Below are 50569 nucleotides of genomic sequence, written 5' to 3' on the forward strand. Positions count from 1 at the left end.
ATGCTGACAAGACTAAGACTTGTGCTCTACGGCCTGCTGGTCGCGCTGACGCTCATTCCGGCAGCGGCGCAGGCCAAGACGTTCTACTGGATTTCACATGGCGGCCCGGCCGATCCGGTCTGGACCTACTTCCTCGCCGGCGCCAAGCAATGGGCGAAGGACACCGGCAACACCGTCAACACCTCGTTCCACAATGGCGATGTCGCCTCCCAGCAAGAAGCGGTCCGCGCCGCGCTCTCGGCGAAGGCCGACGGCATCGTCACCACCAGCCCAGATCCGGGCAGCCTCGTCGAGATCGTCAAGGAAGCCCGCGCGGCCAACATCCCGATCATCAACTTCAACACGCCCGATCCAAAAGCCAATTTCAATGCCTATGTCGGCGGCGACAACGTCACCTTCGGCAAGCATTGGGCGCAATATCTTGTCGACAAGGGCCTGGTGAAGAAGGGAGACTTCGTCTGGATGCCGGTCGAGATCCCCGGCGCCACCTATGGCGTCCAGGAAGAGGAAGGCATCAAGAGCGTCTTCGGACCGCTCGGCATCACCTATGAAGTGACCGAAGCGACGCTCGACCAGGCCGAGGTCATCAACCGCATGGTCGACTACCTCACCGCCCACAAAGGCAAGATCAACGCCATCATCGGCCTTGGCGACCTCGTCACCGGCTCGATCAAGCGGGTCTTCGACCAGGTCGGCGTCAAGCCTGGCGAAATCCCTGTCGTCGGCTGGGGCAATTCGCTCGACACCACCCAGGAAGTGCTGAACGGCTACGTCAATGCCGGCCAGTGGCAGGATCCGCAGGCGACCAGCTATGTCGCGCTGTCGCTCGCCAACATGGCCGCGTCAGGCATTCCTCCGGGCTTCAACGTCATCACCGGCGCGCTCTACGAAAAGGACACCGCGCAGGTCTACGACAAGATCCTGTCCGGCAAATAACATCCCAGACCCAGGCAGTCGCGACCCTATCCACGGTCGCGACTGTCTTGTCCATTCGCCGAGCCTCGCCGGAACTGGCGCAGGTGTCAGCCATTCCCATCATGTCGCGGGTTATCAGTGGAAAATCATTCGCTTGTCCAACGCCTGATTGCGCGGCCTGAATTCGGCCCCTTCGTGCTGCTCGTCATCGAGATCGGCGTTTTCTGGGGCTTCAACCACGATTTCCTGTCACCGCAGAACATCTCCAACACGCTGGCCTTCACCGTCGAGCTCGGCTTGATTGCGCTGGCGATGACATTGCTGATGACATCAGGCGAATTCGACCTTTCCGTCGGGTCCCTGTTCGGCTTCTCGCCGGTGCTGATGTGGACGCTGTTCAACAGCGGCCTCACCTCGCTGGAAATGGGCTTCGTCGTCGCGCTGGTGGTCGCCGCCTTGATCGGCTTGGTCAATGGCTGGTTCGTCACGCAGCTCAAGATACCGTCCTTCCTGGTGACGCTCGGCATGCTTCTGGTGGTGCGCGGCAGCGCGCTTTTCATCACCGACGGTTTTCCGCAGCGCACGTGGAGCGCCGAGGGCAGCTGGCTGGCGGAAGCGCTGGTCGGCGACTTCTTCATCGGGCCGTTCCGCATCTACATGTCGCTGTTCTGGTTCATCGCGGCGGCGATCGCGCTCGGCTATGTGCTGACGCAGAGCCGGACCGGCAACTGGATCCAGGCGGCCGGCGGCAATCCCAACGCGGCGCGCGCCCGCGGCGTCAATGTCAACCGCGTCAAGATCGGCCTGTTTGTGCTGTCGTCGCTCATGGCGTCGCTCGCCGGCGTCATCTCCTCGCTACGCACCTCCGCCGCCAACCCCAACAGCGGCACCGGTTACGAGCTCGAAGTCATCGCCATGGTGGTGATCGGCGGCACGGCGCTGACCGGCGGGCGCGGTACCATCATCGGCACCGTGCTCGGCATCCTGATCCTGCGCGTGATGCGCAACGGCATCGTGCTGATCGGCGTGCCCGGACTTGCCTACAACATCTTCATCGGCGCGATCATCCTTGGCATGATGGCGCTCCATTCATGGCTGGAACGCCGGCATCAGGCAGGGACTTGAACCATGGCCGAGCCATTGATCCGCATGCAGAACATCCGCAAGTCCTATGGCCGCGTGCAGGCGCTGGAGGATGCTAATTTCCATGTCAACGAGCGCGAGATCGTCGGCCTGCTCGGCGACAATGGCGCCGGCAAGTCGACACTGATCAAGGTTTTGTCGGGCGCCGTGCCGCTGACCAGCGGCGACATCTTCATCCGTGGCAAGAAGGTCAGCCTGCGCAGCACCAGCGACGCCATCGCCCATGGCATCGAGACGATCTATCAGGACTCGGCACTGGTCACGCAGCTGTCGATCGCCCGCAATCTTTTCCTCGGGCGCGAGCCGATCAAACCGCCGCGTTTCCTCAACCGCATGGACCAGGAGGCGATGAACACTGTCGCCCGCGACCTGCTCAAACAGGTCGGCATTTCGAAGAACATTCCGCCGACGACGCCGATCGGTTCGCTCTCCGGCGGCGAGCGACAGGCGGTGGCGATCGCGCGCGCCATGCATTTCGACAGCGACCTCATCATCCTCGACGAACCGACCAACAATCTCGGTGTCGCCGAAACGCAAGGCGTGCTGAGCTTCGTGCGCAGCGCCCGCGATTCCGGCCATTCCTGCATCTTCATCGCGCACAACATCCACCATGTCTTCCAGGTGGTCGACCGCATCGTCGTCATGCGCCGGGGCAAGGTGGTCGCCGACGACATCGACCCGAAGAAGACAAATGTGACGGAAGTCGAACGGATCATCACCGGCATGTCGGACAAGGAAATCCGCGACGCCGTCGCCGACGGCAAGCCGTCGCACTGAGGACGGAGCGGAACCGTCTTGTCGAAGCAGCCGAATGCGTATTGTGGTGATGGGTGTCGATCACCGGTCCCTCAGATTACATCGCCTGCCACATCGGCTTATCTGGCGCGCCATCGTATCGGCGCATAGGGTTGCGTCATGAAGGCCACCGTCACTGACATCGCCAGGAATTGCGGACTCTCGACCGCGACGGTCGACAGGGTGCTCAATAACAGGGCCGGTGCCAGTGCAGCCAACCGGCAGCGCGTCATGGAGGCCGCCAAGCAGCTTGGCTATTTGCCGGTCGCTGATCAGGTGACGCTTCCTTCGAAGCCCGCCAACCTCGAATTCTTCTTGCCGATCGGCAGCAACGCCTTCATGCAGGATTTGGCAAGGCACATCGAGGACTATGCATCGCGCCTGCCGCTGGTCGCGTCCTGCCGGATCCACAACCTCGCCGGCATCTCGCCGAACGCGCTGCAGAGCGCCGTCGAAAACCTGTCGCTGAAGGCCAATGGCGTCGGTGTCATCGCCGTCGACCACCCCCGAACCCGCAACATCCTGCGCGACATCGTCGAGGCCGGCATTCGCCTGGTGACGCTGGTGTCCGATATTCCGACCGCTCCCCGCTCGGCCTATGTCGGCATCGACAACCGGGTGGCTGGACGAACGGCGGCACTTCTTATGGGTCGCTTCCTCGGTGGTCGCGAGGGCCATCTGGCGATGGTCGTCGGCTCGCGCTCCTATCGCGGCCATGAAGAGCGTGAAATGGGCTTTCGCTCGGTGCTTGGCGAGGAATTTCCCAACCTGACCGTCAGCAGCGCCGTCGAGATCAATGACGAACCGGACGCCAGCTATGCCGAGACCATGAAGGCGCTGCACAACGAACCGGAACTGCTTGGCATCTATTGCGTCGGGGCCGGACGCTCCGGCGTGGCGAAGGCCATCCGCGAATCCAGGCCCAACCGCAAGCCGGTGTTCATCTGCCACGACCTGACCAAGCAAACGCGTGGCTATCTTGTCGACGATCTCGCCGACGTCGTCATCGACCAGAACGCCAGGCTGATCGCCGAACAGTCGGTCATCCGTCTGCTCGGTTCCATTGCCTCATCGGCGCCCTATCTCACCCGTAAATTCATCGAGCCGCGCCTGATTTTCAGGGAAAACGTGCCGGTGCAGTGAGGCGGAGGAGCCCGCGCCAGCCGGCTCCCCGTATTTGTAGGATAATTGGTACGGCAAATCTGCACAGCTGCTATGCACAATTCATTGTTGCCGAATCATTGGGCAACTCGTAGGTTCTGGTTGTCGGCCATCTACTCCTCCCAGATGCGATGCCGACGCTGAATGGGGTGCACCTCCTCCCGCGCCACATTCGAAATCGAGCCCGCTGCCACCTCCTCCCGGCAGCGGGCTTTTTTCGTTCAAACGGGAGAAATAGCCGTTATCACCGACGCCAAAGCGCGCCACGCATCGCGCTCGACCGCACGATGGAATGGCGCGTCAGCGGCGGTTCAATTCAACCGGCGGCGGTGCCCCGGAAGGAAACGATCAGCCCCTCGGCCATGCGCACGAACTGCGTGCTCGGCCCTTCGGTGCCCACCGTCTGCACGCTGACGCGCGCGCCTTCAAGCAGCAACGACAACGTATCGGCGAGCAGCTCAGCCTGACCGATGCCGGCATCGCGACACATCGTTACAAGGCGGTCGCGCTGGGCTTCCTTGATTTCCTTGATGACACGCCTGGCCGGATGGTCCGGCTCGGTCAGCTCAGCGGCGGCATTGGCCATGTCGCAGCCGCGGCCGTCAGCCGTCAGGCAGTCAGCGGCCATGCGGATCCAGGCATGCAATTGTGCGAGCTTGTCACCGGGAAACTCGGCTTCGAACCCTTCCCACATCGCGCCGGCCTTGGACGCGGTGGCGCGCAGGCACTCGACGATCAGTTCGTCCTTGGATTCGAAGTGACGATAGAGCGTCATCTTGTTCGTGCCGGCAGCTTCGGTGATGGCGTCGACGCCGACGCCCTTGATGCCATGCTTGTGGAACATGTCACGCGCCGTCTCCAGGATTCGATCCCGGGGACGTGAGCGCTCCACGACGCCGTCTGTCATCATGATCTCCTTTCGTTTCCTAAAAACCACGGCCACCTCTTGACTAGGGTGTTACCGGTCTGTAACTATGCAAATGTTACTTACTGGTAACACCTATGTCGCCTTCCGTCAATAACAAGGCCGTGACTGGTCCTGCCAGATCGGAATGAGCGAAAAACTGCGGTTCATGCGGCTCCGGCCGGTGAAGAGATGAAAAACGGTTCGCGAGCATGGGCTGCGAATCGACAGACAAGGAGCCGGCCAATGCCACAGCGCCGCGATCTTACCATAGATGAGGCCGTCCGGGATCCGATGATCCGGCTGGTCATGAAGGCAGATGGGGTCGACCCCCGCGCCTTCGAGACAATGCTTCGCTCGCTTGCCGATGGGCAGCGTCGCGAGGTGCCGTTGCTGCGGTCACGGGAAGCCTCCCGTGACGGGCACGGCCAGTTGTCCAGGGTTGCCAGCGCCTTCGGGCGGGCAAGAGCAGCCGGCGAGGCATGTGTGTCGTGGTAAACTTCTTCATCCACCGTCCGATCTTCGCCTCGGCGATCGCCATCATCATGGTGCTCGCCGGGACGATTTGTTATTTCCTGCTGCCGGTCTCGCAGTTTCCCGACATCACGCCGCCCCAGGTCGTGGTCAGCGCCCACTATCCGGGCGCCAGCGCGCAGGTCGTGGCCGATACGGTGACGACGCCGCTTGAGCAGCAGATCAACGGCGTGCAAGGCATGACCTACATGTCGTCGACGAGCTCCAATGACGGCTCCTCGACCATCACCATCACCTTCGATGTCGGCTATTCCCTGAGCACCGCCGCCGTCGACGTCCAGAACCGCGTCTCGCAAGCGGCCTCGTCGCTGCCGGCGATCGTCAACCAGGGCGGCGTGACGATCAAGAAGCAGAACCCGAACTTCGTCCTGATCGTCAACCTCACCTCGCCCGACAAGTCCATCGATCCGGTGGCGCTCTCGAACCTTGCCTATCTGCAGGTCGTCGATCCGCTGAAGCGCCTGCAAGGCGTCGGCGACGTGCAGATCTTCGGCGAACGGCGCTATTCGATGCGCGTCTGGCTCGACCCGGACAAGCTCGCCAATCTCGGCATCACCGCCGTCGACGTGCAGAATGCCATCGCCGAACAGAACGTCCAGGTGGCGGCCGGCAAGATCGGCCAGTCGCCGGCGCCCGCCGGCACCGCCTTCGAAATGCAGGTCAACGCCGTCGGCCGCCTGAGCGACCCGAAGGAATTCGGCGACATCGTGGTGCGCGCCAACACCGACACCGGCTCGCTGGTGCGGCTGCGCGACGTCGCCCGCATCGAACTCGGCGCGCTGCAATATTCGTCCTCGGCCTTCTTCGGCAAGGACCCCACCGTCGTGCTCGCTGTCTATCAGATGCCCGGTTCCAACGCGCTCGACCTTCAGCAGCGCGTCAAGGACAAGATGCAGGAGCTGTCCGGCCGTTTCCCGAAGGGCGTCGCGTACGCGATGCACTACGACACGACGCGCTTCGTCTCGGCCTCGATGCATGACGTGCTGATCACGCTCGGCGAAGCCCTGGTGCTTGTCGTCGCCGTGGTGTTCATCTTCCTCCAGAGCTGGCGCACGACGATCATCCCGACCATCGCCATTCCGGTGTCCTTGGTCGCGACGCTTGTCGTCATGGAGATGATGGGCTTCTCGCTCAACATGCTCTCCCTGCTCGGCATGGTGCTGGCGATCGGCCTTGTCGTCGACGATGCCATCGTGGTGGTCGAGAATGTCGAACGACAGCTCGAGGCCGGACTGAAGCCACTGGCGGCGACCAAGGCCGCCATGGCCGAAGTCACCGGCCCGATCATTGCCACCACCGCCGTGCTGATGGCGGTGTTCGTGCCGGTCGCCTTCATTCCCGGCGTTTCCGGAAAGCTCTACAACCAGTTCGCCCTGACGGTAGCGATTTCGGTCGGTATTTCCGCCTTCAATTCGCTGACACTCAGCCCCGCGCTCAGCGCCGCCTTCCTGCGCCATCGCGGCGCGACGCAATTCGTGCTGTTCCGCTGGTTCAATACGGGCTTCGACAAGCTGTCGCATGCCTACGCCCATGGCGTGCGCATTCTCATCCGCTTGCGCTGGATCATGCTCGGCCTGTTCGCGGCCGGGCTGGTTGCCACCTATTTCGTCTGGCAGAAGCTGCCCTCGACCTTCCTTCCGGTCGAGGACCAGGGCTATTTCTTCGTCGTCATCCAGTTGCCCGACGGTGCCTCGCTGGAGCGCACCGACGCGGTGGCGCAGAAGGCGCGCGACATCCTGCAGGCAACGCCCGGCGTCGACATTGTCGGCTCGATCAGCGGCCTGAACTTCCTGACCAGTGCCGCGCAGTCGAACTCGGCGGTCGAGTTCGCCATTTTGAAGCCCTGGGAGGAGCGTACTCCCGACCAGAGCGCATCGAAGCTGGTTGCCGACGTGCGCGGCAAGCTGTTGCAGATACCGGAAGCCTTTGCGTTGAGTTTCGATCCGCCTTCGATACCGGGTATCGGCACCACGGGCGGCTTCGAATTCGTCGTCGAGGATCTCACCGGCCGCGGTAGCGCGGCTCTCAACGACGCGACGCAAGCCGTGATCGCCGAGGCGCGCAAGCAGCCGGAAATCAATCCGCAGCAGTTGTTCTCGCCGTTCTCGACCTCGACGCCGCAGTTCAACTACGACCTCGACCGCAGCAAGGCCAAACTGCTTGGCCTCAATCTGCCCGATGTCTTCAACACGCTGCAGATCTATCTCGGCTCGCTCTACGTGAACGACTTCAACCTGTTCGGCCGCACCTTCCGGGTGACCATCCAGGCCGACAAGGATGCACGTGCGGGTGCTGCCGACATTTCGCGGCTCTATGTGCGCAATGCTTCGGGCGGCATGGTGCCGCTCAGCACACTGGGCAAGCTGGTGCCGTTCGTTGGGCCGGAAACCGTGCCGCATTACAACAACAATGCTTCGGCCTCGATCAATGGCGGTGCCGCACCGGGATTCTCTTCCGGCCAGGCCGTCGCTGCCATGGAACGGGCCGCGGCCACTGCACTGCCCAGGGATTTCGGTTTCGAATGGACCGGCATCACCTTCCAGGAGCTCAAGGCAGGATCGATCGCGTCCGTCGTCTTCGGCCTCGCCATCGTCTTCGTCTTCCTGATCCTGGCGGCGCAGTATGAGAGCTGGGCGATGCCGTTCATGGTGCTGCTGGCGGTGCCATTGGCGTTGTTCGGCGCCTTCGCAGCCCTCTGGGTGCGCGGCATGCAGATCGACGTCTATTCGCAGATCGGCTTCGTCATGTTGATCGGCCTGGCGGCCAAGAACGCCATCCTGATCGTCGAGTTCGCCAGACGGCGGCGCGAGGAAGGCCTCAGCATCGTCGAGGCGGCGATGGAAGCCGCGCGGCTGAGACTCCGGCCGATCCTGATGACCGCCTTCGCCTTCATCCTCGGCGTGCTGCCGCTGATGTTCGCGACAGGCGCCGGTGCTGCAAGCCGCCAGTCGATCGGCACCACCGTGTTTGGCGGCATGGTCGCCGCGACCATCCTGTCGCTGGTGTTCGTGCCGGTCTTCTACGCGGTCATCGAACAATTGCGGGAGCGCCGCGAAAGCGGCGAACCCGCCTCCTCCCAGCATACTGAACCAGCTGCCGAAACCGCCTTCCCTCCCCTGGCGGAAGCGGCCGAATAAGATTGGAGACTAATTATGCGTAAATGGAAAATCGCGTTGGGAACGGCTGTCGCACTGGGTGCGATCTCGGTGGCCAGCGTCCACCTGCTTGACATGGGCAACCTCAGGCTCAGCGCCAGTACGGCTGGGGCTGCGCCCGCTCCAGCGGCATTCGTCATGCCGGTGCCGGTGGCGAGCGTGATCAAGAAGACGATCCCGATCTATCTCGACTATGCCGCCCGCATCGAGCCTATCCGCAGCATCACGCTGCAGGCACGCGTGCCTGGCTATCTGCAGGAACAGACAGCGCAAGACGGCGCCGACGTCCGCCAGGGCGACCTTCTCTACAAGATCTCGCCTGACGACTTCCAGGCCGCGCTCGACCAGGCGAAAGCCCAAGTCCAGCGCGATACGGCGACGCTCGACTATGCGCGGTCCAATCTCGGCCGCGGCACCGAGCTGGCCAAGAGCGGTTACCTGGACAAGGACAGCTTCGATCAGCGCACCAGCACCTTGCGCGAGGCGCAGGCATCGCTGGCGCTCAACCAGGCGGCCGTGCGCACGGCGGAGCTCAATCTGAGCTATGCCGAGATCCATGCGCCGTTCACCGGGCGCCTGGGCCGCAACCAGGCCTCGGTCGGAACGCTGGTCAGCGTCGCCGGCACGGTGCTCAACACGCTGGTGCAGCTCGACCCGATCTATGTCACCTTCAATCCGAGCGAGACGGATCTGACCGAGATCGAGCAGGCCCGCGCAGATGGCCCGATCGAGGTCGAGGTTCTGCTTCCCGGTGAAACCGAGACCAGCCAGAAGGGCGAACTCACCTTCATCGACAACACGGTCGACCATTCGACCGGCACGATCACCGCCCGCGCCACCATCGGCAATGCGAAGTTCACGCTCATGGCCGGTCAATATGTCCGCGTGCGACTGCATATCAGGCAGCAGCCGGACGCACTGATGGTGCCGCAGACGGCGCTGGGTTCGAGCCAGCTCGGCAAGTATCTCTACGTCGTCGGCAAGGGCAACACGGTCGACCAGCGGCTGGTCTCGCTCGGCCCGACCAGCGGCGATCTGGTGGCTATCCTGAGCGGCGTCGCTGAAGGCGACCAGGTGATCACAGGCAATCTGCAGAAGATCGGACCTGGAATGCCGATCTCGCCACTGCCACAGAAACCGGCTACCTGAACCCCCCGCAGGCCCGGTTTCCGCGCGGCGCCCCCGACCTTTTCTCAGGTCGCGGGCGCCGTTTTCACGAGCAGGCCGACGAGAGCGGCGACATCGGCGCGGTCGGCCTTGGCCGGCGGCATGAACGCGCAATAGGGATGACCGAGGCGCACCGAGACTGACGAGAGCGCGATCAGGCGGCCGGCCTCCAGATCGGCCTGCGCCATCACACGCTGGCCAAGCGCAATGCCCAGACCTAGCCTTGCTGAAGCGATCGCCAGGCTGGACAGGCCGACACGGCGCCCATGCGACGGGTCGGGTGAGCGGCTGCCGCCACATGCCGCGAACCAATCGGCCCAGCTCGGGTGCGAGGCATAGTTCGGGCCCCAGTTGGTGTGGATGAACAGACTCTCATGCAGGCCCGTGAGACCCGGATCGCCATTGCCGTGCCGATGCCAGAATTCCGGCGCGCAGACCGGCAGCACATCGTCATGGACGAGACGAACCATGCGCAGGCCGGGATAGTGATAGTCGCCATAGGAGATGCGCAGGTCGACATTTTGGCGCATCAGGTCGATCGGATCGTCTTCCGCCCGCACGTCGATCGCCATATGCGGGAAGGCATCGAGAAGGGCCGCCAGCCTCGGCGCAAGCCACAGTTCGGCCAGCGAGAACGGCACGCTGACGACAAGCCGTGTCCTCAAGCCGCCTTCCAGCATGCGCTGGCCCATAGCGGCTATGTCGCCCAAAGCGCGCGCCGTCTGCGGGTAGATGGCGTGGCCGGCGTCGGTCAGCGTGATGCGGTTGCCTGTGCGCACGAACAATTGCTTGCCGAACCAGGTTTCGAGATTGCGGATCTGCTGGCTGACCGCCGCCGAGGACACGCCAAGCTCGCTCGCGGCCAAGGTGAAGCTGCCGGCGCGGGCCGCGACTTCGAAGGTCTTGATCGCGTTCAGCGGTGGCAGCCGTTCCATGACAGAGTTCCATAAGTTTTTCTTGGTCAGTCGTAATAATTTTCCGCGTTGAGGGAAAGAAATTTTTGCCGTCTTCTGTGTCCAACCCTTGGAGCACCCGACATGAAAGACATTCTCGATCTCGACCGTTATCCGCTCGACCGCGAAGGTAGCGCCGAATGGAACCATCTCGTCGAACAGTCGATCGAAGCCCTCAGGGCCGACGGCATGTTCAATCTCGAAGGTTTTTTGCGGCCCGGCGTCGCCGAACAGGCGGTGCGGGAAATCAAGCCGGTGATGGACACGCAGTCCCATGTCCACAAGCGCATGCACAACATCTACTTCAAGCCCGATATCCCCGAACTCGCACCCGAACATCCTGCGCTGCGCAAGGTCGAAACCATCAGCCACACAGTCTGCGCCGACCAGATTCCCGGCAGCACCGTGCTTGCGATCTACGAATATGAACCGCTGGTGCGGTTCTTGGCGGCGACCATGGGCAAGGAAAAACTGCACGTCATGCAGGATCCGCTGGCCCGCACCAATGTCATGGCCTATCGCGCCGGCGAGGCGTTGAACTGGCATTTCGATCGCTCGGAATTCACCACGACGCTGCTGCTGCAGCAGGCGGAGCGCGGCGGCGACCTCGAATACCGCACCGATCTCCGGTCGGATAACAACCCGAATTATGAGGGCGTCGCCAAGCTGCTCGAAGGGCGTGATCCCGACGCCAAAATCCTGCGCATGAAGCCGGGTACGCTCAATGTCTTTCGCGGCAAGAACACCGCGCACCGTGTCACCACGGTCGAAGGCGAGCGCGAACGCATGATTGCGGTGTTTTCCTATTATGAGAAGCCGGGCGTGATGTTCAGCACCGAGGAACGGGTGGGCTTCTACGGCCGCGCGGCTTGAGCCGTCCAACCCGCATCTGGATCGCTTGCCGGGCGACGATAAAAAATCCGAAAACGCCATCTTGTTAGATTGTCGACAATCTGATTGTCTTGCTTTCTGTGCTCGCTGGAGTGGCCCGGATGGTGAAGACGGATTTCAGCCCGATTGCCGACACGACGCGCCGCGCCGAAATCGTGGCGCTGCTCAGACGCGCGATTCTGACCGGCCAACTGCAACCGGGCCAGAAGCTCAACGAGCTCAGGATTTCCGAACAGATGCGGGTCAGCCGCGCGCCCCTGCGCGAGGCGATGCGCGAGTTGGTGCAAGAAGGCATCCTGACCAGTATTCCCTATGCCGGCACCTTCGTCATCGACGTCACGGCCAAGGACATCGACGATGCCTATTCGCTCAACCAGGTGCTGGACGAATTCGCCATCGAGTGCACCTGGCCGCTGCGCGACCAGCGCTTCATCGATGAGCTCGACCGGCGCCATGAAGCGGTGAAGCAGGCGACCCGCAACCTCGACACCACAAGGCAGATCGAAACGGCGCTGCAACTGCACGGCCTGATTTACGAATGGGCCGATAACTCGGTGCTGCTGGAAACCTGGCAGCGGCTGACCAGCCGGCTCCAGATGTATTTCGCGCTGCACCAGCATGCGCGCAACGAGCCGGTGCCGGCCGAAGACGTCCATGAGACTTACGTCCAGCTGATGAAGGGCACCGACATGCGCGCTGCCCAGCGCCATGCCCGCGAGCATATCCACCTCGATTTCGAACAACTGCTTTCCTACGCACGCGGCCTCGAACTACGCCCATCAAGGGGCGCCTGATCAATTCCCCAGACATTGCAGCCAACGGACAGACACGTGCGGATCGAAACCATCAAAGCCTACCATGTCGTGCAGCCCTTCGTGGACGGGCCCTACCGCATGTCCAAGGGACGCGAAGCCGACGCCTTCGATGCGGTGATCGTCGCCATCACCGCCGACGGCGGCCTCACCGGCTGGGGCGAAATGGCGCCGCTCGGCAATTTCTACTCGCCCGCCTTCCCGGCCGGCACCCGCGCCGGCGTGCCGGAAATCGCGCCGCACCTGATCGGCCAAGATCCGCGTGGCCTGGCCAGCATCGGCCGGCTGATGGACACGGTGTTCAAGGGCCACCCCTACATCAAGTCGGCGCTCGACATGGCCTGCTGGGATCTCGCCGCGCGCGCAGCCGACGTGCCGCTGGTGACGCTGCTAGGCGGCAAGGAGAGCGACACGGCCGAGCTCTACAAGGTCGTCACCCATGGCAGCGTCGATGCCATGGCCGCGCTGGCCAAGCGCATCGTCAAGGACGGCTTCCACCGGCTGCAGGTCAAGGTCGGCGGCAATGTCCATGACGACATCGAGCGCGTCACCGCGGTCGCCGCTTCAGTGCCGAAAGGCACCGTGATATTCTGCGACGCCAATGCCGGCTGGACGCCCTATCAGGCGCGCCAGTTTGCCGACGCCACGCGCGCCATCGACTACACGTTCGAGCAGCCCTGCACGACGATCGACGAAAACATGTCGGTGCGCCGGATGCTCGACAAGCCGATGGTGCTCGACGAATCCGTTACCTCGCTCGAGGCAATGCTGGAAATCCATCGCCTGGGTGCGGCCGACGGGTTGACGCTGAAGATTTCGCGGCTGGGCGGGATCACCAAGACCCGTCTGATCCGCGACGTCGCCGTCGATCTCGGGTTCATGATCACGGTCGAGGACACTGGCGGCGCCGAGATCGACACGGCAGCGATGGCGCATCTGTCGCTGTCGACGCCGGAGGAGCGCCGGCTGCATGCGATTGCCTTCCATGAATGGGTGACGGTGCGCACTGCCTCGAACAAGCCGCCGGTCACCGGCAGCCGCATGGGCATTCCGGACGGGCCGGGCCTCGGCATCGACGTCGTTCCCGACCTGCTCGGCACACCGTTCTTCGAGATTGGCGGCTGACATGAAAATCCGAAGCATCAAGGCCACGCCGATCAATCTTCGCCTCGAAGCGCCCTATGGCTGGGTCTTCGGCGAGCTCGACGGATTTTCGCAGACCATTGTCGAGGTCGAGACCGAGGATGGGCTGATCGGCCTCGGCGAGGCGCCGACGCCGGCGGCGGCCGCGATCATCAATGATGTTCTGGCTGAGCGCCTGGTCGGCCGCGACGCCTTCGACATCGCCGGCGCCGAACATGTCTGCCTGCCCTACTGGACCGGTGTGCAATCGATCAACGACCGCACTCGCATCATGGCCTTCGGCGCCGTCGAGATGGCGCTGTGGGACCTGCGCGGCAAGGCGTGGAACCAGCCGCTCTACCAGCTGCTTGGCGGCGCCGTGCGCAAGGACATCCCGTTCACCGACTATTTCTCGCTGCGCGGCGACGGACCCAAGGTGAAGGGCGAGACGACGCCGGAAGAAGTCGCCGACTATTGCGTCGAACTGCACGAGACGCATGGCACGACCTTCTTCGAAGGCAAATTCTCGACCGAAGATCCGAAAATCTCGCTGAGAATGGTCGAGCTGATCCGCGAAAAGCTCGGCGACGAGGCGATGATCCGTATCGATTCCAACCAGGCCTATTCGCTCAGCACCGCGCGGCGGCTGGCGCGGCCGCTTGAAGAGCTCGGCGTGCGCAACTGGGAGGATCCGGTGGCGACCATCGAGGAGATGCGCCAGTTGCGGCAGCATTGCTCGATCCCGTTCTCGACCCACAATATCGACATTGCGCGCGCGATGGACCTTAAGGTTCCGGACGCCTTCGTCGGCAATCCGACGGCGCATGGCGGCATCGGCCGCATGCTGCGCTTCGTTGGCGCCTGCGAGCACGCCGGCGTCGATTTCTGGTGCTATAGCGGCGACAGCGGCATCGGCAGCGCGGCCTATCTGCATCTGTGCGCCGCGCTCGGCTGGATCCGGGAGCCGAACCAGTCGCTGTTTCGCATGCAGCCTATGGACATCACCGAGGAAGGGCCGTTTTCGCCTACGAACAATGTCGTGCGTGTCCCGGAAGGCCCCGGTCTCGGCATCACCCTGTCGCGGAAAAACCTCGCGGCCTGCCATCGCGATTTCGTCGAGAACGGCCCGTGCAACAAATATCACGACCCGGCGAAGCCCGGGACCTATCGCCGTTTGCCGCTGAATTAGGAGACAGAGAAGGGAAAGGAGACTTATTCAACAACAAGAAGTCCGCGCCGCGATCGGATCGTGACGACAGGACCTGACGGGTGGAAGCATTGCCTCAAGAAAATCTGACCCCTGCGCCGCAAGGATCGGATGGACCAGACAAAACCGCATGCTACAGTCCCGGTCGAACTCACGTCGTTGATGGCCGGGGACAAGGAGAACTCCACGGAATTTCGTCAACCGGAAGTGCATCTTCAACCATAAGAAATAGGGGAAAGGGTTAAACCCATGAGCAAGAACTATCGCATTCTCGACCTGATCCGGCGCAGCCGCTCGCCACTCGAAAATCACCTGATCGACGGTCTCGTCGACGGCCGCGTCAGCCGCCGCGACTTCATTCGCCACGGCAGCATGCTTGGCCTGTCGCTGCCGCTTCTGGGCGGCATCACCACGGCTGCCGGCTTCGGTGGCATGCCGTCGCTCGCCCGCGCCGCGGGCGCCGCCGGCGCCACCATCCGCGTCGCCAGCAGCGTGCCGGCAGCGGCGATCGACCCGGTCACCATTGCGGACGCCGGCGGCCTCGTCGTGCTGCAGCAGGTTGCCGAATTCCTCTGCGTCGACGGCCCAGATCTCGTGCTGAAGCCGGCTCTGGCCGAAAGCTGGAAGCCGAACGATAAAGGCACGGTGTGGACCTTCAAGCTGCGCAAGGGCGTGAAATTCCACTCGGGCGGCGAAATGAAGGCCGACGATGTCGTGGCCAGCATCGACCGCCTTGCCGACCCGGCAAACTCGTCCAACGCGCTGTCGGTGTTCACCGGCATCCTGCAGAAGGGCGCCACCAAGAAGGTCGACGACTATACGGTGGAATTCCATCTCGACGCGCCGAACGGCAACTTCCCCTACATGGTGTCGTCGGACAACTACAACGCCGTCATCATCCCGTCGAGCTACAAGGGCGACTACGAGAACAGCTTCGACGGCACCGGCCCGTTCAAGATCGAAAAATACACGGCCAAGGTCGGCGCCTCCTTCGTGCGCAACGACAACTATTGGGGCGAGAAGGCGCTGCCGGATCGCACCGAGTTCACCTTCTTCGCCGACATGCAGCCGATGATCCTGGCGCTGCAGGGCGGACAGGTCGACATCATCAACCAGATGCCGGTGCTCGCGGGCGTCGCCCTGCTCAGTGATCCGGGCGTCGACATCATCAGCCTGAAGTCGGTCGCGCACCAGCAACTGCATCTGCGCTGCGATTCCGATCCGTTCAAGGACCCGCGCGTGCGCCGCGCCATCGCCCTCAGCCTCGATCGCGACAAGCTGGTCGCCGGCCTGATGAAGGGCCGCGCTTCGCCTGGCAACGACAGCCCGTTCGCGCCTGCCTATCCGTCGACCGATACGAGCGTGCCGCAGCGCAAGCAGGATATCGCGCAGGCCAAGCAGTTGATGGAAGCGGCCGGCGCCGGCAAGGGTTTCAAGGTGACGCTGACCACCGAGCGCTATCTGGAAATTCCCGAATACGCCCAGCTTATCCAGAACTGGGTCAAGGAAATCGGCATCGAGCTCGAGCTCAACATCCTCGACCAGGGCGCCTATTACGGAGACGCGGTGTTCGGCAAATCGAACTGGCTGGATTCGGTGATGGGCATCACCGACTATGGTCACCGCGGCGTGCCGAACGTGTTCCTTGCAGCACCCCTGAAGAGCGACGGCACCTGGAACGCCGCGCACTTCAAGAACAAGGACTACGACACGCTGGCAAACAGCTATATCGGCGCGCTCGATCTCGAGGCGCAGAAGGCTGACGCCGGCAAGATCCAGAAGCTGCTGCTCGAGGAAACGCCGGTTATCTTCGGCTATTTCTACGACTACCTGACGGCGACGGCGAAGGGCGTGGCCGGTGTGCAGCCGACCGCCATGTCGCAGCTGTTCCTCGAAAAGGCATCGAAGGCCTAGAGCGAAAAGGGAAAGCCAATCCTGTAACGGCCAGCTCCCGCATGGGGGCTGGCTCCACAAGGAGTCTTAGCCATTCTCTCCTTCTTTGCACGGCGTATTTCGCTGTCGCTCGTGACGCTGTTCCTGCTCAGCATCATGGTGTTTCTGGGCGGCCAGGTGCTGCCCGGCAATGTCGGGCGTGCGATCCTGGGGCCGTTCGCCGACCAGCGCGCGGTCGACGCGCTCAATCATACGCTCGGCGTCGATCGCCCGCTGCTGACCCAATATGCGACTTGGATCTGGAATTTTGTCCGCGGCGACATGGGCACGTCCTATATCTTCCGCTCGCCGGTGGCGCCGTTTGTCATCGACGCCTTGGGCAATTCGATGAAGCTGGCTGCCGTCGCCTTCGTGCTGGTGGTGCCGATCGGCATCCTCGGCGGCGTCATTGCCGCGCTGAACCTCAACCGCCCGCTCGACCGCATCATCAGCCTTGGCGGCCTGTCGGTGACGGTGCTGCCGGAGTTCGTCACCGGCATCATCCTGATCCTGATCTTCGGCGTGTGGCTGCGCTGGCTGCCGATCTCGGCGGCATGGCCCAGGGACGCCGGCTTCTTCACCCAGCTCTACTATCTGATCCTGCCGTCGCTGCCGCTGTTCCTGGTGCTGTTCGGCTATATCGCGCGCATGGCGCGCTCCGGCATGATCGAAGCGCTCGATTCCGACTATACGCGAACCGCCGTGCTCAAGGGCCTGCCCTGGCGCACCGTGATCTGGCGCCATGTGCTGCGCAATGCGCTGCTGCCGACCATCACCGTCATTGCCACCCAAACCGGCTATCTCATCGGCGGCCTGGTGGTGATCGAGACGCTGTTTCGCTACCAGGGCATCGGCTCGCTGATCTTCACCGCCGCACGCGGCAAGGACTTTCCGATGCTGGAATCGGGCATTCTCACCATCGGCATCGTCTATGCGGTGGCGACACTGATCGCCGATTTCCTCTATTCCGTGCTCAATCCACGCATCAGGCTGGGGTCAGACCAATGAGCGCCGTCCAGACCACCTCTCCGCCACAAGACGACACGCGCCGGCGCAGTCCCATGGCGGAAGTCTTTTTCTCGCTGCTGCGCTCGCGAACCTTCCTCGTCGGCCTCTTCATCGTGCTGTTCTGGGTCGCCTGCGCGCTGTTCGGCGAACATTTTGCGCCTTACGACCCGCTCGCCGACGACATCATCAACGCGCTGGCACCACCCTCGCGCGAACACTGGTTCGGCACCGACCAGATCGGCCGCGACGTCTTCTCGCGTGTCATCGTCGGCTCGCGCGATATCCTGACCGTCGCCCCGCTGGCAACGCTGCTGGCGACGGTGGCCGGCACGGCGCTTGGCCTGCTCACCGGCTATTTCCGCGGCATCGTCGACGATGTCGTCAGCCGCATCCTTGAAGCCTTCATGGCCATTCCCGTGGTCATCGTCGCGTTGCTCGCCATCGTCGCGCTCGGCACCTCCAAGACCACCGTCATCGTCGTCATTGGGCTGAGCTTTGCGCCGATCATTGCCCGCACCGTGCGCTCGGCGGTGCTGGCCGAGCGCGAACTCGACTATGTCGCGGCAGCCCAGTTGCGGCACGAGAGTGCGCTGCATACGATGTTCGTCGAGATCCTGCCCAACGTCATTCCGCCGATCCTGGTCGAGACCACCGTGCGGCTGGGCTACGCCATCTTCGCGGTCGCCACGCTGTCCTTCATGGGTTTTGGCATCCAGCCGCCGTCACCCGACTGGGGGCTGTCGATCTCCAGCAATTACGGCATGATCGGCGGCGGCTTCTGGTGGACGGTGCTGTTCGACGCACTCGCCATCGCCTCGCTGGTGATCGGCGTCAACCTGGCGGCCGATGGCGTCCATGGAGCGCTCAATGACTAACTCCGCCCCGACTAAGCCGGCAAAGGCCGAGAACGCCCTCGAACTGCACGATTTGTCGGTTGCCTATCGCGTCGCCGGCCGCAACCGCGCCGTGCTGCGCAATCTCAGCCTCAACATCCGGCAAGGCGAGGCCTACGGGCTGGTCGGCGAATCCGGTTGCGGCAAATCCACCGTAGCGCTCACCGTCGTGCGCTATCTGCCGAGGAACGGCTCGATATCCGGGGGCGCCATCTCGCTTGACGGCCAGGATGTGATGAAGCTCGATGCCGAGGCCTTGCGGCGCGCCCGCGCCGAAAGCGTCTCGATGGTCTATCAGGATCCCGGCAAGGCGCTGAACCCGTCGATCCGCATCGGCCGCCAGCTGACCGAGATCTTCGAGCTTGCCGGCGTCACGGGCAAGGCGGCTGAGGATCGCGCCATCGCCATGCTCAACCGCGTGCGCATCTCCGACCCGCCAAGCGTCATGCAGCGCTACCCGCACCAGCTCTCGGGCGGCATGCAGCAGCGCGTGGCGATCGCCATGGCGCTGGCCAATGACCCGTCGATGCTGATCCTCGATGAGCCGACCACCGGGCTCGATGCAACGGTCGAAGCCGAGGTGCTCGACCTCATCGCGCAGCTGCGGCAAGAACTCTCGGCCTCGATCCTGTTCATCAGCCACAACCTCGCCGTCGTCTCCAACATGTGCGACCGGGTCGGCGTGCTCTATGCCGGCATGCTGGTGGAGGAAGGACCGACCGACGTCGTCTTCAACGATCCGCGCCATCCCTACACCGTTGCCTTGCTGCGCTGCCTGCCACGCGGCGGCCAGCGCAAGGACCAGGGCCGGCTCGACACCATTCCGGGCTTCCTGCCGGGCATCGGCGCTGACATCAAGGGCTGCGCCTTCGCCGACCGCTGTGCCTTGGCAGACGATCGCTGCCGCACCGAATTGCCGCCGCTCTATGATCTGAGCGACGAGCGCGGAAAACGCCTGTCGCGCTGCTTCCATCACGACAAGGCGCAGGCCCTGCCGCGCGCCACACCCAGCGATGTGGCGCCGGCACCAAAGCCGGAAGCGGCACCGGTGCTGCGTGTCGCCGGGTTGAACAAGACCTATGCCAGCCATGGCCAGCCCTTGCGCGCCGTCAAGGATGTCTCGCTTGATCTCAGGCCCGGCGAGACTCTGGGACTGGTCGGCGAATCCGGCAGCGGCAAGACCACCTTCGCCCGGCTGCTGCTCGGCCTTGTGCCGCCCGATGACGGCGGCACCATCGAGCTCGAGGGCAAGGCCCTGGCGCCGAGGCTGGAGAACCGTGGCGACGATCAGGTCAAGGCGCTGCAGATCGTCTTCCAGAACCCGGACTCCGCGCTCAACCGCTCGCATTCGATCCGCCACATCCTCGGCCGCGCCTTGAAGCGGCTGGCCGGCCTCTCCGGCAAGGCGCAGGAGGCGCGCCTCGACGACCTCGTCCGCTCGGTGCGCCTCACCGACCGGCATCTGGCCGTCAAGCCGCGCCAGTTGTCAGGCGGGCTGAAGCAGCGCGTCGCCATTGCGCGTGCCTTCGCCGGCGATCCGCGCATCGTCGTCTGCGACGAGCCGACCTCGGCGCTCGACGTCTCAGTGCAGGCGGCGATCCTCAACCTGCTCGCCGACCTGCAGTCCAAGGAGGACGTCAGCTACATCTTCATCTCGCACGACCTTGGCGTGGTGCGTTACCTCTCCGACAAGATCGCCGTGCTCTATCTCGGCCGCATCATGGAGATCGGGCCATCGGAGGAAGTCTTCTCCGGGCCGCATCATCCCTATACCGAAGCGCTGCTGTCGGCCGTGCCAAAGCTCGACCAGACCGAGACGGCGCGCATTCGCCTCGACGGCGAGATCCCCAGCGCCACCAACCCGCCATCAGGCTGCGTCTTCCACACACGCTGCCCGCGCAAGATCGGCCCGATCTGCGAACAGCAGGAGCCGCCGCTGGCCGAGGCGCAGCCCGGACATTCCATCCGATGCCATATTCCCTATGCTGAGTTGGCGAGGCTGCAGAAACCGGTCGTGATCGAGGCGGCATAGCAAGGCATCGCTGGCCGGTTCACTTCAGGCCGGCCATCCCCAGGGAACGGTCGCCTTCCGAAAAACCCTGATCGCTTGTCCAGCCCTTGGCCAGCGAGCGCAAGCCGGTCAGCGCGACGTCGAGCACATCCGATGAGACGGGGTTGGAGGGATAGGCGAGATAGATCGGCCGCTGGAACATTGGCGCATTGTCGATGCGCCGCATCTCACCTCGCTCGATATGGCCGCTGACGGCGCTGAGCGGCAGATAGGCCGCCGCCTGCTGCGACAGCACATGTTGCAGGCCGATGAAGACCAGCCCTGCGGAAATCGCCGGCTTGACCATGCCGGCAAAGGCGCGGTCATGCTCGATGCGGAATTCGAGCCCCCAGTCCATCAGAATGTAGTTTTCAGTCCACGGCTTCGTCTGCGCCGCATGCTGGACCAGCACGACCTGATCGACGGCCAGCGTCTCATAGACGATGCCGGGATGCGGGCGTGGCAGATAGAGAATGCAGATATCGAGCAGGCCTTCGGCGAGCTGGTCGATCGCCAGATCCGGGAAACTGCCTTCGAGCCTTAGCGCCACATTTGGCCGTTTTGCGCGCATCCACTCGACCCATGGCGAGGTGATCAGGTCCCAGAGATAGGCTGGAGCGGTCAGCCGCAGCAGTGTTTCATAGCCATCGGGAACGGCAATATCCTGCCGCGATTGCTCCCAGGTGCGGGTGATGGAAGAGGCGTGCGGCAGGAACTGCCGGCCAGCTGGCGTCAGCGTGACACCGTCGCGGTCGCGTACGAAAAGCCGGCGCCCCAATTGCTCCTCCAGCCCCCTGATCCGCGCACTGACGGTGGATTGGGCGAGATTGAGCCGGCTGGCCGCGACGGTGAAGCTGCCATGTTCGGCAACCTCCAGGAAACTGCGCAGGTTTTCGGTATCCATGCTCACACCTTGCATCGAAAATTTCGATGACCCCTATCAAAAAATATCGCTTTCCGGTCGCGGTCAACAATGACCTAAATGGCCGATCCCCCAGGGGCAAGCGAGGAATGCAGCCAATGCCAAAGCATTTCATGACGATCGATGCCGCTCGCAAAAAACTGACGGCAATCGAAAATTCCGCTGTCGACGACTTGCTGGCCGGCCGGCTCCACCGCCGCGATTTCCTGCGCCATGGCAGCGTTCTCGGCCTTTCCCTGGCGTTCCTGGGCAGCCTTGTAACGGCTGCCGGCCTCGGCACGCAGAAGGCCCGCGCCGAAGGCAAGCCGGGTGGCACGGTGCGCGCCGGCGTCGCCACGCCCGGCGGCGCCATCGATCCCGTCACCTACTACGACAGCGGCAGCTACCAGCTGGTTTTCCAGACCGCCGAATTTCTCTGCATCACCCAGCCGGACCTCACTCTGAAGCCGGTACTGGCGGAAAGCTGGGCGCCGAACGCGGATGGCAGCGTGTGGACCTTCAAGCTGCGCAAGGGCGTGAAATTCCACAATGGCGAGGACTTCAAGGCTGACGACGTCGTCGCGACCTTCGATCGCCTCGCCGACCCGAACGGCGCCTCGAACGCGCTTTCGGTGTTCAAGGGCCTGCTGTCGAAGGGCGGCACGCAGAAGGTCGACGACCACACCGTCGCCTTCCATCTCGATGCGCCGAACGGCAGCTTTCCCTATTCGGTGTCGATCGACAATTACAACGCCGTCATCCTGCCAGCGACCTACAAGGGCGACTACGAAAAGACCTTTGAAGGCACCGGCCCGTTCCGGCTGGAGAGCTACACGCCGAAGGTCGGCGCGACCTTCGTACGCAACCCCGATTATTGGGGCGAGAAGGCGCTGCCCGACCGGCTCGAATTCAAATTCTACGGCGACGTGCAGCCACGCATCCTGGCGCTGCAGGCGGGTGAGGTCGACATCCTCGACGCCGTGCCGCTCGATGTCAGCCAGGTGGTGCTCAACAGCCCCGACATCACAGTGCTGCGTGTCGCCTCGACCGCGCACCGCCAGCTCCACATGCGTTGCGACACCGGCCCGTTCACCGACAAGCGCGTGCGCCAGGCACTGGCGCTCAGCATCGACCGTTCCAAGCTGGTCGACGGCCTGTGCCGCGGCATGGCGGCGACCGGCAATGACAGCCCGTTCGCGCCGGCCTTCCCCGCCACCGACACGTCGGTGCCGCAGCGTGTCCAGGATATCGCCAAGGCCAAGCAGCTTCTCGAGGCGGCCGGCCTCGCCAACGGCTTCGACATCACGCTGACGACGCTGCGCTATTCCGACATTCCGGGTTACGCGCAGCTGTTCCAGAATTTCGCCAAGGAGATCGGTGCCCGCATCTCGCTCAACATCGAGGACCAGGACAAATATTACGGCAAGGCGGTGTTCGGCCAGTCGGACTGGCTGGACAGCCCGCTGGGGATCACCGACTACGCGCATCGCAGCGTGCCCAATGTCTTCCTGAAAAGCCCGCTGGTCAGCGATGGCCCGTGGAACGCGGCGCATTTCAAAAGCCCTGCCTATGACGGCATGGTCACCTCCTACCTCAAGGCACTCGACATCGGTGCGCAGCGCGCGGCCGCTTCCGACATCCAGAAGCTGCTGCTCGACGAGACGCCTGTCATTTTCAGCTATTTCCCGGACCTGCTGGTGCCGGTGCGCAAGAATGTCAGCGGCCTGCCGCCGATCGCCGCCGGTCTGCTGCTCGATCGTGTGTCGCTGGGATAGAGGCTGGATTGGACAATTCCGCTTTTCGGGCGGTGAGGCTATTCGCTAGCAGGGCTGTGAAGAGCGATGGGGGGCCATCACTCGAGCTGCTCGACGCAAGGGAAACCCGCCGCCCGGAAACCCTCTCCGGCACCACAATTCAATCCAGGTTCATCTCGCTGTGCGCCAACGCTCGATGACAAAAGACAGGAAACGGGAGACTACCATTCGCAAGCCTCATTTGCGCGGCCGCGGGCCGCATTTCCCCTTGCTCGACAATATCGTGCAGTACGAGTTCGAGCCCGGCTATGTCGCCTTCACCATGCCAATGCAGAAGCGGCTGCGCGTGCAGGTGGGATCGATGATCGTCGCCGACACGACAAAGGCGCTGGTGCTCTACGAGAGCGACCATCTGCCGGTCTACTACTTCCCGATCAGCGACGTGCGCGAGGAATTCCTGCTGCCCTCTACGACGACGACCGAGAGCCCGTTCAAGGGCGTCGCCACCCATTATTCGCTGAACACAGGCATCACGCTGGTCGAGGACGCGGCCTGGCGCTATGTCGATCCGGTCAAGGGATCGCCTGACCTGTCGGACTACATGTCCTTCTATTGGCCCAAGATGACGCACTGGTATGAGGAAGACGAAGAGATCTTCGTCCACGCCCGCGATCCGTTCCGCCGGGTCGACTGCCTGCCGTCGTTGCGGCGCGTCCAGGTCATCCTCGACGGCGAGCAGGTCGCCGATTCACGCCGTGGCGTGTTCCTGTTCGAGACCGGCCACCCGGTGCGCCACTACCTGCCGATCGCCGACACGCGGCTCGATATGTTCGCGCCCAGCCGCTACATCTCGCGCTGCCCCTACAAGGGCATCTCCAGCTACTATCACGTGACGACGGCCAAGAAGCGGCACGAGAACCTCGTCTGGTACTATCCCGAACCGGTGCACGAGGCCGAACGCATCAAGGGCATGGTCTGCTTCCATCACGAACTGGTCGACAAGATCATGGTCGACGGCGTCGAGATTCCGAAGGAATTCACGGCCGCGTCCAGCGGCTATTTCTAGGCATCGCCGCTCCCTTGTCGGCTTGCGCGCTGAGCGCTTGATCGAAACATGGCTCTGCGCATACCCTCCCCTGAATTCGGGAGGGCTATCGATGGATCTTTTCAAGCTGGACGGCGATGTCGCGCTGGTCACCGGCGCCGGCAGCGGCATCGGCCAGGCAATCGCGATCGGACTGGCGGAGGCAGGGGCCGACGTCGCCTGTTTCGGTCATGCGTCGAAAGGTGGGCTGGACGAGACCGCGCACCGGATCACGGCGCTTGGCCGCAAGGCACTGGTCCTTAACGGCACGGTGACATCCGAGAGCGATCTCGCGGCGGCGATCGATCGCGTCGAGGCCGAGCTCGGTGCGCTGACCGTTGCGGTCAACAATGCCGGTATCGCCGGCTCAGTGCCGGCCGAGACGATGTCGCTTGAGACATGGCAGAAGGTGCACGAGGTCAACGTTGCCGGCGTGTTCCTGTCCTGCCAGGCTGAAGCCCGCAAGATGCTGGCGCGTCGCAAGGGCTCGATCATCAACATCGCCTCGATGTCGGGCACCATCGTCAATCGCGGGCTGACGCAGGCGCATTACAATTCCTCGAAAGCCGCCGTTATCCACATGTCGAAGAGCCTCGCCATGGAATGGGCCGATCGCGGCTTGCGCGTCAATGTCGTCAGCCCGGGCTATACGCTGACGCCGATGAACAAGCGGCCCGAGGTGGCTGAAGAGATCAAGATCTTCAAGCGCGACACGCCGATGGGACGCATGGCGGCGCCGGAGGAAATGGTCGGGCCGACAGTGTTCCTCGCCAGCCGCGCGTCGAGCTTCGTCACCGGCCTCGACCTGATCGTCGATGGCGGCTACGTCTGCTGGTAGGATCGCATCTCTCAGACTTCGCCTGCAGTCTGAATTTGTGCATCCGCGAAGCGTTAGTCGTTGCGCGAGATGAACGTTGGTATATATAATTTCATCCTATGAAACGGCTTGGCGAGATGGGGCTTGCCAGGCCAACAGCCGAGATCATGGGACCTTGATGGCTCGCACCTTGCAGGGCGCCGCAAGACTGGCAATTGATCCGCGGATGATCGCTCCCGCAGCGATGCATCGGCAGTCATGACGCTGACCCTCCCGGCATACTCCATCATCGCCGAAATTCAGCATCATTTCGCCTGCGCCGGCTTTAGCCGCGACGTGGCGGCAACGGCCTTGCGCAACGACCAGCCTTTCCAACACAATGAGAAAAAGACGCAAGAAGGGAACGAGCAATAACCGCCACAGCTTGAAGGAGAACAAGCATGTCATTTCGCAGCTATATCTCGAAGTTATCGATCAGTGCCGTCGCGCTCGCGACACTAAGTCTGCTGACGCCTTCCGCCCAAGCCGCCGCACCGGAATCCAACGACCCGATTAAGATCGCGCTGTTCGACTGGACCAGCGTCAACCTCAACGCCAAGATCCTCGGCGGCATCCTGGAAAAGCTCGGCTATACCGTCGAATATCCGACCGCCGACTACCTCTCCAGCCTGACCACCGGCCTGACCAATGGCGACCTCGATGTCGGCCTGGAATTCTGGGACACCACCGCCGGCGAAGCCATGAAGGCGTCCGATGCGACCGGCCAGACCGAACGGCTCGGCAAGCTCGGCCCGAAGGCCAAGGAAGAATGGTGGTTTCCTGAATACATGAAGGAAAAATGCCCGACCTTGCCCGACTGGCATGCGCTGCTCGATCCGACATGCGCCGCATCGTTCTCGACGGCGGAGACGGCGCCGAAAGGGCGCTATCTCGGCGGACCGGTGACCTGGGAAGGTTTTGACGACGAGCGCGTCGCGGCGCTGAAGCTGCCCTTCACCGTGATCCATGCCGGCACCGATGCGGCGATGTTCGCCGAACTCGACTCAGCCTATCAGCGCAAGGCGCCGATCATGCTGTGGATCTATTCGCCGCATTGGGCGCCGGCCAAGTACAAGGGCGAATGGGTGCAATTCCCCGAATACACGCCGGAGTGCTACAACGACCCAAAATGGGGCGTGAATCCCGACGCCAAATACGACTGCGGCAAGCCACATGGCGAGATCTGGAAATACTCCTGGAGCGGCATGAAGGACAAATGGCCGGTTGCCTACAAGGTGGCGAAGGCCTTCACGATCGATACCGACGAGCTCAACAAGATGAGCGGCGAGATCGACCTTGACGGCAAGAAGCCGGAAGATGTCGCCGCCGCCTGGATCGCCGCCCACGAAGCCGACTGGAAAGCCTGGGCGCAGTGATCGTTCCGACTGGAAACGCGAGACCCGGCCGTTGATCGGCCGGGCCTCAAATCTTGATATTCCAGAAGGACGATTGGATGGCGGACGGGACTGAACAAGGGGCGATGCAACCGGGCACGGACGACCGCCCGGTAAAGCTTGCCTGCCGCAATGTCTGGAAGCTGTTCGGGGCGAACGCGGCCAACTTCATCCGCGAGCGCGACGGCAAAGCCAGCATGGCCGATGTCACTGCCGCCGGGCTGGTCGGCGCGGTGCGCGCCGTCGACCTCGAAATCCGCCAGGGCGAGATTTTCATCATCATGGGCCTGTCCGGCTCCGGCAAGTCGACGCTGGTGCGCTGCATGTCGCGGCTGGTCGAGCCGAGCCACGGCAAGGTCGAGTTCGAAGGCAAGGACCTGTTGAAGATTTCCGATGCGGCACTGATCGAACTCAGGCGCCATCGCATGGGCATGGTGTTCCAGAATTTCGCACTCTTGCCGCATCTCAATGTGCTGGACAACATCGCCTTTCCGCTGAGCATCCAGGGGCAGGACCGGGCAACGCGCGAGGCGCGGGCGCGCGAAGTCATCGAACTTGTCGGCCTGCGCGGCCGCGAGCATTTCTATCCACGCGAATTGTCCGGCGGCCAGCAGCAGCGCGTCGGCATCGCCCGCAGTCTCGCGACAAAACCGGAAATCTGGTTCCTCGACGAGCCGTTCTCCGCACTCGATCCGCTGATCCGCCGCGAGATGCAGGACGAATTGATGCGGCTGCAGACCATGCTGCACAAGACCATCGTCTTCATCACCCATGATTTCGACGAGGCGATACGGCTGGCAGACCGCATCGCCATCATGAAGGACGGCGAGGTCATCCAGATCGGCACCCCGGAGGAACTGGTGGTCAATCCGGCGACCGACTATGTCGCCGAATTCACCCGCGACGTCGACCGCGCCAAGGTGATCTCGGCGCGCAGCCTGATGCGCGCCTGCGACGGCGCCGAGCATGGCGGCACGGTTTCGCCCGATGCCAAGATCGCCAGTTTCTCGGCCAGCATCGTCTCCGCAGGCAAGCCGTTCGCGGTGGTCAACGGGACCGGCAAGCCGATCGGCGAAGTCACGCCGCAAGCGGTCATCGACCTGCTGGCCGGCATCGAGAGAGCTGGCGCATGACGGTAACCGCAAGCGCCAGCGAGGCGAGGCCGCCGCTTCAGCGCTGGCTTGTTGTCTGGGTGCTCGCCCTTGCCGCCGTGCTTGTGGTGTTCCTACTACAGGAAAGTGTGCCCTGGGCAGTCAACTATCCAGCGGAAGCGGTCGTGCCGGTCGCCGACTGGGTCAGCGCGCTGATGCGTTGGATCAAGTCGAACCTGTCATGGCTGACGCGCTCGATCACCGCGGTGCTCGGCGTGCCGCTCGACTTCGCGCTCAACCTGCTCGCCAAGAATTTCAAGATCGGCCACGGCGCGGACGCCTATGTCCTGCCCCGCCTGTCCTGGGTCGGCGTCTGCGCTGTCGCCTTCCTCGCCGGCCATGCCGTGGGTGGTCGTAAACTCAGCCTGCTGGTCGGCGGCTGCTTCCTCTACATCGCGCTGTTCGGCCAATGGACCAGCGCCATGCTGACGCTGGCGCTGATCTCCATCGCCGTGCCGTTCTGCATCGTCACCGGCCTGTTCGCCGGCATCTGGGCGTGGCGCAAGCCGTGGGCGGAAAGACTGATTGTCTCCCCTGCCCTTGACCTGATGCAGACGATCCCGACCTTCGCCTATCTCATCCCGATGCTGCTGCTGTTCGGCAACAGCCCGGTCTCGGCGATGATCGCCACCGCCATCTTCGCCACGCCGCCGATGGTACGGGCGACGATGCTCGGCCTGTCGCGCGTGCCGCTGGAGATCGGCGAATTCAGCGACATGGCCGGCTGCACGGCGCGACAGAAACTGTGGCGGGTGCTGTTGCCCTCGGCGCGGCCGACGCTGATGGTCGGCGTCAACCAGGTCATCATGCTGGCGCTCAACATGGTGATCATCGCCTCGATGATCGGCGCCGGCGGCCTCGGCTACGACGTGCTTCTGGCGCTGCGCGCGCTGAAGGTTGGCGAGGCGATGGAAGCCGGTCTCGCCATCGTGGCGCTGGCGATCGCGCTCGACCGGCTGAGCCAGGCCATCGCGCACAAGCAGGCGAAGGGCCACGTCCATCAGGCCATGAGCTCGAACCTGTGGCGGCGCTACCCCAATCTAACGCTGGCCATCGCTATCCTTGCCGTCACAACGCTGCTTGGTCTGTTCGTGCCGGCTTTCGCGGCGGTGCCGAAGGCGATCACCTTCACCACCGCGCCGCTGTGGAAGGCTGCGGTGAACTGGGTGACGATCAACTTCTTCGATGTGATCGAAGCGTTCCGCGTGGCGCTGATCCTCAACGTGCTCAACCCGGTGCGTGCCTTCTGTGAGGGCTTTCCGTGGCTGGGCGCAGTGTTCCTGCTCGGCCTTGCCGGCTATCAGCTCTCGGGCCTGCGCCTCGCTGTCCTGGTCGCCGCGCTCACCGCCTTCTGCGCTGTCACCGGCCTGTGGGAAAAGACCATGGCGACTGTCTATCTCTGCGGTATCTCGGCCTTCATCGCCTGCCTGATCGGCATTCCGATCGGGCTGATGGCGGCGCGCAGCGACCGCTTCGAGAAGATCGTCACGCCCATCATCGACACGCTGCAGGTGCTGCCGTCCTTCTGCTTCATCATCCCGGTGGTGATGCTGTTCAGGGTCGGCGACGTCACCGCGATGATCGCCACTGTCGCCTTCGCCGTGGTGCCGGCGATCCGCTATACCAATCACGGCATCCGCCAGGTGCCGCCGGCGCTGATCGAAGCGGCCAAGGTGTCGGGCTGCACGCCGCGCCAGACTTTCTTCCGCGTGCAATTGCCGCTGGCGCTTCCCGAAATCATGCTCGGCGTCAACCAGACGATCCTGATGGCGCTGGCGATGATCATCATCTGCGCCATGGTCGGCACGCGCGATCTCGGCCAGGAGGTGTTCATCGCATTGTCCAAAGCCGATTCCGGCCGCGGCATCGTCGCCGGCCTGGCCATCGCCTTCATCGGCATCGTCGCCGACCGGCTGTTCAACGCCTGGACGGCGAAGGCCAGGGCAAGACTGGGATAGAAGCCGAATGGCAGAGCCGGGTGAGCCGCCCTTTACCGTTCTCGTCTTCGACATGGCCAAAACCGGCGAACCGGATGGCGAGCGTATGGTTCGCGGATTCGAGACGCTGGATGCGGCAACATCCTATGCCATCGCGCGGGTTCGCGCCTCAGTGGAGGAATTGCGCAAGCCCGGCATCGCGGCAGCGGAACTTCGGCAACTCTGGCACATCTACGGCGAAGACTGCTCGGTGCTGAACGCCAATGTGCGCGGCAGCGATCTTCTCGACGATTTCATCGCGACGCCGGCGACCCCTGTCGAGTGCAACTGGCAGGTTTTGGCGCCAAGGCTACGCCGATTCCGCGCCTCGCTGCTGATCTCCAACGACAAGGACGAGTCGGTCTGGGCCGGCGGCTTCTTTCGATCGACCTACAAATTGGCGCGCGACGGCCTGCTCGAGCGTTTTCGCGACGACGCCATTGCCGCCCTTAAAGCCAAGAGCATCGAGCCGGCGGAGCCGACGAAGCTCGTGGTCGCCAATTACTTCGAGCTTCCGGATCCACCCTATCCACCGCCAGGCGTGGCGCTGCGATCCTGGAAGGTCGAGGTCGGTTTCGTCTGCCACGATGTGAAGTTCGGCGGCGACGCCGCCGGCGTCTTCTCCTGGCCGCAAGAGCCGACCGACTGGGCGCTCAGAACCATGCAGTTCCTGCTGATGGCCGACATGATGGCGATGCGCGGCGATGGCCCGGACTGGGCCAACGATTGCGACGTCCTCTCCGTTAAGGTGACCGAGACGGATGCGCCTGCCGACTATCCCTTGGATTGAAGCGGCCTACTCCGCCGCGACGCCCTTCACTTCGAGATAGCTCTCCATGGAATCGTCCAGCGCCTGCAGCCACGGCGTATGGTGCAGCGGCGCCATAGTGCCGGTCATCAGCGAGCGGTAGGCGTGATCGCGAAAACTCATAATGTCTTCGCCCTTGTGGTGCTCCCACTCCATGAAGGTCTGGTTGACCGCCTCGACATCGAAGCCGGGATAGTCGGTCTGGTCCATCAATTCCTTGGTGTAATCGCCCTGGAACCAGATCATCTGCTCGGCGTCTTCCAGCGTTTCCTCACGCGCCCGCCATTTGGCGCCATGCTCGGTCATCGCCTCGGCCGAGGGCAGCTTGATGCGGCCCATAATGACGTCGCGGGCGAACCAGGCCTGCGCGTCGAACATGTTGAAGGTGTAGAACTGGTCCTGCATGCCGATATAGGACAGTTTTGGATTCTTCTCCCAGACGACGCCCTCATAGAGGCTGTCTGGCCACATGCGGTTGGCGGTCTTGAGCTTGAGGTCGTCGGTCAGGAACGGGAAGGAATGCAGGTAGCCGGTGCACAGGATGATGGCGTCGACATCCTTTGATGTGCCGTCCTTGAAATGGGCCGTCTTGCCGACAACCTTCTGCAGCAGCGGCACCTCTTTCCAATTCTCCGGCCATTTGAAGCCCATCGGCTTCGAGCGGTAGCTGGAGGTGATCGATTTAGCCCCGTATTTGTAGCATTGCGAGCCAATGTCCTCGGCCGAATAGGAACGGCCGATGATCAATATATCCTTGCCCTTGAACTCCATCGCGTCGCGGAAATCATGGCTGTGCAGGATGCGGCCGTTGAAGGTCGAGAAGCCTTCGAAATAGGGCACGTTGGGCACCGAAAAATGCCCGGACGCGACGACGACATTGTCGAACTCTTCGGAATAGGTGACGTCATTGCTGCGGTCATGCGCGGTGACGGTGAATTTCTTCGTCTCGTCCGAAAAGGTCACCATGCGCACCGGGCTGTTGAAGCGCACCCATTTGCGCAGGCCCGACTTCTCGACGCGGCCCTTGATGTAATCCCACAGCACGGCGCGCGGCGGATAGGAGCCGATCGGGCGGCCGAAATGCTCCTCGAAAGTGTAGTCGGCGAATTCCAGGCATTCCTTCGGTCCGTTCGACCAGAGGTAGCGATACATCGAGCCGTGCACGGGATCGCCATGCTCGTCGAGGCCGGTGCGCCAGGTGTAGTTCCACAGGCCGCCCCAGTCGGATTGCTTTTCGAAGCAGACGATTTCAGGGATGTCGGCGCCCTTGTCGGCAGCCGACTTGAAGGCCCTGAGCTGGGCCAGGCCGGACGGTCCGGCGCCGATGACGGCAACACGAGTTTTCATTTCCAGGGCCTCCTCTTTTTGATTTCCCCAGCGAAACAAATTTCACTGACAGTGACACTAATTGGCGCTTCGGTGCTGTCAACAGACATCTGAGGGAACGGCGTTTGCGCAGACAGGATTCCTGGCGAAAAACCTTCGCGGGCAGAAATCATGGGATCGGCCCGTGCGACACAAGACGGCTTGCCGACACCGCCGCGCTGCTGTATCGCCACCTCTAATGTTCACCTAGAGTGAAATAAATCCGCGACGTCCGGGGGGCGACATGGCGAAAGACAGTTCCAAGGCCGAGCTTGCCGGCGCCAAGCCAAAGCCGTTGCCAAAGGTCCCGGCGGACGGCAAGACCATCCGCGCGCCGCTGATGCAGAACCCGCATGCCATCCGCGACACCCGCGAGAAAGTGCTGGAGGTGGCGATCGGCCGCGAGGTGCGGGCGTTTCGCAAGAAGCTCGGCATCACCGTCGCGGATCTCGCTGTCGCCACCGACATTTCGCTCGGCATGCTGTCGAAAATCGAGAACGGCATCACCTCGCCGTCGCTGACCACCTTGCAGGCGCTGTCGCGGGCGCTCGGCGTTCCGGTGACAGCCTTCTTCCGCCGCTTCGAGGAGGAACGCAGCGCTGTCTTCGTCAAGGCCGGCGAAGGGCTGGATGTCGAGCGCCGCGGCACGCGCGCCGGCCATCAGTACAATCTGCTGGGACATATCGGCTCCAACACCAGCGGTGTCGTCGTCGAACCCTATCTGATCACGTTGACCGAGGATTCGGACGTCTTCCCGACCTTCCAGCACGAAGGCATGGAGTTCCTCTACATGCTGGAAGGCGAAGTTGTTTACCGGCACGGCAGCAACCTCTATCCGATGAAGCCCGGCGACAGCCTCTTCTTCGACGCCGACGCGCCGCACGGACCCGAGCAGCTGACGAAACTGCCGATGCGATATTTGTCGATTATTTGCTATCCGCAGAACAGCGCGGGTTAGTCGGACCGCCGCAGCCCCCTCACCCGGATTGCCGAGACCGAATTGCGAAAAGCAATTCGGGGCAATCCGACCTCTCCCCGAGGGGAGAGGAGGTTGTCAGCGCTGGCGCGCGAAGTCTCTTCTCCCCTCTCGGGGAGAAGGTGGCCCGAAGGGCCGATGACGGGGCCTTTCAATCCGGCCCAAACCCCGGCGATGTAGCGCTCCCGTCATCCAACTTCGACAGCCACTCGACCAGCGTCGCCCGGTAGCGGGTCAGGCCCTTGTAGTTGGCCAACTCGTCGGGCAGGTCGCGGATGACGCGGTGCAAGCGGCGTGCCCATTTCGGCTGCGTCACCAGTTCGTCCATTTTGATCAAGTAGCAGCGGATCGGGAAGACGATGCCGTTGGAGCGCGGCAGCCGCCAGAAGCTCTGCAACTCGACACGCAGATGCACCTTGTCGCCGACATTCTCCGGCGTCACCGTCGCCCGATCCGGTCCCCATTTGTGGTAATTTTCGGGGCTGGTATCGAGGCGCGGATTGATGGTCATCGTCCAATTCAGGCGCCGTGCCGGCTTGCCTTGCTGGATGTTGGTGAGGAACTTTAGCGCCCTGACGAAAATGCCCTTCTCATGCGCCAGCGGCACCGGCGCGTGCCATTCGAAAAAATTCATGCCGATGTCGAAATCGAGCGACCAGTCGGCTTGGGTGGTGACCATGCCGGCATCCATCCACAGATTGCCGTCGCGCTGGTCGAGGATGCAGAAATCGCCCTGGCTCTGGCGGGTGATGTATTCCATCGGCCCGAAAGGCAAAGTCGAGGTGTCGCCGAAGGTGAAAGTGTCGTCGATGCCGAGCGGCCGGTTGATCCAGCGCCAGCGATCGCCGTCGCGGGTCAAAGTGAAATGTTCGGGATAACCCAGCGCCTGCTGCTCCATCAGCAGTTCCAGCAAATCCCAGCCGGCCAGCGTCATATGCGGCAGCGACTGGCAGCGCAGCGGATCCTCAGCCAGCACCAAAGCGCGGTCCTGCATCTCGGCGACATAGTGCTCGTCGACGTCGATCAGGTTCTCCAGGACGGAACCTTTGGGGCCGACGACATGCGGCTCGATGTTGACCGCGTACATGTAGGCGTCTTCGTGGAACGGGAACGGAAACCGCCTGATGTGCTCCGGGCTGTTCTTGAAGGTGAAATCGTCGCGGAACGTTTCCTTGCGAAAGGTGATGCCCATGATTTCCTCCTACCGTTCCAAGACCAACGACCTGCCCTCGAAGCGCGAGACGCACGGCATGATCTTGCAGCCGGAGCGATGATCTTCCTCGCTCAGCCAGTGGTCGTTGTGGATGAACTTGCCATCGTAAGAGATGACATTGGTTTCGCATTGGCCGCAGACGCCGCCACGGCAGAGATAGGGCGGGTCGACGCCGGCCGCCTCGATGGCTTCCAGCAGGCTCTGCTGCTCGTCGACCCTGATCGTTTTGCCGGTGACGGCAAGCGTCACGTCGAAAGGCAGCCCAGGCTGTGGTGCCGCGAAATGCTCGAAATGCACGGCTTCCGACGGCCAACCCAGGCTTGCCGCGCGGTCGCGTACCCAGTTGATCATGCCGGCCGGGCCGCAGACATAGAGATGCGTGCCGAGTGGCTGTGTCGACAGCAAACGGTCGAGATCGATGCGCTCGTCGCGGTCGTCATGATAGAGCCTGATGCGCCTGTCGTAACGCTCCCGCAGCACGTCGGCATAGGTGCCGAGCGAAGCGGTGCGGCAGGTGTAGTGCAGTTCGAAATTGCCGCCCTCCCCGGCCAGTTGCGCGGTCTGCGCCATGAAAGGCGTGATGCCGATGCCGCCGGCCAGCATCAGATGCTTTTTCGCCCTGAGGTCGAGCGAGAACAGGTTGACGGGATAGCTGATCACCATCTCCAGGCCGGGCTTGACCGACCTGTGCATGAACAGCGAGCCACCGCGGCCGACATCGTCGCGCCGCACCGAGATCGTGTATTCGCGGGTGTCGAGCGGCGAGCCCATCAGCGAATAGGGATTGAGCCTTGTGCGGTCGCCATCGCGCATCTCGACCACGACATGGGCGCCGCCGGAGAAAGTCGGCAACAGCTCCCCGTCGCGCCGGCGGAAATGGAAGCGGGTGACCAGCTCGTTGATCGGAACGACATCGCTGACCACGACATCGAGTTTGGTGGTGCCGGTGCTCATGGGAATGCCTCCTCCATTGGAGGAATCTCCGAGCGATCCTCGGCATTGATGCAGACGCCCTGGAAGGCGGCCAGGCGCCGGGAATAGTGATCGCGCACCAGAAGCAGCAGACCGCAATGCGCACAGGTGGCCGGTTGGGTCGTGACGTTTTCGGTGATGCCCTTGCAATGCACGCACTGCATGCGCCGCGCCAGCGAGCCGCGATGCTCTGTCTGCATCGAGGTGTGATCGATGCCGGCTTCGAGCGCGACCTGCATCGCCTGACCGATCAGACCTTCGGTGCCGGCGAGGTAGAGGCGCAGGCCCATATGGGCGTTGCTCAGCGTCTGTTTCAGTCGCGGCAGCAGGCTGGCGAAGGACGGCGCCTGATGAAACTGCCCCGGCTTCAGCGCTTCGAGAGCGGCGACATGGTTGCCGTCCGGATCCGGGATGAAGACGATTTCGGCGCCGTCGAAAAACCCGGCCGGCGCTATTGCGGCCATGTCTGAGATAGCGAGCGCACCTTCGGCATCGGCGATGAAAAGATGATGTTTGCCGGGCTGCGGAGAGAGCGTTCCGTAGACCGGCCGGCTGATGATTCTTTTGGCTGCCATTTAAGTCTTCGTGCCTCGAACCCCTCGCTGTTGACTATGCCTCAGCCCTTGGCCGTGCGCTTGGTCTTTTTGGGATCGTCGAACGGCAAGGGCTGCGCCGTCGCCTTGATCGATCCGCTCTTGTTGCGGATTTCGAGCTTGGTGTCCTTGACCGCGCAGTCGACGTCGAGGCGGGCAATGCCCATCGATTTCTTGACCAGCGGCGAATACATGGCGCAGGTCACCACGCCGACCTTCTTGCCATCGCGATAGACCGGCGCGCCTTCGTCGGCCGGCTCCTTGCCGTCGAGCAGGACGCCATAGATCTTGAAGCGCTCCTTGCCCTTGAGGCGATAGTGCTCCTCGGCGCCACGAAAGCCGGTCTTGCCGAGGCTCACGGTGAAGTCGAGGCCGAGCTCCCACAGCGTATCGCCGGGGCCTTCATTCTCGAACGGGTATTTTTGCGAATTGTCATATGGGTAGAACAGCAGATAACTTTCGACACGCAGCATATCGAGCGAGGTGAAGCGGCACGGGATGATGCCGGCGCTCTTGCCCTCGTCCAGAATCCTGTCCCAGATCGTGCCGGCATCCTGGCCGCGGCAGAAGATCTCGTAGCCGCGCTCGCCAGTGTAGCCGGTGCGCGAGATCATCACCGGGAAACCAAACAGCTGCGTCTGCATGTGATGGAAATAGTTGAGGTCGCGGATGCCCGGCACGTGCTTGGCGAGATAGTCGACCGCGGTAGGCCCCTGCAGCGACAGATCGTGCAGATTGTCGTCGAAGCGCAGCGACACATCGCGGCCGACGGAAGCGCGCTGCAACTCCTCATGGCCAGTGCCTGAGCCATGCACCACCATCCAGGCGTTCGGGCCGGTGCGGTAGAGAATGCAGTCGTCGGTGAATTTTCCCGCCTCGTTCAGCATGCAGGCATAGGCCGACTTGCCGGGGTAGATCTTTTCCACGTCGCGGGTGGTGGCGAGATCGATGAGATGCGAGGCGTGCGGGCCGGTGATGTGGACCTTCTTCAGGCCCGACACATCCATCAGCCCGGCCTTGGTGCGGATGGCGGTGTACTCTTCGTCGGCGTCCTTGTCGTAGGTCCAGGCGGTCCCCATACCGCTCCAGTCTTCGAGCTTCGAACCCAGCGCGCGATGGCGATCCGCCAGGGTCGAGAATCTCCAGGATGCCGTCATCCGATCGTCCTCCGTTCAAAAATCCATTGTTCCCTGCTCCTTGGCTCGAAGGCCGGAGCTTTGGCTTGAATATTGATCGCAAACGGAAGAGGGCCGCAATCCCCTGAAAGCAAATAATTTCATTGTCAGGCAAAATCGGCTACCCCGAGCAAACGGTTAACTCAATGTAAATTCGCCTTGACAATTGCCGGAAACGGTCTGAATTTATGAAAAAAATTTCACTCTCTTGAAAGAGGGCGGCGCGCGGCGGATTCGGAACCGGGCGTCGGAAAAAAGGGGAAAACCGATGTCAGACATGCAGCAGCGCATCGAAGCGCTGTACCGTTCCGACTTGCGCGGATCCGCGCTGCTGATCATCTGCCTGTGGGCGACGATCCTCTTCGTCCTCTTCATGACATGGCCGTACATTCCCGACAGCGGCATCAAGGCCGTCGTCGCGATTGCCGCCGCCGCCGTGCTGATCTTCAACACGGCCGCGATCCTGGCGATGGTCAAGCACTACAAGGAAGACAAGGACTTCATCTACGGCCTCGATATCAAGAACGCCGACGCATCCCGCAACCGCAAGTCCTGAAGGGTACAAGAGATGTCGCGCTATACGCCACCGGAGCAGAGCAAGGCCGGGCAAGTCTTCGATATCGCCGTGGTTGTCGTCGCCATTTTCGTGGCGCTGTGGTTGCCGCTGAAGCTCGGCTTTGCGGGTGCTGCCAAATCCATCGACGCGCTCGACGCCAAGACCTGGGAAGCGCTTGGCCAGAACCCGACCATGGCCGCGATCTGGGAAAAGCTCGGCTACACGCCCGAGACCGCGCATGACGTCATCCAGAACCGCTTCCACTATGTCATCGACTGGCCGACGCTGATCATCATGGCGGCGGTGCTGATCGGTTATTTCGTCTTCCTGTTCCGCGCTTCCGACCGCGAATATCGCGAAGTCATCAGCGAAAAATTCGACGACAAGTAAGAGTTTCGAAGACAAGCAATCGGGGACGCACCATGTGGATTTCACTCTCTTACGCATGCTGGGGCATCTCGGTCGTGCTGGCTTTGTGGATGCTCTACGACTGGTTCAAGGTCGATACGACCTATTCCGAGGACGTTCTGACCTCGTCGCGCGAAGGCGAGCTTGAAGCTACGGCCGAAAAACACCGGATTTGAGTGGGGATTGAACAATGACGACCGCACTTGAACCGGCAATTCACGGCGACAGGGTTTCGCTTCTTCGGGTGCTCGGCCCCGCCCATGTCTGGGCGCTGGGTGTCGGCATCGTTCTGGTCGGTGAGTTCACCGGCTGGAATTTTTCGGCCGACAAGGGCGGCGCGCTGGCAGCCCTGATCGTCTGCTGGGTGGTCGGGCTGCTCTACACCTCTGTCGCCATGATCGATTCCGAGGTCACCTCGACGGTCGCCGCCGCCGGTGGCCAATACGCGCAGGCCAAGCACATTGTCGGGCCGCTGATGGCCTTCAATGTCGCGCTGTTCCTGGTGTTTGCCTACACGATGCTGGAAGTGTCCGACGCCATCCTACTTGGCGACACCATCGTCGCCAAGGCCGGCGTCGAAGGGCTCACCCACAATTCCTTCATCGCCGCCACCATCGTGGTGCTGGCATGGCTCAACTATCGCGGCGTGCTGATGACGCTCAACGTCAATTTCGTCATCACGGCAATCGCCTATATCTCGATCGTCATCCTGTTCTTCTCGGTCAGCCCGTGGACGCAGGGTGCTGTGCTGAAGCTCAATGAGCTGGTGACGCCGGGCAACGCACTCCCCTATGGCTGGATCGGCGTCATCGCCGCCTTCCAGTTCGGCATCTGGTATTATCTCGGCATCGAAGGCACCACGCAGGCGGCCGAGGAAGTGCGCTCGCCGGCCCGCTCGCTGCCCTATGGCACCATGGCAGGCATGATCACGCTTCTGATCGCCGCCGCCATGACCTGGTATGTCTGCGCCTCGCTGATGCCTTGGGAATATCTCGGCATCACCTATTATCCGCTGTGGGACGCCGGCAAGCTGACGGGCAGCCCACTGCTGGAAAACCTGCTGTTCATCGCCACGCTGCTGGCGGCGCTGGCCTCGGCCAATGGCTGCATCAACGATGCGGCGCGCGCCTGGTTCTCGCTCGGACGCGACCGCTATCTGCCGAGCTGGTTCTCGGCGGTGCATCCGAAATACCGCACGCCTTACCGCTCGATCCTGTTCCTACTGCCGATCGCGCTGGCCTTCGCCTTCATCGCCGACCTCAACCAGGCGATCACCTTCTCGATCCTGTCGGGCGTGCTGCAATACACGTTCATGAGCATCAACATCATGATGTTCCGCAAGAAGTGGCCGCTCGGCACGATCCGCCGCGGCTACACGCATCCCTTCCATCCGCTGCCGGCGATCGTGCTGTTCTGCCTGTGCGTGGTGACCTTCTTCGCCATCTTCCTCGGCTTCGGTTCGCAGCTGATCGCGATGACCATCTTCTATTTCCTGATCTCGCTGTGGTTCCATTTCTACCGCTACAAATTCGTGCGGCGCGGCGACCAGTTCACCATGCCGTGGCCGAAACCGCAGGGCTATTGATGGGAGACGGCCCGTCCAGATCCTGGGCGGGCCAGACATGATAAAATGTCCGAAGTGACATCAGCACTGCTTGCCGGGGCCATTGTCCTGGCTGTCGCTCTCCATATTGCGTGGCTGGCGCGGCGTAGCCGCAACAGGGCCTCAGCCGCGCTCGCCGTCGACGCGGCCGGCATCCGCACCGTCATTGCGGACGCCGCTGATGTTTCGGGCGGCACCGCCGGTGTCATCACCTGGGAAGGCTCGTGGAACGGCCAACGCGTTCAGCTGCGCACCATCGTCGATACGCTGGCGACGCGAAAACTCCCGGCCCGCTGGCTCAGCGTTTCGATCACCGAAAAGGTCGCGGTGCCGGCGACGTTCGATATGATGATGCGACCGGGCTCGCCAACGACCTTCTCCAATTTTGACCATCTCCAGCATACGCTGCCCAAGGCTCCGGGATTTCCCCTCGAGGCGGTGCTGCGGACCGACCGCCGGGGCACGCGTTTCCCGCAAGGCATCATCGCCGATCATCTGGAACCGTTTGCGGAAGGCCGCGCCAAGGAATTGCTGATCACCCCAAACGGGGTGCGCATCGTCTGGCTGCTGGCCGAGGCCGAGCGGGCGCGTTATGGCGTTTTCCGGCAGGCCGCGTTCGGTGATGCGCAGATCGATCCCGAGCTGGTCCAACGGTTGCTCCTATCCCTGTCGGCGCTGCGCGACGCCATCAATGAAAGCGAACGGCAAGCCGCATGAACAGTTCAGACACCTTGCCGGCGCCGACAAACCCGTATCTCGTCCTGGGCGCCGCAACCGTGCTGCCGGCAAGCGGCCATGTCATTATGGGCGTGCCGGTGCGCGGGCTGCAGTTTCTGTTCTTCATGGTGATCCTGGCGTGGGTGACCGCCAAGATCGCGCCGCCCGACGCCAGCTTTATCGGCCGTCATGCCGGTGGCTTCCTGATCTACGCACTGTCGGTCCTCGACGCCTACAAGCTCGCCCGTATCCGCTACACCCTGTGGGTTCACAATGCCGCGCAGGGCAGCGATAATTCGCAGGGCGGCATTGCGCCGCATACGTAACTAGAGGAAAATTTTTTTCATGTGATTGAATTCGTGCAACGCATTCGGTACATCATCTCTTAGCTACAAACGATCTCTTAGCTAGAAACGCCGGGAGGCTGACATGTGTGGAATTGTCGGACTGTTTTTGAAGGACAAGTCGCTGGAGCCGAAGCTCGGCGCGATGCTGTCGGAAATGCTGGTCTCGCTCAGCGATCGCGGTCCAGACAGTGCCGGCATCGCCATCTATGGCGCCCCCTCCAAGAATGAAGCCAAGATCACCATCCAGTCGGCCAAGCCGGAGCGCGATTTCCGCGGTCTCGAAGCAGAGCTGGCCAAGGCCATCGGCGCGCCGGTGACGATCGCGGTGAAATCGACCCATGCCGTCGTCAGAACCCATCCCGACAAGATCGATGAGGCCCGCGAGACGATCCAGACCTTGCGCCCCGACATCCGCATCATGGGTGCAGGCGACGTCGTCGAAATCTACAAGGAAGTCGGCCTGCCCGAGGCGGTCGTCGATCGCTTCGACGTTCGCAAGATGACCGGCACGCATGGCATCGGCCACACCCGCATGGCGACGGAATCGGCGGTGACGACGATGGGCGCGCATCCCTTCTCCACCGGCGCCGACCAGTGCCTGGTGCACAATGGCTCGCTCTCCAACCACAACAATGTCCGCCGCGAGCTGATCCGTGAAGGCATGAAATTCGAAACCGAGAACGACACCGAAGTGGCGGCCGCCTATCTCTCCTCGCAGATGGCGCATGGCAAGAACCTCGGCGAGGCGCTGGAAGGCACGCTTTCCGACCTCGATGGCTTCTTCACCTTCGTCGTCGGCACCAAGAATGGTTTTGGCGTCGTGCGCGATCCGATCGCCTGCAAGCCCGCCGTCATGGCCGAGACCGACCAGTATGTCGCCTTCGGCTCGGAATATCGCGCGCTGACCAAACTGCCCGGCATAGACAATGCGAGGGTCTGGGAACCGGAACCCGCAACCGTCTATTTCTGGGAGCATTGAGTTCATGCCGGCAACCAAACTTTCAAAGGCGGCGGCGAGCGACCACGCCTCCCGGGTGTTCGACCTCGATGTGTCGTCGCTGCGCGAGCTCAACCAGGCGCTGCATAATCTGACGCCTGGTTCGAATGAAACGGCGTGGGAGGTGCTGCACCCGAAGGGCAGCCATTCGGTCGCCGTCGGCGTCGACCAGCCTGTTTCCATCGATGTGCGCGGCAGCGTCGGCTACTACTGCGGCGGCATGAATTCCGGCAGCGCCATCACCGTGCACGGTTCGGCCGGACCGGGCGTCGGCGAAAACATGATGTCGGGCTCGATCACGATCAAAGGCGATGCCAGCCAGTATGCCGGCGCCACCGGCAAGGGCGGACTGCTGGTCATCGAGGGCAATGCCTCGTCGCGCTGCGGCATTTCGATGAAGGGCATCGACATCGTCGTGCACGGCAATATCGGCCACATGTCGGCCTTCATGGCGCAATCCGGAAATCTGGTGGTGCTGGGCGATGCCGGCGATGCGCTGGGCGATTCCATCTACGAGGCACGGCTGTTCGTACGCGGCAAGGTCGACAGCCTGGGTGCCGACTGCATCGCCAAGGAGATGCGGCCCGAGCATCTGGAATTGCTGCAGGGCCTGCTCGACCGTGCCGGCGTCACCGGCGTCAAGCCGTCGGAATTCAAACGCTACGGCTCGGCGCGCACGCTCTACAATTTCAATATCGACAACGCCGACGCGTATTGAGGCAGCATGACCTATCGCAACCCGCCGACGACGCCGCGCAAATCCGCGACCTTCGACGACTACACGCTTTCCGAAATCCGCCGTGCCGCGGCGACCGGTATCTATGACATCAGAGGCGCCGGCGCCAAGCGCAAGCTGCCGCATTTCGACGACCTTTTGTTCCTCGGCGCCTCGATCTCGCGCTATCCGCTCGAAGGCTATCGCGAACGCTGCGACACATCAGTGGTGCTGGGCTCGCGCCATGCCAAGAAGCCGATCGAGCTGAAGATCCCGATCACCATCGCCGGCATGAGCTTTGGCTCGCTGTCCGGTCCCGCCAAGGAAGCGCTCGGGCGCGGCGCGACACTGTCCGGCACCTCGACCACGACGGGCGATGGCGGCATGACCGAGGAAGAGCGCGGCCATTCCAAGCAACTGGTTTATCAGTATCTGCCCTCGCGCTACGGCATGAATTTGCGCGACCTGCGCCGCGCCGATGCGATCGAAGTTGTCGTCGGCCAAGGCGCCAAGCCCGGCGGCGGCGGCATGCTGCTTGGCCAGAAGATCTCCGACCGTGTCGCCGAAATGCGCACGCTGCCGAAGGGCATCGACCAGCGCTCGGCCTCGCGCCATCCCGACTGGACCGGCCCGGACGATCTCGAGATCAAGATCCTCGAACTGCGCGAGATCACCGACTGGGAAAAGCCGATCTACGTCAAGGTCGGCGGCGCCCGCCCCTATTACGATACGGCCCTTGCGGTGAAGGCCGGCGCAGATGTCGTCGTCGTCGACGGCATGCAGGGCGGCACTGCGGCGACGCAGGAAGTGTTCATCGAGAATGTCGGCCAGCCGACGCTTGCCTGCATCAGGCCGGCGGTGCAGGCGCTGCAGGATCTCGGCATGCACCGCAAGGTGCAGCTGATCATCTCGGGCGGCATCCGCAACGGCGCCGATGTCGCCAAGGCGCTGGCGCTCGGCGTCGACGCGGTGTCGATCGGCACCGCCGCACTGGTCGCGCTCGGCGACAACGACCCCCGCTGGGAGGCGGAGTACAACGAGCTCGGCACCACGGCCGGCGCCTATGACGACTGGCACGAGGGCCGCGACCCCGCCGGCATCACCACGCAGGACCCCAAACTGATGAAGCGGGTCGACCCGGTGGCTGCCGGACGCCGTCTGGCCAACTACCTCAAGGTGATGACGCTGGAGGCTCAAACCATTGCCCGCGCCTGCGGCAAGAACAGCCTGCACAATCTCGAGCCCGAGGATCTCGTCGCGCTCACCATCGAAGCCGCCGCCATGGCCGGCGTGCCGCTGGCCGGCACCAACTGGATACCGGGGAAAAACGGCTTCTAAAACAGCATCCAAAATACCAAGCGAGGAACTATAATGGGGAACGATCTCGCCGCATTCGCCAAAGAGAACGGCGTCAAATATTTCATGATTTCCTACACCGACCTGTTCGGTGGCCAGCGTGCCAAGCTGGTGCCGGCGCAGGCCATCGCCGATATGCAGAAAGACGGCGCCGGCTTTGCCGGTTTCGCCACCTGGCTCGACCTGACCCCGGCGCATCCAGACATGCTGGCGGTGCCGGATCCGGACTCGGTCATCCAGTTGCCATGGAAAAAAGAGGTGGCCTGGGTCGCCGCCAACTGCATCATGGACGACAAGGAGGTCGACCAGACGCCGCGCAACACGCTGAGGCGGCTGATCGCGGAGGCCGCCGGCGACGGCATGCATGTCAAGACCGGCGTCGAGGCCGAGTTCTTCCTGATCTCGCCGGACGGCAGCGTCATCTCCGACCAATACGACACGGCATCAAAGCCCTGCTACGACCAGCAGGCGGTGATGCGCCGCTATGACGTGATCGCCGAGATCTGCGACCACATGCTGGCGCTGGGGTGGAGCCCCTACCAGAACGACCACGAGGACGCCAACGGCCAGTTCGAGATGAACTGGGCCTTCGACGACGCGCTGGCGACCGCCGACAAGCACTCCTTCTTCAAATTCATGGTCAGGTCGGTCGCCGAAAAGCACGGCCTGCGTGCCACCTTCATGCCAAAACCCTTCCAGGGCCTGACCGGCAATGGCTGCCATGCCCATATCTCGGTGTGGGACAGGGCTGGCAAGACCAACGTCTTCGCCGACAATGCGATGGAACTCGGCCTGTCGGCCAAGGGCAAGAATTTCCTCGGCGGCATCATGAAGCACGCCTCGGCCTTGGCCGCCATCACCAACCCGACGGTCAACTCCTACAAGCGCATCAACGCGCCGCGCACGATCTCGGGCGCAACCTGGGCCCCGAACACGGTGACCTGGACCGGCAACAACCGCACCCACATGGTGCGCGTGCCCGGCCCCGGCCGCTTCGAGCTGCGGCTGCCGGACGGTGCCGCCAACCCCTATCTGCTGCAGGCAGTGATCATTGCCGCGGGCCTCGACGGCATCCGCTCCAAGGCCGATCCCGGCAAGCGCTACGACATCGACATGTACCAGCACGGACATACGGTGAAGGGCGCACCGAAACTGCCGCTCAACCTGCTCGACGCGCTGCGCGAGTTCGACAAGGACAAATCGCTCAAGGCGGCGCTGGGTGAGGAATTCTCGTCGGCCTACCTAAAGCTGAAGCACCAGGAATGGAATTCCTATGCGTCGCACTTCACGCAATGGGAGCGCGACCACACGCTGGACATCTAATGTCTGGTGTGAGGCGAGCGACCTCGGAATGACCTGATGAAATACTCGATCTTCTCGCTCGCCCGCGCCGCCCTTTCCGGCCACAAGAACTGGCAGCGCACCTGGCGCGACGCCACGCCGAAGGACCACTACGACGTGGTGATCATCGGCGGCGGCGGCCATGGCTTGGCCACCGCCTGGTTCCTCGCCAGCGAATACGGCATCAGGAATGTCGCCGTGCTGGAAAAAGGCTGGATCGGTTCCGGCAATGCCGGCCGCAACACCACCATCATCCGCTCCAATTACGGCCTGCCCGGCAACACCGGCTTCTACGAATTGTCGATGAAGCTGTGGGAGCGGATGGAGCAGGACCTCAACTACAATTCGATGGTCAGCCAGCGCGGCGTCATCAACCTCTACCACTCAGACGCCCAGCGGGACGCCTATGCGCGGCGCGGCAACACCATGCGCATCAACGGCATCGACGCCGAACTGCTCGACCTCGCCGCGGTCAAGAAGATGATACCGTTCCTGAACTACGACAATGCGCGTTTTCCCGTGCAAGGCGGATTGCTGCAGCGCCGCGGCGGCACGGCGCGGCACGACGCCGTGGTCTGGGGTTATGCCCATGCGGCGAGCGGGCTCGGCGTCGACATCATCCAGAATTGCGAGGTGACTGGTTTCGTCAGGGACGCCAATGGCAAGGTGACCGGGGTCGAGACGTCGCGTGGCAAGATCGGCGCCGGCAAGGTCGGCATGGCGGTTGCCGGCTCCTCGTCGCGCGTCGCTGATATGGCGGGCTTGCGTCTGCCGATCGAAAGCCATGTGCTACAGGCCTTCGTCTCCGAGGCGATCAAGCCGCTGATCCCCGGAGTCATGACCTTCGGCGCCGGCCACTTCTATGTCAGCCAGTCGGACAAGGGTGGCCTGGTCTTCGGCGGCGACATTGACGGCTACAATTCCTACGCCCAGCGCGGCAACATGCCTGTGATGGAGGATGTCTGCGAGGGCGGCATGGCGCTGATGCCGATGATCGGCCGCGTGCGGCTTTTGCGCCAGTGGGGCGGCATCATGGACATGTCGATGGACGGCTCGCCGATCATCGACAAGACGCCGGTCGACGGGCTCTATCTCAACGCCGGCTGGTGCTATGGCGGCTTCAAGGCGACTCCGGGTTCCGGCTTCGTCTTTGCTCATCTGCTGGCCCGCGATACGCCACATGAAGAAGCTGCAAGGTTCCGCCTCGACCGGTTCCGGACTGGTGCCATGATCGACGAAAAGGGCCAGGGCGCCCAACCGAACCTGCACTGAGGACGGCCACATGCGCATCACCTGTCCCTTCTGCGGCGAACGCGAACTCGGCGAGTTCACCTATCTCGGCGACGCCAAGCCGGTGCGGCCGACGGCGGATGCCGGCGAAGATGCCGTCTACGACTATGTCTATCTGCGCGACAATATCGCCGGCGTGATGAGCGAGAACTGGTATCATGGCGGCGGTTGCCGGGCCTGGCTTAAGGTCACCCGCAACACGCTGACGCATGAAATTTCTTCGGTCGAGGCGGCTGCGGGCGCTGGTGCCGCGAAGGTTGGCGCGTGATGGCCGGCGCGCAGACAAACCGGCTGGACAGTGGCGGTCTCATCGACCGCTCGGCGTCGCTGAATTTCCGTTTCGACGGCAAGAGTTTTTCCGGCTTCCAGGGCGACACGTTGGCGTCGGCGCTGATCGCCAATGGCGTCAAGCTGGTCGGCCGCTCGTTCAAATACCATCGCCCGCGCGGCATCCTGACGTCAGGCTCGGAAGAGCCCAACGCGCTGGTCGAACTGCGCACAGGTGCCCGGCGCGAGCCGAACACCAAGGCGACGACCGCTGAGCTCTATGAAGGGCTGGAAGCCGCCAGCCAGAACCGTTGGCCGTCGCTGCGCCATGATGTGATGTCGGTCAACCAGCTGTTCGCGCCGATCTTCGTCGCCGGCTTCTACTACAAGACCTTCATGTGGCCGGCAAAATTCTGGGAAGCGATCTACGAGCCGGCGATCCGCCGCGCCGCCGGCCTTGGCCGCGCTGCGGGCGTTGCCGATCCCGACCACTACGACAAGGCCTGGGCGCATTGTGACGTGCTGATCGCCGGTTCCGGTCCGGCCGGCCTTGCCGCGGCACTTGCCGCCGGCCGCAGCGGCGCCCGCGTTATTCTCTGCGAGGAAGATTTCACGCCTGGCGGCCGCCTGCTCTCGGATGGCGGTACGATCGATGGCCTGCCGGCCACCGAATGGCTGTCGCGGACGCTGGCCGAGCTGGGTTCGATGCCCGATGTCCGCCTCATGACCCGCACGACGCTGTTCGGCGTCTATGACGGTGGCACCTATGGTGCGCTGGAGCGGGTCAGCGACCACCTGCCCTCGCCGCCCGAACATCAGGTGCGCCAGCGGCTGTGGCGGATCGTGGCCAAGCGCTGCATCGTTGCCGCCGGCGCCATCGAACGTCCCATCGTCTTTGCCGGCAATGACACACCCGGCGTGATGATGGCGTCGGCGATGCGGACCTATGTCGGGCGCTATGCTGCCGCTCCGGCAAAACGGGTCGCACTGTTCACCAACAACGAGGATGGCTGGCGCACGGTCGAGACAGCGCTCGCAGCCGGGCTGCAGATCGCCGCGGTGATCGACGCACGGCCTGATGTTACGCCGGCACATCGCTCGCTGGCCTCCAAGAATGGCTTCACAGTTCTGCATGGTTCCGTCTGCGGCGTCGAAGGCGGCAAGGATGGCGTGCGGAAAATTGCGGTGTCGCTGACCGGCGGAGCACGCGCCGAACTCGAGGCCGACGGGCTCGCGGTTTCCGGCGGCTGGAACCCGGCGGTCGGGCTGACTTCCTACCATCGCGGCCGGCCGAAATGGCGCGATGATATTGCTGCCTTCGTGCCGGATGGCGCGCCTCCCGGCATGGTTGCCGCCGGTGCCGCCAACGGTGCCTTCGGCCTCGGCGCCTGCCTGGCTGAAGGGTTCGCCGCCGGTGCAGCAGCAGCGCGGGATGTCGGACGCAACGGCACGGTCGGTTCTGCGCCGCTCGCCGACGACGAGGCGTTTTCGCTGGCGCCGCTCTGGCATGTCGCCGGCAAGGGTAAGGCCTTCGTCGACTACCAGCACGACGTGACCGCGTCCGACATCGAACTCGCCCAGCGTGAAGGTTTTGAATCGGTCGAGCATCTGAAGCGCTACACCACGCTCGGCATGGCGACCGACCAGGGCAAGACATCGAACGTAGCCGGCCTCGCCATCATGGCGGCTGTCAGCGGCCGGTCCATTCCCGAGACCGGCACGACGATCTACCGGCCGCCTTACGTGCCCGTCGCCATCGGCGCCTTCGCCGGCCATCATCGCGACGAGACGTTCCATGCGACCAGATTGACGCCGTCGCATCACTGGGCAGCCGAACAGGGCGCCATCTTCGTCGACACTGGTCTCTGGAAGCGGGCGCAGTGGTACCCGCGCGCCGGCGAGAAGGACTGGCTGGAATCGGTCACCCGCGAGGTCAAGGCGGTGCGCTCAGGCGTCGGCTTCTGCGATGTCTCGACGCTCGGCAAGATCGACGTGCATGGCACGGATGCCGGTGCCTTCCTCGACCGCGTCTACATCAACACCTTCTCCAATCTCGCCGTGGGAAAAGCCCGTTACGGGCTGATGCTGCGCGAGGACGGCATCGTCTATGATGACGGCACGACGTCACGGCTGGCCGAGGACCACTATTTCCTCACCACCACGACAGCCAAGGCCGGGCTGGTGATGCAGCATCTCGAATTCTGCCGGCAGGTGCTGTTCCCCGAACTCGACGTGCAGTTGACCTCGGTCTCCGACCAGTGGGCGCAATTCTCGATCGCTGGCCCCAAAACCCGCGATCTGTTGAAAGAAATTGTCGACCCTGCCGAGGACCTGTCCAACGAAGGTTTCCCGTTCATGGGCGCGCGCGAAGTCGCATTGCGCGGCGGCATCAAGGCGCGGCTGTTCCGCATCTCCTTCTCCGGCGAAATGGCGTTCGAGATTTCGGTACCAGCGCGCTACGGAGAGGCGATGGCACGCAATCTGATGCTGGCCGGCGCGACGTTCGGCGTCACGCCTTACGGCACCGAGGCGCTCGGCGTCATGCGCGTTGAAAAGGGCCATATCGCCGGACCGGAACTGAGCGGCACAACGACGGCTGCCGATCTTGGCCTCGGCAAGATGATGTCGACCAAGAAAGACTATATCGGCCGCGTGATGGCAGGACGCGAGGCACTGGTCGCGCCGGATCGCCAGGTCGTGGTCGGCGTCAAGCCGACCGACAAAGCGCGCCGGCTGCGCTCCGGGGCGCACATAATCCCGAAAGGGCAGACACCCGGACCGGGCAACGACCAAGGCTATATCACCTCGGTCTGCTTCTCGCCGACATCAGACCAGTGGATCGGGCTGGCGCTTGTCGAGCGCGGCCGCGAACGTATCGGCGAGATCGTCCATGCGCATGATCCAATTCGCGGCGAAGATTATGATGTCGAGCTGTGCAATCCCGTCTTCTATGATCCGGATGGAGGGCGCCAGCGTGGCTGAGTTTTCCTGGGACGTCCGCAGCCCGCTCGACCGTGCGCTTGTCGCCGGGCCGTCTGGCGCGGCAGGCGATGTTGGCGTTTCGTTGACTGAGATCCGCAATTTCGACCTCATCCAGGTGATGGCGCGGCGTGGCAAGGCGGCTGAGATGGCCAATGCTGCGGAGGCTCGCTTCGGTGTTGTGGCTCCGGAAGCACCGAAGGCGGTCGGCACGGCCGACGCGACGCTGATATGGTCTGGACCGGATCAGTTTTTCGTCCTGTCGAAGGGCGGCAAGCATGGGATTGGGGCGCTCACTCAGGCGTTTGCATCTTCCGCTTCGCTGTCCGACCAATCGCATGCGCGCGTGCTGATCAGCATCTCCGGCACCAAGGCGCGGACGATGCTGGCCAAGCTGTCGTCGATCGATCTGCACCCGGGGGCATTCCCCGTCAGTACAGCCGCCGCGACCTCGATGGATCACACCAGCGTCACGCTTTGGCGCGGCACTGATCGAGATGGATTGGCGGTGTTCAACCTTCTGGTGTTTACGACCTTCGCCGAAAGCCTGTGGCACATGATTCTTGACTCGGCCGCTGAGTATGGTGTGGCGATCAATCATTCCGAGGAACTGGCGTAGCGCTTGTGCGCGGCTCTTCCTTCTCTCCTTGTGGGAGAAGGTGGATCGGCGCGTAGCGCCGAGACGGATGAGCAACTGTGTTTTCAGGCTTTGTCTGGACACCAGGGTTGGTTGTGTCGAAGCATGGCGCTGAGGATGGTCATAATCTTTCGGGCCACGGCGACGATGGCGACCTTTGGTTGCTTGCCGTTGGCAATGAGACGCTGGTGGAAGGCTCTGAGTACGGGATTTGAGCGGCTGGCGGTGAGCGCTGCCATGTAGACCACCTGCGCAGAGCATGCCGGCCGCCCCAGATGACGCGGCGACCTTTGAAGGTGCCGGTATCGAAGTCGTAGGGCGCCAGACCGGTAAGCGCTGCAATCTCGCGTCGCGAGGCCTGCCCGATCTCCGGCGCCAGCGCCAGTATAGTATGGCTGAGGACTGGACCGGCACCGTGGAAGGACTGGATCAGGCGATCCTTGGCCGCGAGCGCCGGCTGGCTGGCGACGAGTTCGGCCATACGCTTGGCGAGCAG

The 50569-nt window shown here is 63.0% G+C and carries 46 protein-coding genes and 1 pseudogene; 37 read left to right on the top strand and 10 right to left on the bottom strand.

The features are described 5' to 3' along the window. From AC1DX4_RS07700 to AC1DX4_RS07715, 4 genes are all read left to right on the top strand, one after another. Window positions 1–936, top strand: a complete 936-nt coding sequence (locus AC1DX4_RS07700; RefSeq protein WP_477219729.1) for a substrate-binding domain-containing protein — start codon at window positions 1–3, stop codon at window positions 934–936. 117 nt (window positions 937–1053) lie between these two features. Then, window positions 1054–2040 carry an ABC transporter permease gene (locus tag AC1DX4_RS07705; protein ID WP_477219730.1) on the top strand — a complete coding sequence of 329 codons (987 nt, stop codon included), beginning with the start codon at window positions 1054–1056 and terminating at the stop codon, window positions 2038–2040. A 3-nt stretch (window positions 2041–2043) separates the two neighbouring features. Further along, window positions 2044–2835 (top strand): ATP-binding cassette domain-containing protein, encoded by a 792-nt coding sequence (locus AC1DX4_RS07710; protein WP_477219731.1) that lies wholly within the window; start codon window positions 2044–2046, stop codon window positions 2833–2835. Window positions 2836–2973: 138 nt separating this feature from the next. Next, entirely contained in the window at window positions 2974–3996 is a 1023-nt protein-coding gene (locus AC1DX4_RS07715; protein ID WP_477219732.1) for a LacI family DNA-binding transcriptional regulator, read from the top strand. A gap of 334 nt (window positions 3997–4330) precedes the next feature. Here the strand turns inward: AC1DX4_RS07715 and AC1DX4_RS07720 are convergent, their stop codons facing one another. Continuing rightward, on the bottom strand, window positions 4331–4921 hold the full coding sequence (locus tag AC1DX4_RS07720; protein ID WP_477219733.1) for a TetR/AcrR family transcriptional regulator: 591 nt from the start codon (window positions 4919–4921) through the stop codon (window positions 4331–4333). Between the two features lie 488 nt (window positions 4922–5409). Here AC1DX4_RS07720 and AC1DX4_RS07725 point away from each other — a divergent pair, with 488 nt between their 5' ends. Beyond that, window positions 5410–8589, top strand: coding sequence for an efflux RND transporter permease subunit (locus AC1DX4_RS07725; protein WP_477219798.1), 3180 nt, complete (start codon window positions 5410–5412; stop codon window positions 8587–8589). Window positions 8590–8604: 15 nt separating this feature from the next. Further along, the gene (locus AC1DX4_RS07730) at window positions 8605–9756 is read left to right on the top strand and encodes an efflux RND transporter periplasmic adaptor subunit (RefSeq protein WP_477219734.1); all 1152 of its coding nucleotides are present in this window, start codon (window positions 8605–8607) and stop codon (window positions 9754–9756) included. A 44-nt stretch (window positions 9757–9800) separates the two neighbouring features. Here the strand turns inward: AC1DX4_RS07730 and AC1DX4_RS07735 are convergent, their stop codons facing one another. Next, the gene (locus AC1DX4_RS07735; RefSeq protein WP_477219735.1) at window positions 9801–10709 is read right to left on the bottom strand and encodes a LysR substrate-binding domain-containing protein; all 909 of its coding nucleotides are present in this window, start codon (window positions 10707–10709) and stop codon (window positions 9801–9803) included. A 102-nt stretch (window positions 10710–10811) separates the two neighbouring features. Here AC1DX4_RS07735 and AC1DX4_RS07740 point away from each other — a divergent pair, with 102 nt between their 5' ends. The 8 genes from AC1DX4_RS07740 (at window position 10812) to AC1DX4_RS07775 (ending at window position 20624) form a co-directional block, all read left to right on the top strand. Next, window positions 10812–11600, top strand: a complete 789-nt coding sequence (locus tag AC1DX4_RS07740; protein ID WP_477219736.1) for a HalD/BesD family halogenase — start codon at window positions 10812–10814, stop codon at window positions 11598–11600. A gap of 119 nt (window positions 11601–11719) precedes the next feature. Further along, window positions 11720–12412 (top strand): GntR family transcriptional regulator, encoded by a 693-nt coding sequence (locus tag AC1DX4_RS07745; RefSeq protein WP_477219737.1) that lies wholly within the window; start codon window positions 11720–11722, stop codon window positions 12410–12412. A gap of 36 nt (window positions 12413–12448) precedes the next feature. After that, window positions 12449–13555, top strand: a complete 1107-nt coding sequence (locus AC1DX4_RS07750) for a mandelate racemase/muconate lactonizing enzyme family protein (protein WP_477219738.1) — start codon at window positions 12449–12451, stop codon at window positions 13553–13555. Between the two features lies 1 nt (window position 13556). Next, window positions 13557–14741: a mandelate racemase/muconate lactonizing enzyme family protein gene (locus AC1DX4_RS07755; protein WP_477219739.1), complete on the top strand. Its 1185-nt coding sequence runs from the start codon at window positions 13557–13559 to the stop codon at window positions 14739–14741. A 267-nt stretch (window positions 14742–15008) separates the two neighbouring features. Further along, a complete protein-coding gene (locus AC1DX4_RS07760; protein WP_477219740.1) occupies window positions 15009–16673 on the top strand; it encodes an ABC transporter substrate-binding protein in 1665 nt (554 codons plus the stop codon). A gap of 72 nt (window positions 16674–16745) precedes the next feature. After that, a complete protein-coding gene (locus AC1DX4_RS07765; protein ID WP_477219799.1) occupies window positions 16746–17699 on the top strand; it encodes an ABC transporter permease in 954 nt (317 codons plus the stop codon). After that, window positions 17696–18574, top strand: coding sequence for an ABC transporter permease (locus AC1DX4_RS07770; RefSeq protein WP_475451953.1), 879 nt, complete (start codon window positions 17696–17698; stop codon window positions 18572–18574). The genes AC1DX4_RS07765 and AC1DX4_RS07770 overlap by 4 nt, the downstream gene beginning before the upstream one ends. After that, on the top strand, window positions 18567–20624 hold the full coding sequence (locus AC1DX4_RS07775) for a dipeptide ABC transporter ATP-binding protein (RefSeq protein ID WP_477219741.1): 2058 nt from the start codon (window positions 18567–18569) through the stop codon (window positions 20622–20624). The genes AC1DX4_RS07770 and AC1DX4_RS07775 overlap by 8 nt, the downstream gene beginning before the upstream one ends. 19 nt (window positions 20625–20643) lie before the next feature. Here the strand turns inward: AC1DX4_RS07775 and AC1DX4_RS07780 are convergent, their stop codons facing one another. Then, window positions 20644–21546: a LysR family transcriptional regulator gene (locus AC1DX4_RS07780; protein ID WP_477219742.1), complete on the bottom strand. Its 903-nt coding sequence runs from the start codon at window positions 21544–21546 to the stop codon at window positions 20644–20646. A gap of 116 nt (window positions 21547–21662) precedes the next feature. Between AC1DX4_RS07780 and AC1DX4_RS07785 the strand changes: the two genes are divergently transcribed. The 8 genes from AC1DX4_RS07785 to AC1DX4_RS07820 all read left to right on the top strand — a co-directional run bounded on the left by AC1DX4_RS07785 (window position 21663) and on the right by AC1DX4_RS07820 (window position 30548). Next, complete coding sequence (locus tag AC1DX4_RS07785) at window positions 21663–23318, top strand: ABC transporter substrate-binding protein (protein WP_477219743.1); 1656 nt, start codon at window positions 21663–21665, stop codon at window positions 23316–23318. A 247-nt stretch (window positions 23319–23565) separates the two neighbouring features. Next, complete coding sequence (locus tag AC1DX4_RS07790) at window positions 23566–24363, top strand: DUF427 domain-containing protein (RefSeq protein ID WP_477219744.1); 798 nt, start codon at window positions 23566–23568, stop codon at window positions 24361–24363. 91 nt (window positions 24364–24454) lie between these two features. Then, window positions 24455–25219, top strand: a complete 765-nt coding sequence (locus AC1DX4_RS07795; RefSeq protein WP_477219745.1) for an SDR family oxidoreductase — start codon at window positions 24455–24457, stop codon at window positions 25217–25219. A 237-nt stretch (window positions 25220–25456) separates the two neighbouring features. Further along, entirely contained in the window at window positions 25457–25612 is a 156-nt protein-coding gene (locus tag AC1DX4_RS07800) for a hypothetical protein (protein ID WP_477219746.1), read from the top strand. A 26-nt stretch (window positions 25613–25638) separates the two neighbouring features. Next, on the top strand, window positions 25639–26613 hold the full coding sequence (locus AC1DX4_RS07805) for an ABC transporter substrate-binding protein (protein WP_477219747.1): 975 nt from the start codon (window positions 25639–25641) through the stop codon (window positions 26611–26613). Between the two features lie 77 nt (window positions 26614–26690). Then, window positions 26691–27764: a quaternary amine ABC transporter ATP-binding protein gene (locus AC1DX4_RS07810; RefSeq protein ID WP_477219748.1), complete on the top strand. Its 1074-nt coding sequence runs from the start codon at window positions 26691–26693 to the stop codon at window positions 27762–27764. Then, window positions 27761–29740, top strand: coding sequence for an ABC transporter permease (locus tag AC1DX4_RS07815; RefSeq protein ID WP_477219749.1), 1980 nt, complete (start codon window positions 27761–27763; stop codon window positions 29738–29740). The genes AC1DX4_RS07810 and AC1DX4_RS07815 overlap by 4 nt, the downstream gene beginning before the upstream one ends. A gap of 7 nt (window positions 29741–29747) precedes the next feature. Next, window positions 29748–30548: a hypothetical protein gene (locus AC1DX4_RS07820; RefSeq protein ID WP_477219750.1), complete on the top strand. Its 801-nt coding sequence runs from the start codon at window positions 29748–29750 to the stop codon at window positions 30546–30548. 6 nt (window positions 30549–30554) lie between these two features. Here AC1DX4_RS07820 and AC1DX4_RS07825 read toward each other — a convergent pair whose 3' ends face one another. Next, complete coding sequence (locus AC1DX4_RS07825; RefSeq protein WP_477219751.1) at window positions 30555–31913, bottom strand: NAD(P)-binding domain-containing protein; 1359 nt, start codon at window positions 31911–31913, stop codon at window positions 30555–30557. Window positions 31914–32175: 262 nt separating this feature from the next. Between AC1DX4_RS07825 and AC1DX4_RS07830 the strand changes: the two genes are divergently transcribed. Next, window positions 32176–32889, top strand: coding sequence for a helix-turn-helix domain-containing protein (locus AC1DX4_RS07830; protein WP_477219752.1), 714 nt, complete (start codon window positions 32176–32178; stop codon window positions 32887–32889). Window positions 32890–33058: 169 nt separating this feature from the next. Here AC1DX4_RS07830 and AC1DX4_RS07835 read toward each other — a convergent pair whose 3' ends face one another. The 4 genes from AC1DX4_RS07835 to AC1DX4_RS07850 are packed head-to-tail and all read right to left on the bottom strand — an operon-like array spanning window position 33059 to window position 36842. Beyond that, complete coding sequence (locus AC1DX4_RS07835; protein WP_477219753.1) at window positions 33059–34099, bottom strand: heme-dependent oxidative N-demethylase family protein; 1041 nt, start codon at window positions 34097–34099, stop codon at window positions 33059–33061. Window positions 34100–34108: 9 nt separating this feature from the next. Further along, entirely contained in the window at window positions 34109–35074 is a 966-nt protein-coding gene (locus AC1DX4_RS07840) for a PDR/VanB family oxidoreductase (RefSeq protein WP_477219754.1), read from the bottom strand. Then, window positions 35071–35667 (bottom strand): dimethylamine monooxygenase subunit DmmA family protein, encoded by a 597-nt coding sequence (locus tag AC1DX4_RS07845; protein WP_477219755.1) that lies wholly within the window; start codon window positions 35665–35667, stop codon window positions 35071–35073. The genes AC1DX4_RS07840 and AC1DX4_RS07845 overlap by 4 nt, the downstream gene beginning before the upstream one ends. A 41-nt stretch (window positions 35668–35708) precedes the next feature. After that, window positions 35709–36842, bottom strand: a complete 1134-nt coding sequence (locus AC1DX4_RS07850; RefSeq protein WP_477219756.1) for an aminomethyl transferase family protein — start codon at window positions 36840–36842, stop codon at window positions 35709–35711. A 286-nt stretch (window positions 36843–37128) separates the two neighbouring features. Between AC1DX4_RS07850 and AC1DX4_RS07855 the strand changes: the two genes are divergently transcribed. From AC1DX4_RS07855 to AC1DX4_RS07920, 14 genes are all read left to right on the top strand, one after another. Beyond that, window positions 37129–37416: a hypothetical protein gene (locus tag AC1DX4_RS07855; protein ID WP_477219757.1), complete on the top strand. Its 288-nt coding sequence runs from the start codon at window positions 37129–37131 to the stop codon at window positions 37414–37416. A gap of 12 nt (window positions 37417–37428) precedes the next feature. Further along, window positions 37429–37806: a hypothetical protein gene (locus tag AC1DX4_RS07860; RefSeq protein WP_477219758.1), complete on the top strand. Its 378-nt coding sequence runs from the start codon at window positions 37429–37431 to the stop codon at window positions 37804–37806. Window positions 37807–37838: 32 nt separating this feature from the next. Continuing rightward, complete coding sequence (locus AC1DX4_RS07865; RefSeq protein WP_027041335.1) at window positions 37839–38000, top strand: hypothetical protein; 162 nt, start codon at window positions 37839–37841, stop codon at window positions 37998–38000. 14 nt (window positions 38001–38014) lie between these two features. Beyond that, window positions 38015–39409 (top strand): APC family permease, encoded by a 1395-nt coding sequence (locus AC1DX4_RS07870; protein ID WP_477219759.1) that lies wholly within the window; start codon window positions 38015–38017, stop codon window positions 39407–39409. A 45-nt stretch (window positions 39410–39454) separates the two neighbouring features. Further along, on the top strand, window positions 39455–40144 hold the full coding sequence (locus AC1DX4_RS07875) for a hypothetical protein (RefSeq protein ID WP_477219760.1): 690 nt from the start codon (window positions 39455–39457) through the stop codon (window positions 40142–40144). Beyond that, window positions 40141–40470, top strand: coding sequence for a hypothetical protein (locus AC1DX4_RS07880; protein WP_477219761.1), 330 nt, complete (start codon window positions 40141–40143; stop codon window positions 40468–40470). The genes AC1DX4_RS07875 and AC1DX4_RS07880 overlap by 4 nt, the downstream gene beginning before the upstream one ends. Before the next feature lie 103 nt (window positions 40471–40573). Continuing rightward, complete coding sequence (locus tag AC1DX4_RS07885; RefSeq protein ID WP_477219762.1) at window positions 40574–41470, top strand: class II glutamine amidotransferase; 897 nt, start codon at window positions 40574–40576, stop codon at window positions 41468–41470. Between the two features lie 4 nt (window positions 41471–41474). Beyond that, on the top strand, window positions 41475–42206 hold the full coding sequence (locus AC1DX4_RS07890; RefSeq protein WP_477219763.1) for a GltB/FmdC/FwdC-like GXGXG domain-containing protein: 732 nt from the start codon (window positions 41475–41477) through the stop codon (window positions 42204–42206). 6 nt (window positions 42207–42212) lie between these two features. Next, window positions 42213–43541, top strand: coding sequence for an FMN-binding glutamate synthase family protein (locus tag AC1DX4_RS07895; RefSeq protein ID WP_477219764.1), 1329 nt, complete (start codon window positions 42213–42215; stop codon window positions 43539–43541). 33 nt (window positions 43542–43574) lie between these two features. Continuing rightward, the gene (gene glnT / locus AC1DX4_RS07900; protein ID WP_477219765.1) at window positions 43575–44882 is read left to right on the top strand and encodes a type III glutamate--ammonia ligase; all 1308 of its coding nucleotides are present in this window, start codon (window positions 43575–43577) and stop codon (window positions 44880–44882) included. 36 nt (window positions 44883–44918) lie between these two features. Continuing rightward, window positions 44919–46172 carry a sarcosine oxidase subunit beta family protein gene (locus AC1DX4_RS07905; RefSeq protein ID WP_477219766.1) on the top strand — a complete coding sequence of 418 codons (1254 nt, stop codon included), beginning with the start codon at window positions 44919–44921 and terminating at the stop codon, window positions 46170–46172. Window positions 46173–46182: 10 nt separating this feature from the next. After that, window positions 46183–46458 carry a sarcosine oxidase subunit delta family protein gene (locus AC1DX4_RS07910; RefSeq protein ID WP_477219767.1) on the top strand — a complete coding sequence of 92 codons (276 nt, stop codon included), beginning with the start codon at window positions 46183–46185 and terminating at the stop codon, window positions 46456–46458. Further along, window positions 46458–49439, top strand: coding sequence for a sarcosine oxidase subunit alpha (locus tag AC1DX4_RS07915; RefSeq protein ID WP_477219768.1), 2982 nt, complete (start codon window positions 46458–46460; stop codon window positions 49437–49439). Before AC1DX4_RS07910 ends, AC1DX4_RS07915 begins: the two co-directional genes overlap by 1 nt. Then, window positions 49432–50055, top strand: coding sequence for a sarcosine oxidase subunit gamma (locus AC1DX4_RS07920; protein WP_477219769.1), 624 nt, complete (start codon window positions 49432–49434; stop codon window positions 50053–50055). The genes AC1DX4_RS07915 and AC1DX4_RS07920 overlap by 8 nt, the downstream gene beginning before the upstream one ends. Before the next feature lie 83 nt (window positions 50056–50138). On the opposite strand, the gene AC1DX4_RS07925 is transcribed toward AC1DX4_RS07920, so the two are convergent. Together AC1DX4_RS07925 and AC1DX4_RS07930 are read right to left on the bottom strand one after the other, a co-directional pair. Then, window positions 50139–50312, bottom strand: coding sequence for a hypothetical protein (locus tag AC1DX4_RS07925; RefSeq protein ID WP_477219803.1), 174 nt, complete (start codon window positions 50310–50312; stop codon window positions 50139–50141). A 68-nt stretch (window positions 50313–50380) separates the two neighbouring features. Next, window positions 50381–50554, bottom strand: a pseudogene (locus tag AC1DX4_RS07930) (transposase); the annotation flags it as partial. Window positions 50555–50569 lie beyond the last annotated feature (15 nt).

The organism is Mesorhizobium sp. P3_A8 (assembly GCF_056402995.1).

Coding starts and splice junctions, on each gene's coding strand:
- AC1DX4_RS07700 (WP_477219729.1), top strand. CDS start 1: ATGCTGACAAGACTAAGACTTGTGCTCTACGGCCTGCTGGTCGCGCTG.
- AC1DX4_RS07710 (WP_477219731.1), top strand. CDS start 2,044: ATGGCCGAGCCATTGATCCGCATGCAGAACATCCGCAAGTCCTATGGC.
- AC1DX4_RS07715 (WP_477219732.1), top strand. CDS start 2,974: ATGAAGGCCACCGTCACTGACATCGCCAGGAATTGCGGACTCTCGACC.
- AC1DX4_RS07720 (WP_477219733.1), bottom strand. CDS start 4,921: ATGACAGACGGCGTCGTGGAGCGCTCACGTCCCCGGGATCGAATCCTG.
- AC1DX4_RS07730 (WP_477219734.1), top strand. CDS start 8,605: ATGCGTAAATGGAAAATCGCGTTGGGAACGGCTGTCGCACTGGGTGCG.
- AC1DX4_RS07735 (WP_477219735.1), bottom strand. CDS start 10,709: ATGGAACGGCTGCCACCGCTGAACGCGATCAAGACCTTCGAAGTCGCG.
- AC1DX4_RS07740 (WP_477219736.1), top strand. CDS start 10,812: ATGAAAGACATTCTCGATCTCGACCGTTATCCGCTCGACCGCGAAGGT.
- AC1DX4_RS07745 (WP_477219737.1), top strand. CDS start 11,720: ATGGTGAAGACGGATTTCAGCCCGATTGCCGACACGACGCGCCGCGCC.
- AC1DX4_RS07755 (WP_477219739.1), top strand. CDS start 13,557: ATGAAAATCCGAAGCATCAAGGCCACGCCGATCAATCTTCGCCTCGAA.
- AC1DX4_RS07760 (WP_477219740.1), top strand. CDS start 15,009: ATGAGCAAGAACTATCGCATTCTCGACCTGATCCGGCGCAGCCGCTCG.
- AC1DX4_RS07770 (WP_475451953.1), top strand. CDS start 17,696: ATGAGCGCCGTCCAGACCACCTCTCCGCCACAAGACGACACGCGCCGG.
- AC1DX4_RS07775 (WP_477219741.1), top strand. CDS start 18,567: ATGACTAACTCCGCCCCGACTAAGCCGGCAAAGGCCGAGAACGCCCTC.
- AC1DX4_RS07780 (WP_477219742.1), bottom strand. CDS start 21,546: ATGGATACCGAAAACCTGCGCAGTTTCCTGGAGGTTGCCGAACATGGC.
- AC1DX4_RS07785 (WP_477219743.1), top strand. CDS start 21,663: ATGCCAAAGCATTTCATGACGATCGATGCCGCTCGCAAAAAACTGACG.
- AC1DX4_RS07795 (WP_477219745.1), top strand. CDS start 24,455: ATGGATCTTTTCAAGCTGGACGGCGATGTCGCGCTGGTCACCGGCGCC.
- AC1DX4_RS07800 (WP_477219746.1), top strand. CDS start 25,457: ATGACGCTGACCCTCCCGGCATACTCCATCATCGCCGAAATTCAGCAT.
- AC1DX4_RS07805 (WP_477219747.1), top strand. CDS start 25,639: ATGTCATTTCGCAGCTATATCTCGAAGTTATCGATCAGTGCCGTCGCG.
- AC1DX4_RS07810 (WP_477219748.1), top strand. CDS start 26,691: ATGGCGGACGGGACTGAACAAGGGGCGATGCAACCGGGCACGGACGAC.
- AC1DX4_RS07815 (WP_477219749.1), top strand. CDS start 27,761: ATGACGGTAACCGCAAGCGCCAGCGAGGCGAGGCCGCCGCTTCAGCGC.
- AC1DX4_RS07820 (WP_477219750.1), top strand. CDS start 29,748: ATGGCAGAGCCGGGTGAGCCGCCCTTTACCGTTCTCGTCTTCGACATG.
- AC1DX4_RS07825 (WP_477219751.1), bottom strand. CDS start 31,913: ATGAAAACTCGTGTTGCCGTCATCGGCGCCGGACCGTCCGGCCTGGCC.
- AC1DX4_RS07830 (WP_477219752.1), top strand. CDS start 32,176: ATGGCGAAAGACAGTTCCAAGGCCGAGCTTGCCGGCGCCAAGCCAAAG.
- AC1DX4_RS07835 (WP_477219753.1), bottom strand. CDS start 34,099: ATGGGCATCACCTTTCGCAAGGAAACGTTCCGCGACGATTTCACCTTC.
- AC1DX4_RS07840 (WP_477219754.1), bottom strand. CDS start 35,074: ATGAGCACCGGCACCACCAAACTCGATGTCGTGGTCAGCGATGTCGTT.
- AC1DX4_RS07845 (WP_477219755.1), bottom strand. CDS start 35,667: ATGGCAGCCAAAAGAATCATCAGCCGGCCGGTCTACGGAACGCTCTCT.
- AC1DX4_RS07850 (WP_477219756.1), bottom strand. CDS start 36,842: ATGACGGCATCCTGGAGATTCTCGACCCTGGCGGATCGCCATCGCGCG.
- AC1DX4_RS07855 (WP_477219757.1), top strand. CDS start 37,129: ATGTCAGACATGCAGCAGCGCATCGAAGCGCTGTACCGTTCCGACTTG.
- AC1DX4_RS07860 (WP_477219758.1), top strand. CDS start 37,429: ATGTCGCGCTATACGCCACCGGAGCAGAGCAAGGCCGGGCAAGTCTTC.
- AC1DX4_RS07865 (WP_027041335.1), top strand. CDS start 37,839: ATGTGGATTTCACTCTCTTACGCATGCTGGGGCATCTCGGTCGTGCTG.
- AC1DX4_RS07870 (WP_477219759.1), top strand. CDS start 38,015: ATGACGACCGCACTTGAACCGGCAATTCACGGCGACAGGGTTTCGCTT.
- AC1DX4_RS07875 (WP_477219760.1), top strand. CDS start 39,455: ATGTCCGAAGTGACATCAGCACTGCTTGCCGGGGCCATTGTCCTGGCT.
- AC1DX4_RS07880 (WP_477219761.1), top strand. CDS start 40,141: ATGAACAGTTCAGACACCTTGCCGGCGCCGACAAACCCGTATCTCGTC.
- AC1DX4_RS07885 (WP_477219762.1), top strand. CDS start 40,574: ATGTGTGGAATTGTCGGACTGTTTTTGAAGGACAAGTCGCTGGAGCCG.
- AC1DX4_RS07890 (WP_477219763.1), top strand. CDS start 41,475: ATGCCGGCAACCAAACTTTCAAAGGCGGCGGCGAGCGACCACGCCTCC.
- AC1DX4_RS07895 (WP_477219764.1), top strand. CDS start 42,213: ATGACCTATCGCAACCCGCCGACGACGCCGCGCAAATCCGCGACCTTC.
- glnT (WP_477219765.1), top strand. CDS start 43,575: ATGGGGAACGATCTCGCCGCATTCGCCAAAGAGAACGGCGTCAAATAT.
- AC1DX4_RS07905 (WP_477219766.1), top strand. CDS start 44,919: ATGAAATACTCGATCTTCTCGCTCGCCCGCGCCGCCCTTTCCGGCCAC.
- AC1DX4_RS07910 (WP_477219767.1), top strand. CDS start 46,183: ATGCGCATCACCTGTCCCTTCTGCGGCGAACGCGAACTCGGCGAGTTC.
- AC1DX4_RS07915 (WP_477219768.1), top strand. CDS start 46,458: ATGGCCGGCGCGCAGACAAACCGGCTGGACAGTGGCGGTCTCATCGAC.
- AC1DX4_RS07925 (WP_477219803.1), bottom strand. CDS start 50,312: ATGGCAGCGCTCACCGCCAGCCGCTCAAATCCCGTACTCAGAGCCTTC.